Origin of the sequence: Epilithonimonas sp. (assembly GCF_036780765.1) — a bacterium.
In the GTDB taxonomy this organism is placed as follows: domain Bacteria; phylum Bacteroidota; class Bacteroidia; order Flavobacteriales; family Weeksellaceae; genus Epilithonimonas.
Genome location: NZ_DAIQCG010000005.1, coordinates 115,343 through 161,991, shown reverse-complemented (window position 1 = coordinate 161,991; position 46,649 = coordinate 115,343). Strand labels below are relative to the sequence as shown.

Sequence of the window (46,649 nt, the reverse complement as noted above, 5' to 3'; positions counted from 1 at the left end):
GCTTCAAACTTCATGCGGTTTGTGACAAAAACGGAATCTTCCATTCGTTTGATTTACATGATGTAAATTATCTGAAGGATGTGAAAGAAAATTTAAAGAATTGTTTGTTGATAGGCGACAGAGGATACATCAGTGAAAATTTAAGAGTTGATTTATTCAATTATTCCAACATTGAGCTCTCTGTTCCAATGCGTAAAAATCAGTATGATTTTGTAGAATTTTCCAAGACAAAATCAAAAATCAGAAAAAGGATTGAAACCAATATATCGCAACTGTGCGGACAGTTCTCAATCAACATCAACCTTGCTAAAACCTTTCAAGGTTTGATAACAAGAATAACATCAAAAATAACTTCATTTACAATGATTCAATATCTAAATTTTTTCATATTCAAAAGAAGTTTGAACAAATTAAAAATTAATTTATGCTAAATGCACAACAGGTTATTTTATATTTAATCTTATATAATATCTGCATACTCCATATAAATTATAAAAAATGGTTTTATTACCATTATCTCCTTATTGTTTAAGCTAAGTTTTTTTAATATTAGCTGACCAAAACTAATATTTAAAAACTAGAATTCAAAGTATAAAGAATGATATAATAGTGGAGATATTTTAAAACATAGATAGAGGTAAAATTAATAAGCATAGTTGATAAAAATCATTAATCAAGCAAGTATACATTTGTAGGTTAGACAAAAGTTTTCGCAAAGATCATCATACACAAATATCCAAATGTAAGCGTAATTTATCTCCAATCCTAAGGTTTTGGGAAAGAATCTGTTCTTCTATAATTTTTGCGATTTAATTTATAAAGAATTTCTCTTGCCATTTAAAAATTGTATCAAGTAAAAATAGGAAAATAAATCTGTGTCCATACAAACTTACAATCTGTAATATCTTAAAATTTATACTACAAACAGGTTCTAGACTTCTTCATTCTAGTTTTCGAAATATTAAAAAATCATTATGTGTAATGTTTCGAAAAAAATAAAGTCACTGCCTAGAAAGCAAAACAAATTACTTCTAAACTCCCATTATATCTACGTTTTCACAATTTTAATTAAATATTAATTCATCAACAATAGCATATTAAAATTAACTAATATTTAACATATTTGAGTTATTACTAATTTATTGGCAACATATTTGATATTTATTTTTTTGATACTATTTCAATAATAATATTAACGGATTTAGAATTTTGTTAAAACACTATTAAAAATTATTTAATGATTATAGCGAATAGCCTACTTTATCATTTTATCATTTCCTTTTACTGTCCTGCAAAAAGGAAAATACCTCCCAGCAGAATATTCTTCTGATTTAGCTTTTATTAAATCGATTGATTTAAATACTTCGAAATTTTCGGCCTCCTTTTATAAAAACTAAAATCCCTGAATATTCAATATGTACAATACTTCTACAAAAGCAATACGCTTTTCAATCGCAGAAAACGATTTCTATTTTAAGCAGTTTTTGGTTAAAATGCTTTTGGAAAATCCTTTGTTTTCTATTGTTAATGATTGTAATAACGGTAACGAATTAATCAACAGGCTTTACAGAAAGCAGGAAGATGTATTCATCATCAACTTATTTATGCCTATTCTAAGTGGAATTGAAGCGATTAAATACATTCGTCAGCACAATAAGGATGTTCCAATTCTCACCTATTCTACAACATATCAGGATGATATGGCTGCTACACTCAGCGAAATTCCTAACACTTACTACTGTCAAAAAAACAGCATCATCATAAAAGATATTCTTAGAAATTGTATTCTGAGTAAAAATTCTGATTATGAGGAGTATAAAAAAGAATGGGCTTCTCAGGAAGAAGTTGTGAAAAGTTACATGGATCGCCAGAAAAAACAGCAAGACGAACTGAATGTTACAGAGATTCACATCATTAAACTCTGTTATGAAGGATTCAGCAATAAAGAAATCGGAGACAGAATAAGCTTAAGTACAAGAACAATTGACACTTACATCAACAGATTAACTGAAAAATTGGGACTTAAAAGCAAATTGGACCTTGCCAGATTTTGTGTAGAAAACGGATATTATAATTCAAGTATTTAGAAATCATGGCTACACAGGGACAAAAAAGACTGAATTCAGATGATGTAAGAAATGGAATTATCCGATTCATATTTTCATTCATTATTTTAATATCAATCAGCTTAACAACGGTTTTTCTGTTTTTCAAAAGCTCAACAATTCAGAGAGAACAAATCCAAAAAGAACTAAATGACTATAAAAATGTTCTCAGTAGAAATGAACTTTTGAAAATTAAAATGGACACTATTTACTATAAAATGGCTTTGCTGAATACAGACCGAGTACAGAATGATATTTTCCTTAGAAACTCAATTCTGGAGGATCTTCAGGACACGAAAAATATTATGGGAGCGGATAGCAGCAAATCTTTCAAACAATATTCTACGCTGACGAAAAACATTGGAAAAATGACCATTTTCAAAAATGAACTCATCAATGTAACTGCTAAAGAAAGAAATGCCATAAGAAACCTAAATGAATGTATGGGGAAAGTAGAAAAAATCAATACCCAAATCAAAAATAATGAGCCAGGTGGAAAAATAGCAAGACGATTAAAATAAACTAAAAACTATGCAAGCCAAAATTATCCTTTCCAACAAAGAAAAAAGATACTACTTCTTGTACCTCTTGGGGCTACTCTTTTTTGCAGTCTTGTTACTTTCAGTAATTATTTTGTACCGTTATGAGTCGCCTTTCAACAATTCTGATATTCTGGCAATCCAAACATTGGAAGAGAAAGTGAAGTTTGATGATCGTCAAAAAATTGCGCAGCCGGTTATAGACAGTACTTTTAATAAAATCGAAAAAGTGTCTGCTGAGAATCAAAATCCTCTTTTAGAAAACGAAATCCGATACAGCATCAACGATATTGCTAACATCTTCGAAACTGTGAATATCACAGACCCTCGAAAAGAATCTTACAAGCAGATTGCCCAATTCTACAAAATGTATGTGGAAGACAAAAATATCGCCGGTAAAAAAAACGAAAATATCAAGATTTTCACCAAACAATTTGAGGATTGCTCTATTGGTTTCAAGGAACGTAAAAATCAAAAATTGCAAAGAGATAACGCATTACTTATGAAAAATAACTAACAACTTTTAATTATGAATTACATCCAAAAAAACAGGAAGAACATTATTATTGCAGTAATAAGTCTTTTGCTTTTAGCGGCCATTATTATTTTGTGGTTACAGAGAAAAGTCATCCATAGCTCAGACGATATTGTTGCAGCAGTTTATCCAACATCTCTCAATGTGGGCGATACATTGACTTTCGAAGATAACACCACTTTCGGAAAAACAAGAAAATGGGATTTTGGAGATGGATTTAATTCTGACAAAAACAAAGGCGCGCACTTTTTCAAGAAACCTGGTTATTATCAAGTGTCATTAATCATTGATAACAAATACACCAAGTCCTTTCCTATTCTGGTTTCAGGTGGTTTTTCTAAACCTGCAGATACAACAAAAGTCGCCACCAAAATAGATGCGCCAAGTCAAGCGATGCAATTGGAAAATGTTTTTTTCCGTGCAGATTCTCCTGACGCAAAGATTTACACTTGGAAATTTGGTGAAACCGGAAACATTGATGCAAAAGAAAAAATGGCAACTTACGCCTTCAAAAATCCAGGAAATTACATTGTGACTTTATATACCGATATTGATAATGAGCCTATTCAGCATATGATAAAAATTCTTCCCGCTTATGAAGATCTGGATGATGAAGTTGCTACAGCGCCAACAGTAACGGATATCTACAGCAAAATCAATGATGATTTTAAATATCATCTTCAGCAAATCGCCAACGGAAGCAATTTCAATAGTCATTACAATTATCTTCTCAGTACTTATCTGTGTAATAAAGACAATATTGGACTTACCGTGAATGACAAAAACAACTCATTCTACAACTATTGTATGGGTTTGCAATTTGATAAAAATAATTCTATACAGGAAGTGAAAACCACTTTGGACACCAATCAAAATTGTGTTGTTAAAGTAGAAGTAAAGCAAAGCAAGTAAATAAACTAAAAAAATAAATTATGAAAAATAACTTCCTTAGCGCTGCCTACCTTTTTGGTTCTGTATATATATTGATTGGATGTTCAGTAAGGATTCCTTCTCAACAAACACCAGATTCTGATTTTTATGGCTATGTAGATCAAGTAAAAGTGAATGACGGATTTCCTAAAAATTCTGAACCTTGGGTGGTAATTTCTGATCGTGCGAACAATACAGTTTTTATGGATAAAGGTGAAGAAAAATCGCCTAAAGAAATTAAATTCCTAGAACCACTACTAGTAGTAAAAGAAAAATCATCCAAAAATCTTATCAAAGTTGCAGAATATAATCCTGATGCTTTGATGAAAAAAATCCCATCCAAATCAGTTAAAACTTATGGTTGGATTCCGAAAGATCAATTATTACTTTGGACCAATTCTTTGAAAAGAAGCGATAATGGTTTCAATGTAAAAGCGGTTATCTCTCCAAATAATTCTGATGTTTTGAAAAACGGTTCAAAATATATGAAAGGTGATTCAGCTTTGATTTTTTCTTCGCCGGATCTCACAAAACCTATCAGTAAAAAAATTGCTGTTGGTCAATTGGTTTACATCTACAAACAATCCGAAGCTAATAACAGATTCTTAATTGGAAAATCTCCAAATCTAAAAATCGATAGTATTTCCAAAGATGTTTACGGCTGGATTAGTTCTAATATGATTGCCAATTGGGGCGACAGAACAGCTTTGAAAGTTTCATCAGATTTCAATTACTCTAATGAAAATAATTTAGCTATCAACAAACAAAATCCAGACGGATCTTTGACAGAAACCAACTTCTCTCTTTCTGACGGAGTCAACAGAACTGCTATAGAAAATCTGGTTTCTGTTACGCCTTCGATGATTGATAATTCTAACAAAGCGCGATTCTTCACAAACGCTTTAGATTATAGTAAAAACTTTGTTTATAATGTTTTGGGACAGCCTGTTTATTATGACAGATTCAAAGAAATAACAAACAGAAGTAAAAATCTTAACATTGTTTTCACGGTTGATATCAGCCGAGATAATATCCAGAATTCTGCTTTAGCTAAATCTGTTTTTCAGGATATCCAGTTGAAATTAGATCAATTAAAATATTTTAAAAGCATCAAATACGGCGCTGTTCTTTACAAAAACAACAATTGTGGAGAAGATATTTTGCCATCAGCTTTGAGTAATAATTTTGAGGAAATCAATTCTTTTATAGACTTGCAAACATCCAATCAAAATTGTAGCAATAGTGGCGCACAACCTCTTTTAGAAGCACTTTCAACTACTGGAGAATTAATCAAAAACAATTCTGACGAGACTAATATTGTTATCGTTGTAGGATCTACTGCGTCCAGTTACGGAGGACTTAGCGAAGCAATGAGAAACCTGACTAAAGCTCGCGCCAAAATGTTGTTTTTCCAATCTGCATCAGGTTCTTCTGATTATTATAACAACTTCGTTTTATTCTCAGAAAATGTTTTAACGGGAACAGCCAGAAATATTGCAGAATTGGACAAAGCCAGAATCGTTGATCAAAAAATGATTATGGATAAGAACAATTACAACCTTGTAATGGGCGAAGGCGGCGTTTATTCTTTGGATTACCCGAAAGCAAGTATGGCTCAGGGTTTTGTAGTTTATCCGAGAAAGGGCGAAATCAATTCCAGCAATCTGCTTGTTAAATCATTAGATAGTTTAATTACTCAGGTTATTGATTATAATAAAACGGTTAATACATCTTTGACTAACTATTTCAAATCAGCTGTAGGAAGTTCCAAAACGATCGTAAAGCCGGATTTCAGAAATCAGTTTTCCAATGCGCCAACACCTATCCCAACGGAAACTACAACGCAGTTGATTACTTATAACAATCCATTTATAACCAAAGGAACTTTTTCTACTGAGTTAAAGGAAAGTTATCCAGCTGTCGAAAAAGGAATTTTATTATCTGAAACTGAGTATGATAAATTGAGAGCTTTTTATCAAGAAGTTTATCAAGAGACAAAAAGCTTCACTGCTACTTTCAGCCAAGGATCGGCAATTAATTCTTACCTGAATACGCTTAAAAAGCACTATTCTGGCGATACGAAATTTGATAAATCAAAACTGAGAAATCAGTCTATGGCTTATTCTGTCGCTGTCAGTACAGGATTTGATAACTCAGCGGAAGAAACACTTTCTACATATAAGCTGAGTGGATGGAAACAACCGAAAGTAGTTTCCAATGAGATTGTAAGAAACTATTTCAAACAATATAAAACATTGGCAGACAGATTGCTAAACAATAAAAGTAACCCAAAGATCATCATAGATCAAAACGGAGAAAAGTTTTATTGGCTTAATAGATTCTTTATGCCAACCATCGAACCAGTAGAATCTCTGTAATGTTTTCATTCAATAAGATTTTAAAATATTTCAGTAAAAAATCAGAAAATCAATCACAAAAAATAAATAATATGGCAATGTTTAATTATGGTGTTGGGGGAAACGAAGTAAAAGTTGACGCCAACGAAGCAATCCAAGAAATTCAGGAAAACAGATCGCTAATTGTAAGTCAACTTACAGCAGATGAACCATTTGTTCCGGAAATTGTAAAAGGTCTGAAATCGGTAGATGATGTTTTCAAACATTTTCAACCTTCTATTTCTGTTCAGCACGAGACAGAAGACGGAACTTACATAGATGAAGAATTCAGGTTTCAGCAATTGGGAGATTTCACTCCAAAAAATCTGACTCAGAATTCAGAATATCTGAAAACTCTTAGCATAGAACAGGAACAGTACAACAAAATACTGAGACAACTGAAGAATAATAAAATTCTAAAAAATATTCTTGAAAATCCTCAAACCAAAGATGCTTTGATAGAAGTTTTGAAAGAAGTAGCAGGTGAACTTGAAAAATAATAAACACAAAAACTATGGACAACAGACAACAAGCAGCACCGCAAAATCAGCAAGCTGCAGAACAACAGCAAGATCAAAGAAGAGGTTCAGCGATTAACGATCTCAATAAAGTTGGTGGATTCAATTTTATAGAAACCGTTGTAGACGGGATTGCCAATATGAATCCAACGAGAAAAGCACGTAAAGAAATCTTCTTAAATGATACTAATAAACAAACTGAAAGAAAAGATTTAGCTCAAAAACTGAATCTGTGGATTTCACTTTTGGAAAATAATGCCACTGCTGAAGAAATGGCAGAAGCTTGTAAAACAAAAGCGCAGAGTGCGGAAAAAAATCTTAAAACCAATCTTAAAAATAGCCTTGGTGCGATCCGCGAACTTGAAACGTCGTATAGAACGATGGCTCAGTTTTTTAAGAATACAGAGCTTGACAAAGTTGACAATGTAAGCATCGTGAATGCATCTTTGGAGCAGATGAAAGATTTAGACAATCCGATTTTCATTGATGCAATTGCAGATGAATTTAAACAAAATTACGACCGTCTTGATTTGAGAGACAACTACTCTATTCTAGCGATTCCAGGATATTTGGGATCTAATAAAGTCGTTGAAAAATGGGCAAAAATCTGTAACGAAAACAAAGTAATGCTGGTAACGGATTTTGCTAATCTTGACAAACCGGATGATGTTGTGGATCTTTTCCATTCTGCTAATCTTACAGGTGGCGAACTTCATAGAAGTAATGTGATTATGACTACAAACTGGCTTGTAGGAAGAGGCAGAGCTGAGGAAGTAGGCGAAGAGGAAAATGTTGATCTTCCACCTTCAACTTCTATGGCTGGGAAAATTTATAAAACGTTGATGTCACAAGTTGCCGCAGGTAAAAAACACGGAAATATCAATGAAGTGGATGCTGTGAAATTTGACCTTAAGAAGAGCGAAATCTCTCAGCTTGAAAAAATGGGATTGGTTCCAATGGTGAATGAGTATGGAAAAATTATGGCATTCTCCGCAAAAACATTATTCACCGGAGATAACATTGGGTTACAAACTTATTCTGTTGTAAGAGTTTTCGATTATGTAACTAAGGTTCTGCTCGATTTCCTTAACAGAAGAGCATTTGAAAACTGGAATCCACGAAACGAAGATGATTTGAGAAGACAAATCGTAACTTTTCTTGACGGAATCAAAGGTCCAGACAAATTGATCGAGAAATTTAAAATTGTAAGATTTGAACAGGATAGAGTGAATAAAGACCGTGTTTGGCTGGATATCAGAATGACACCTTACTTCCCAACCAAAAGTTTCGTCATCAAATTGGATGGACACAAAGGAGACGACGGTAACGAATGGGATGCTGAATATCAACAGGAATAAGCCCAATAAAAAATTAATAACAAAGGGAATTTGCAACAATAAGTTATGAGTTCCCTTTTTCATTTAAATCTACCGAGATGAGAACGACACACTTTTACTTTATATATACGATCGTTTTATTATCATTCACTATTTCCTGCAAGAAAAAATATGAAAGGCCGGATCATTATTCGATAGATCTTTTTGAAAATCAAAGAAATGAACAGCCTAAAAAAACATTAACACCACAAGAAGCTTCAGACAAAAGCTTAATTGTTATAAAAACGAATGCTTTTGAGTTGATTAATAAACTTAAAATCGAAGATAAAAATGTTAATATCTATAAAATCAATTCTGGCACGATCGTAAAATCCGCAAAAGACAGTATTCGATTTCCAATCTATATTATTTCGAATTATGATTTAAAGACTAATGATTCTGATAAAGACTCAACGGCTGTTTACCTTATCAATCCGCAATCCTATAAGTTATTAGTCAAAGATATGGGAGTTGATTATCAAACTTTACCCGCCCAGATTTCTCAATAAAATTGATACTGAATTGTTTTTCATTTCCAATATTCTCTAAAAGTGTAGTAATTCTACTACTGATTTTTTTGTGATGTGGTTCTATCTTTGGTATGTTAAAAGAAAGGAACACACTAATACACAATACAATATATTAACAATTTAAATTTTAGAAATCATGGCAAACAATTCAAGAGCCGTATTAAAATTCAACGGCGGATCAGAGCAAAAAATTCTTAAACTGAATTATGGTGTATCAAGAAACACGGATGTTTCCGGTAGAGTTGCATCAGACCCTTCCAATGCATTGATCAAAATCACTGTGGAAGCGACTGAAGATTCAGGAATTTTGGAAAGTTTATTGAATGGTAAGTACAAGCCAACCAGTGGTGAAGTCACTTTCAACAAATCCCACGAAGAAGGAACTTTGACGACTCTGAAGTGGGAAAATGGGTACGTTATCCAGCACGAAGTAGATTACGATGCTTTGAACGAGGATAATATGTTCATCAGTTTTGTAGTAAGTGCAGAGAAAATCGATTACGGTAACTCAGCTTACGACGGCGTTTGGCCAGGTGCTAAATAATCATCTGATTATTTATCTTTAAAGTAAAAAATAATCCTGATGAAAAACCTCTTTGGAGACATTCATCAGGATTTTTGATTAATTAACAATCTTTTGAGCGACAATTGCATTATTATTGCTATGATTTCAGGAAGATTGTTGCGAATTAATTATCAATAAATAATTGCTAATGATAATTTTTTATCGATTCGATATTATTGATTTTAAATTCAATATTCAAAAAAAAGCCTTCACAGAAGCGATAGACCAAGTTTAGTTTAAACAAAGTATAAAATATTTAATACTAAAAAATCACAAAATATGGCTACTTCCAATACTACTACAAAAAGTTTCAAACCGGACAACAGTGCCAACTCCATCTCATCGAGTCAGATTTTTGGAATCAACCGCCTTGTCAAACTTAATATTGTGATTGAAGGGAGAGTAATCTCGCATTACAAACATTTCACATTATCTCAAAACAGCTCTAAACATCACGAGTTTGAACTGATTCTGGCACATGATACTTTAGGAAACAAGGAAAACCATAATCTGGAATCCAGCCAAGAGTTTTTAGGAAAAAGAATTACAATCGTTCAAAAATACAAAGACATTCAGGAAAGTCCGGAAAGGACTTTTGTAGGTGTTATTACCAGAGTTGGATTCAGTCAGGAAAAGGGCGGATTACCGAATATTGTTCTTGGCGGTTTCAGTCCAACAATTTTACTGGATGCAGCACCAACCATCCAGAGTTTTGGGGGAGAATCGCCAGTAAATATGAGCATCATTGCCTCACAACTTATCAAAGAAGGTTTGGGAAGCAGCAAGTATGATGTTCGTGTGGATGCGAATGATTTTTCTGAAATTCCATTCAGTGTTCAGTATAATGAAACGCATTACAATTACCTCGCAAGAATGGCGGAAGCTTACGGAGAACAGTTTTATTATGATGGCGAAGTTTTACATTTTGGTAAACTCCCACCACAAAATCCTCCACTCAAATTAATCTATGGAAGTAATGTCAGCGATATCCGCGTAGAGTTAAAAGCGATTCACACTAAACCCGAATTCTATGGTTACAACAGCAGTCAGAATAGCAAACTGACTTCGGGAGAAACGCCGATTAAACATAAAAGTGATCTGGCAAAAAGTGCTTACGGTCAAACCCAAAACGGAATTTTCACCACAAGATCTTTACAGGTTTCACCAATAAAAGCGGTTACGGATAAAGATGTAGTTAATTCCCAAGAAAGCGCCGCAGGAAGCAAAGCTGTAGAAGTTTTCACTGTTACAGGAAATATCTCGATTCCTTTCTTATATCCGGGATGTGTTGCAGATTTGGAAATGAGAAAACCAGACAGCAATCAAACGAGTTATTTTACCAGAATAATGGTTATTGAGACTTCGCACGATGTCGATACATTAGGAAATTACAAAGGAACTTTCAAAGCCATTGCCAGCGATACAGGATTTCTTCCAAAACCAGAGTTTACAGTTCCGGCAGCGCAACCACAGATTGCTACTGTTATCAGCAATACAGACCCACAAGGACAAGGCAGAATCACAGTTAAATTTGACTGGCAACTGCACGACACTACCAACTTTATCAGAATGATGAGTCCCGATGCTGGCGGAACAGATCAGATTACACAAAACAGAGGTTACGTTGCGATTCCTGAAGTTGGCGATCAGGTTATGGTTGGCTTTGTTCACAATCACCCAGACAGGCCATTTGTAATGGGAGGAATGTTCCACGGTGGAACAGCTTTAGGTGGTTTTGCAGATAATCGTGTCAAATCTATTATGACAAGAAGCGGACACAAAGTTGTTTTCACAGAAGATGAAAGTATTATTATTACTGATAAAAGTGGTAATGAGATTCATTTGGACACCACCGGAAGCAACATTAACATCACAGCTCCGGAAACAATGACATTGAATTGTAAGAATATGAACATCAATGTCACCGAAAATATGACAACGAGTGTTGGTCAGAATGCTTCTGAGACGATTGGAATGAATAATACCCAAAGCATCGGAATGAACTCAACCCAAAGTATTGGTGCTATGAAATTGACATCCGTTGCAGGCGACGCCAGTATGTTCATCACAGGAAAATTAACCGAAATGATTGATGGCGATGTTCACAGCGAAACCAAAATGGAAAGAACGGAAGTGAGTGAGAAATCTATGAATATCCAATCCAACGAATCCATTCATAAGCACGCACAAAAAGAAGTTCAGAATAATAGCGGAGAGAAATCTAAAGCCAATTAAAAATGAGCAGAACCAGAATCGTAAAAGGAAAATACACCAAATTATCTCTGAAAGGACACAGTATGTATTCTAATGAGAATATAGTGACTACTGCGAGTGATTTTGTTACTGAGAAAGGTGAAGAAAAAGGTGTGAGCTATGGCGATCCTTCAAAATCATCTGCTGGAAAGATTAATGCAAAATGCATCGTGCATTTTCGTCCCCATGATAAGTGGAATGGAGAATTTGGTTTCGATTGGATTAGAATGGGAGATAATGATACTGGTAGAAAAGGCGACAAATATTGGTACCGTGATATTATTGGCAAATATCGTGATTCTAAGAAAAAATTACTTCAAGAATTTAATGGTGGAACGTTCAAAAAAAGTAATGATGAATATGATAATCTTTTAAAACAATTCAATCTCTTCAATGTAGTTTGGAAAAATGATTTGTACGTTGTTCCAATTCTTTCTCTGATGCCGAATTCGAAGGCAAAATTTACTTTAAAAGTAGAAATTAAAGAACAGCCGAAAGAGTTGCGATATAAAATTAATTCTAAATATTATAAACTTAATAAAGATAAAATTGCCTACAATACTGTCGGAAAAAAGACTTTGTATAATGATTTGGAAATCACAAATATTGCAGCCCATAATGCTTATGAATATCTGGATGTAATTGCAGTTTCCGAAAGTGGTTTTGAGGAAACAGTTGGCAGAATGAGAATCAATCCGAACAATGTGGCTCATCAAAAAAAAATGACTGTTGCTTTGATTAACGTTCACAACGGGAAAGGTAATTTTTCTACTCTTAATCTAGAATCAAGAAAAAAGGAAATCACAAAATACCTTAACCAAGCTCTGATAATTCCAAGTTTTGTCACCGCCAATCTACATATCAACAGACTATCAGCTTCACAAAAGAAAAAATTCGAGGACAGTTATAGAATATACGGCCCTACTTCATCTGACGTTTTTGATGTTCTTTATGAAACGATGATAAAATTTGATCCGAAATACACTGACTACATGAAAATCTTTTTTATTGATGATGTTGCTGGTGGATTGTTTGGACAGACAATGGACATTGGGATTCCTGAGAAATCGGTTGTTGTTCTTAACATCGGATTTAATGATAGCACATTGGTACACGAAGCTTTACACGCTATGAATCTTTATCACACATTTGACAATGATAGCAAATTCACTTTTTTGAATTTTGAAACAGATAATGTGATGGATTATTCGGATTTCGAAAACAGAAAATTCCCCGTAATATCAACATTTGCGTGGCAATGGAATATTTTGCACAAATTCTTAAAATAGATTTGAAATGAAAAGATTAATAATCGTTTTTTTGAGTATTGGTATTTTATCCTGTAACGGTCAAAACAATAAAAACAAAAATATGCTAGATCTGGAATATCTAAAAAAGAATGCAACAATCTCTGACATTTCATATAATGGCGCAGTAAGCTCAACAGATAATCCCAATGGTAAAAACATCAAACATTATAAATTAGTCGAAACTAAAGAAAATAATAAAATTACCATTGAAGGAGATAGCGAAACAGGCTATAAAAAAACGTTTGAGAATAATGATTTCATAGAAAATACAGAATACGGCAGTAATGGAAATGCGGTAAGAAGTGATAAAAAATCTATTTATGGTTTTGATGTAACTGCAGTGGATTACGGAAAAGATGGAAAAATTATCAATGAAATAAATTACGATGCTCTCTTCAAATTTAACAATCAGGATGTATTTAACTATTTGAAAAGAAAAAACTTTAATCTGGACAAAGCGTATTTTAAAACAGTTCCAAATTCTGAAATTCCTAAACCAATGATCTTACGAGGATCCGCAAATGATTTTAAATTTTTGTTGCCAGAACTTAGTTTGAAAAATGAATTAGTCTGGCTGATTGTTAATGTTGAAGGAAACGTTGAAAACAAAAAAGGAATTTACTTTATTTGTTTAGATGGAGTTACAGGAAAAGAGCTTCTGATAAAAGAATACATTGGAAAAAAATCAGGTAAAAACGGCATTGGGACTTATCCTAATTACAACATTATTTTCCCAAAATAATTTGTTTTCACTATTAAAGAAAATGAAATATGAGCAGAACCAGATTTGTCAAAGGAACATATACCAAAGTATCCGATAAAAGTCATACGATGTACTCTAATGAAAGTATCATCTCCAATGCCGTGAAATGGATCTCAGAAGTTGGAGAAAAACTTGGCATATATTATGGAACTCCTTCAAATCCTCCTCCAACAGAAATCAAAGCAAAATGCGTGGTTCATTTTCGCAGTAAGGATGGATGGAAAGGTGAAGATTATGGTTTTGACTGGATGAGACTTGGAGAGACTTCGGTTTTTGGCGATACCAATTACGAGAATATTGTCGCTAAACAATATACAGATTCTACACATACTACTCTTGTAGCTGATATTAATGATTACAACGGAAGCTTTCAGAAATCTCCTACTTTATATTCTAACTTAGGAAGAGTTTATGGTGTTTACAATATTCCTTGGAAAAAGAAAGCAGACGGAACAGCGGAAAAATATTACTGTTCTTGGGTTTCTTTGTATCCTACCAAAATAAAAAACACGAGGACACAAAAATTAGAACCTTCGAACTATAAAAATACTAAAGCCTTATTGACTCTCAATATTGAAGTCGATGAAGAACCAGATACACTTAAATTTAAAGAAAATAAGCTTTTCAACATTTCGCCAATGGAAATTGCTACCAAGACAAAGGGAAAACATACTCTCAAAGACTTTGTAACGATAGAATGTCTGGAAGAATTTGCAACAGATCAAATTATAGAAGTGATAGCAACTAAAAAAAATTCAGCAGGCGTAGAAGTTTCTGAAGTAGCAGGAAGATTAAAAGTATGGGCAAACCACAAACCAAGAAGAAAGAAAGCAAAAGTCTTATTAATAGAAGTAAAAACTCCAATCATTGGATCGAGTTCGAAAACAGGTAACTCAGCAGGACAAAAAGCTCTCTTTGAGAATTATCTTTGTCAAGCGCTGATTGAGACAGATGTGGAAACCAAAACCATCGATCTTTCTTCAGATCCCAATTTCCAAATAGGTGGGAAATATGTAATAGGTAATCAGATTGCAGCTTATTATAGCTTTACATCAAACACTCCCAAAGGCTTTATTTCACTGGAAAACTACATCAATTCTAAACTGAAAGAAGAACTCAAAAATAACAAGGAAGCTGAAAACAAATATGATAACCACTACAAAGCCATATATCTTGGAGAAAACGGAGGTTCTGTAGATGCTTCCGGTGCAATAAACGGTTTAAATGGCTATAGCAGTGGGAAATTTGTAGTTCTATTTCCCACTAAGAATGATCAAACAGCTGCTCACGAGTTTTTACATAGTTTTGCATTACCTCACAGTTTTACTAACTCTGAGGCAGATTCCAATGCAGAATTTACTTATGAATATGCGAAGACAGAAAATATAATGGATTATTCTCACCGTGTTTCACAAACTCGCTACAATCTTTGGAAATGGCAGTGGGTAAAAGCCAATACAAACACAAAATAAAACTGTTATGATAAAGATATTTTTTTTAATCAGCCTATTTTTTATTTCTTCTTGTAAATCCCAAAATATAAAAAACATGACACCATATGTCGATAATAAATATGAAAAATTTAATCAAATTGAATTTAATTCATCTAAAAAAGAAAACTCACTCACATTCAGAGAATTTTTAGCCGACGGATCATATATTGAACTAGATCAAGGTTCTTATGGAAAAGGATATAATAAAACACCTAAAAATTCCAATTATACCATTGTGAAAATATATTTTCAAAATGGTAATATTAAGAGTAAAGGATTGACACTAAATTTACCTTGGACAACATTTAGAAAGGGAATTTGGTATGAATTCGATGAAAGTGGAAAACTTATAAAAGAGACAGATTACGATAAACCCTTCAAATTCACTTTTGAAGATATTTTAGCATTTTGTGAAAAAGAAAAAATACAAGTCGATAAAGGTCCAATTCTACAAAGCACAGGCTACCACACTACAATCCAGAGAGGTTTAGAAAACAATCATCCTTGGTGGACAATAGAATGGTTAAAGCAACCTGATATTTTAGAAACTATAAAGCTCGATGGAATTTCAGGAAAAGTGATTTCAAGAAAAGATAGAAACTACATTAATAACTAAATGCTCAATATAAATTAGTTAAACTTCATTTAAAAAATGGGAAGACCTATTCAGCAGAGGAAGAAAATTTAGCAGATGCTTTATGTAATTATTAATACGCAAAACGTTTACAGTTCGGGAAAATTTGTAGTTTTATTTCCAACTAAAAATGATCAAACTGCAGTGCAAAACAGACTCCGGTTACATCCAAATTATGCGAAATCAAACTAATATCTCTTATCGGTTCACTCCAAATGATTCTTTATATAAAATTGTGAAAGTTTATCATCTCAATCATATGATTTATAATAAAGGCATTACACTCAATTTGCATTCGACTACATTTCAATTAGGAATTTGGTATGAATTTGATAAAGACGGGAAACTTGTAAAAGAAAGCTGATGTTTTGGAAACAATTATTTTGGATGGCGTTTCCGATAAAGTTTTATCGAAAAGAGAATCACAATATGTTAACAGATTAAGTTTTAAGATGAATTCTTTAACAGAAATATGATATAATAAAAACCAAGTAGCAATGAGCAGAACAAGAATTGTAAAAGGCACCTACACCAAAGTATCTGAAAAAGGTCACAGTATGTATTCTAACGAAAACATTGTTACTAATGCTACAAGAACTGTTACGGAAGAAGGTACAGAAAATGGGCTATATTGGGGTTCTCCTAAAGACCCACCTCAAACAGCACGCAGAATTATCGACGTCGTAATGTTTGTCGCAGGAACTACAGATCCCATTAATACTACTGGAGAAAGACATCAAGCCAATACAAAATACTGGCAAGCAATAGATGCGGAACTTAAACAGAAGACCAAAGAAAGCTACAACAATTTTTGGCATAAAATACAGGAAATAAAACTGCACTATCTTGATCTTCATATAGAAGGTGAATTTTTCAGCTGGTCGGGCGATAATGATACCAAAGAAAGAAATCTTGCTTCCGAGAGATTGCTAGATGTGATGCTGAGAACTTACCGTTTCTGGAGAAATCAAGAAGTTCATCTCCACCTGATTGGTCACTCGCACGGTGGAAATGTCATCAATCAATTTTCCGAACTCATTACGAGCAGAGAGATGATAGGGAAATCTGCAATTCTGAAAAGAAACAACTTTACCGAATTTCCCACCCCTTGGAAAATCAAAAGTATTACTTACCTCTCTACTCCATTCTTCCAGAGAAAACATCAGTTAAACCACGGGAAACTCCATCAAGATTGTAAAATCATCAATGTTCACAATGAATATGATCTGACACAGCAGTTGATTGCAAATTTCAGTTTACTTAATATGGAAGGATTACTGAAGTCTTTTCAAATGGAAAAATTTGAAAATGGAATCACTATCCTGAAAAATGTAAAGATGGATCTCATCATGCAATATCTGAAAGGCTGGTATAACGAGAATAAAGCTATTGCTGCGTGGCGAGAAATGTCTAATGCATTTCTTGGCATCAATTTGATTGTTCAGGAATTCATCAAATACATTGATTCTATAACAATAGAAAACTCAACTTTAGCAAATGAGAAACAGTCATTCATAAGCTTATTGAGAAACGTTCTCCAATGGACTTATGATGTTCATAAGAATTTTTCCGGAGGCGGAAGACACGATAAAATTACCTTTGCAAGACATCTTAAACTTACCCAAGGTATCAACACGCTTAACATCTTGTTTGATATAAAAACAGGTGTAAGAGACAGTTATATCTTAAGTTTGCTAGCCAATGTTTTTGGCGAAAGTAGAGGAATTACCGACAGTATAGACGCCACTTCCTGGACACCTCAAAGACAAACCAGAGGATTAACCATTTTAGACGTTAATATTACCCAGCACGATTCTTATAATTCCAGAAGAAAGAAAAGTGCATTTGACACATTTTTAAGAGGTACGCAATCTGCGGTACAAAGTAACAATCTAGAAGATCTACTGATGAGACTCTTCAGTCAATTTATAAAACCTGCTCAACTGCAAAAAATTACGGAAGGAATTAATGCTGCAGAATATATTTTCACTGGTAATCTAGATGCTCAGCTGAAAATTCTGAGAGGAAATCTAGAAAGATATCACACACTTGTAAATCAGTATCACGCTTTTCTGGTCACGGCAAACGATGAAGCAACTATCAAAGAATTGGATAAAAGACCAGGATCATTACCATATCTCGCCATGACCTCTCACAGTTTAAGTCATACACAATTTTGGCAACAAGTGGAAGATGGATTGCGAGGTTCTTTCAGTTCTGGTAGAAACCCGAGATATCAATAGTAATGGGAAAATCTAGAAACTTGTACATCGGTTTGGCCATTTACATTATCTGCGTCATTGGGTTTACAGTTTGGTATAAATCTTTACATTATCTTACCGAACTTACTGCAACCAATATCATTAAGATGATTACTCAAGCGGGTTTGGTAGCTGCTGTTGTACCTTCAGCATTGATTTTTTTAATGTATTATTTATTTAAAAAACCGATGGATAAAACATCCCGGTTTTTCTTAATTTTAATAGTATTTCTTTTTTTCATATTTTCAGTTTACAGTATTACTTTAGTAATGGTTTTTTATGATATATCAGATTCCAAATCTTTTCTAAAATCACTATCAGAGATATTGTAAAGCTTATCATTAATTGTCATTTTTATGAAGAAACTATCATCATTTTATTTCATTTTATTTTGTCTTTCGTTATCAATTAATTTGTCTGCACAAAAAACTGGAAATCAAGATAATTTCAGTGAAATAGTTGGGCAAGAAGAAGGTGATCTGAATAAAGATAAAATCAATGACAAAATAATTATTTCGGCTGATAATACTATAGAGATTCGACCTTTTAAGTTGCAGATTTTTTTGTCACAATCTAATAGCAAAAAACTGAAATTAGCAGTTTCTACCGACAAAATTCTTGAACCTCAATATGATGCTGAGAAATATGGAATGAAGAAAAACTTCCGTATTCCTGATGTTTTTATCGAAAATGGAAAACTGACAATTCTGACCAATATCAACGAGCTGAAAAGCCGCTATATTTTTAGATTTAGTAATGGGAATTTTGAATTAACTAACATTGCGAGAATCATTTCTGACGGAAGAGAAATAACTACGGAAACCGAAATTGACTTATTAAAAGGAACAAAGGTTGTTTTTGATCAGGATTTTGGACCAAAAAAAAAATATAAAATTCGAGAGAAATTTAAACCAAAACCATTACCAAAAATCCAGAATTTGACTGCTTCTGATTTGGCAAAGTATTGATTTAACAATAATAATTTCACTCTTTTTATTATTTTAAATTTAGGTTATGAAAAATCTATTGCTTTACACAATCCAAATCATATCATTGATTACCGGAAATTTGAATGCTCAAAAAACTTCAAATCAGGATAATTTCAGTTACGTTGCGAAGGAAGAAGATGGTGATTTGAATAATGATAAAAAGCTGGACAAAGTTGTTGTAGAAATGGATTTGAAAGATGAGACACGGCCTTTGAGACTTCAAATATTTTTATTTCAGCCAAATAACAAAACTAAAAAACTGGTTGTTTCCTCTACAAAAATTATTGAAAGTCAATATCCTAAAAATAAAAATGGCGAACACAATGGCAATACAATTCCTGATTTTTTTATTGAAGATGGAAATTTGCAAATGTTAACCGATATTAATGATCTCAAAAGTCGATACACCTTCAAATTCCAGAATGGAAATTTCGAATTGATTAATATCTCTAGAGTTATTTGGGATGGGAAAAACAAAACGTCTGAAACAGAAATCAATCTAATCAAAGGAACTAAAATCGAATTTGACCAAGAATTAGATTCGGATAAAATCTTGAATAAAAGAGAAAAAGACACTATTGAAATAAGATTTTTTCTGCTTGTATAAGTTCAGTAACTCTTCTTGCTGTGCTTTTTTATTATTACTGTTATTATTGTAAATCTATTCGCGTATGAAAATTTCTTGGCGTTCAAAATAATATAAATGAAAAAAAATACAACAAAACATTGGATCTCATAACTATAGATTTTTTTAGCCTTTATCAAAAATTTAAGCACAATCTCAATCATTTAAAAATGAGTCTCAACACCCAAGATAAAGTTTCTTTTGGCTGCAGGATTATAATACCGATTTCCAAAAGCATTGATATCAAAACCTAAAACATAATCTGTATTATATAAATTCTGAATCATAAGACTGAGATTAAACTTGGTTTTATCGGCTTGTAAAGGAAATCTGAATTGAATATTTCCAACTAAACTAGGCTCAGACCAAACAGAATTAGCATCATTAAGCGGTAATTTTGAATTGTAGAAATGGGTATAATCAACAGACAATTTTTTGAAAAAAGTAAAATTGACAAGTGAATTAATAGTTGTTTTCGGGACGCCCGTTAAATCATTACCAGAAAAATCCTGCTCATTTTGTTTATAATTATGAAATTTGAAATTGTAAAAACTTCCTGAAAAACGAAATCCAAAACGGCTGAAAAAATCATTTTTCAAATCAAAACTTTTGGATTCCAACAAAACTTCAAAACCTTTTTGAGCAGTTTCTCCTGCATTCACAAAATATTCTTGTCCAGCTTCATTTTGCCTTCTCACAATAGCATCTTTCATTCGAAAATCAAAATAACTGCCTTCCAAAAATAGAAAATTTCCAAACTGTTTTCTAATTCCAATTTCTTTATTCCAACCATACTCCGGATTAAGATTGGCATTGAATTTCTGTGTTGATGAGCGGATTTCTTCATTAGTCGGTGCAGAATTCCCTTTTCCAATTTTTCCTCGCACAGAAAAACCTTGATCCAAAATATAGGTAACTCCAAAATTAGGTAATAACTGATTTTTGAATTTTACATTTCCATATTCTGTTTCCGGATAAAGCCTTTGCCAATCGTAAGAATTGGAATTTAAACTTATAGAAACATCCGTAAATAACTTTTCATCAATATTCAATTTTTGAGAAAGAAAATAGAATCCCGACGTATTTTTGATTTTGTCAAAATCCTGAGGACTGTCCTCTACTCCTCTATTATTATCAAAATTCTTAACAAAAATATCATTAATTCCACCTTCGAATCCCAGTCTGTAAGCTAACGAAATTAGACTCCAATTTTTCTCATAATTGAAATGTGTTCTTAGCGCAAAATTCTTTTCAAATCGGTTTTCGAAGTTGGTAATGAAGGGATTTTCAAAATCCACATAAGAACCTTGAACCAAAATAAAATGGGAAAAATTGGGACTAAATTGATAATAATTGGACAATCCTGCCAAAATCATTTTATTTTGGATTCCTGCTCTTTGTTCCTTCGAACCTGGGACTGTGGCTGTGGAAGGCCTCGCTTGCTTTCTGTTATTTTGCATCTGCTCCAAAGTCAATCCGCCAGGCGTTTGATAATCCAAATCCGAATACAACAACATCATTTTCAAAATCCCTTGCTTGGAGTATTGGTAATTATCCTTAACAAAAAACTCTTTTCGCTGGACTTTGGATTGTTCTCTGTAAGAATCGGTTTGATAATAATTTTGGAAAACCTCAAAAAAATGCTTCCTCAATTGTTTAGAAAAGTCAATATTTTGGTTGAATGTGCCATAGCTTCCAATGGATAGGTTAGCTGATAAGTTATCCAGATTATTGGTTTTGAGAAGCAAAGTTCCGCCTGTCATCGCACCATAATCGCCACCTTCTGGACCTTTAAAAACTTCCATCCGGCGGATTAAAGCTGGAGAAATAACGTTGAAATAAGTATTTCCAGAAGCATCAGACAAAATAAAATCGTCAAGATAAACCTTCACATTGCGAACACCAAAAGGTGATCTTAAAGGACTTCCACGAAGTGAAATCCGATAACTTCCCGGCGAGCGTTCTTCCATCCTTGCACCCGGAATTTGGTTGATAGATTCCAACATCCGTTCTGGTGGATTTTGGTTGAGAAGATTTTCGGAAATTACAGCAACAGATTTTGTAGAAGAGACGTAAGTCGTTGGTTTTTTATAAGCGTCAATTTTAACTTCAGAAATCAGATTTGTTGAATCTCTTACTTGAGAATATAAAATTGAAGTTGTAAGTAAAGGAAAAAGTAAGTAAATTTTTTTCATTGCAAAGGACTAAGCAAAAACTATACTTTTTCTTAATTTATAAAAGATAACTCAAAATAAATTTGAATTAAGTGAAAAAAAATCCCTGTCATAAACAGGGATATTTTTTGGTAAAGATTATTTCTTTGATTCTTCAACAGAAACTTTACGGAAATCTTTGAAAAGTTTGCTCAACTCCAAAGCTGATTTTCTTGCTCTTGTTCCAGCTGCTTTGTTTCCTTTTTCAGCTTGTTGTTCTGCCTCTTTGCTGAAAGCTTCAAATTCAGCATTAATCTTTTCGATTAGTTCTTTCATAGTAGTAAGTATATGTATTAAATAAGGTGCAAATATAATAGTTTGGCGCATTCGACAACTATGATTAGTGATTTTTTCATTGATTTTAGGCTTAATTTTATTGATTCTAATGATATTTTTTCACTGGGCCTAATACTTCATTTAAAAATCGGGCAAAATCGGATTTGTATAATTTTTGTTAATCGATTTTAAATTATTATGTGTTATGTATAAAAAAGGAGACAACGTAAAATGGAATTTTCAGTATGGAGAAACCTACGGTATCATTACGAATATTCATACCAAGGATTTTATGTTTATGAACACACAAAGAATAGCTTCTGAAGAGAATCCTCCATACGAAGTGATGAGTGAAAAAACCGGAAAAACAGCCATTCACAAAACTTCTGCTTTGAAAAAGTTATAGAACAGTCAAATTCACTTGTTACAAAAACAAAAAAATCAGCCAAAAGACTGATTTTTGTTTAATATTTTTTTTACTTAATTAAGGTTTATAACCATCTTTCAGCGTAACCGTTCTGTTGAAAACCAAAGTCTTATCAGAAGAATCTCTGTCCTTCATATAATAACCAATCCTTTGGAACTGGAAATGGTCGTCCAATGTCGCATCTTTCAAACTTGGTTCTGCAAAACCGTGAGAGACGTTCAATGACTGAGGATTGATGAATTCCATAAAATCGACTTCTTTCACAGCGTCTGGTTGTTCCGTTGTAAACAATCTTTCATAAGTTCTGATTTCGATTGGCAAAGCGTGTTTCGCAGAAACCCAATGAAGCGTTCCTTTTACTTTTCTAAGACTTGCCTCGGTTCCGCTTCCGGATTTAGAATCTTCTTCATAAGTCGCATAGATTGTAGTGATTTCGCCATCAGCATCTTTCTCTACTCTCTCCGCTTTGATAATGTATCCCGCTTTCAAACGAACTTCTCCGCCTAATTTTAAACGGAAAAATTTCTTATCCGCTTCTTCTTTGAAATCTTCTCTTTCGATATAAACTTCTCTTGAGAAAGGCACTTGTCGTGTTCCAGCATTTTCATCCTCAGGATTATTCTCAGTATCCAACCATTCTTCTTTATCTTCTGGATAATTTTCGATGATTAATTTCACAGGATTTACAACCGCCATTACGCGAGTCGCAACTTTGTTAAGATCTTCTCTCACAGAAAACTCCAACAACTGGATATCAATCAAATTTTCTCTCTTTGCAACACCAACTCTTTCGATGAAGTTTTTGATAGCTGTTGGCGTGTAACCTTTTCTTCTCAATCCAGAGATAGTCGGCATTCTTGGATCGTCCCAACCAGTTGTTACACCTTCCTGAACTAATCTTTGAAGCTTCCTTTTAGAGGTTACCATATAAGAAACGTTCATCCTTGCAAATTCTCTCTGCTTGGGCATTATGCTTTCATTATCATAAACTTGGTCAAGATACCATTCGTAAAGTGGACGATGGTTTTCAAATTCTAATGAACATAATGAATGTGAAATTTGCTCAATATAATCAGACTCTCCGTGTGCCCAATCGTACATTGGATAAATCTTCCATTTTTCACCCGTTCTGTGGTGCGGTTTTTTCAAAATCCTATACATCACAGGGTCACGCATATTCATATTCGGAGAAGCCATATCTATTTTTGCACGCAAACTCATCGCTCCTTCTTCGAATTCGCCATTTTTCATTTTCTCAAAAAGCTCAAGACTTTCTTCAATGGGACGATCTCTGAAAGGCGAATTGATTCCTTCCTCAAAAGGATTTTTTCTTTGTGCCGTGATATCTTCGGAAGATTGTTCATCTACATAAGCTTTTCCTTGCTTAATTAATTCAACAGCCCAAACATATAATTGTTCAAAATAATCTGAAGTATATAATTCCTGATCGTATTTGAAACCTAACCAATCGATATCTGCTTTGATAGAATCAACGAATTCCTGCTCTTCTTTTGCGGGATTGGTATCATCAAAACGAAGGTTTACAGGCGCATTGTACTTTTGCCCCAAACCGAAGTTGATACAGATTGCTTTTGTATGACCAATGTGAAGATAACCGTTTGGTTCCGGCGGAAATCTGAAACGCAATTTGGACGTATCCAAGCCATTTTTCAAATCATCTTCTATAATTTGCTCAATAAAATTGAGTGTTTTTTTTTCTTCTTCTTCCATAATTCTGAAACGTGAGGTGCAAATTTAACTTAATTTCCTCAAAAATGAAACCTATAAATTCTAATTAAAGCATAGAATTATTCTTATCAAAAATGATTTCAAAACATCAATTATTTATTTTATAAATGTTAAATTTGTGTGAACTTTAAACATTTAGTGATATAGAGTTCATTTTTTTTTAATTTTGGGATACTTAATAAATCGAAATGAATCGTAAAAAAATCCTTTTAATTGATGATGAGCAGGACATCTTGGAAATCATCTCTTATAATTTGGAAAAAGAAGGTTATCAGGTTTTTACCGCTAGTAATGGGAACGAAGGAATAGAAAAAGCTAAAGAAATATTGCCAGATCTTATACTTTTAGATGTTATGATGCCAGAAAAAGACGGAATAGAAACTTGTCAGGATCTTCGTAAAATCAAGGAATTACAGAGAACTCTTATTGTATTTTTATCTGCAAGAAGTGAAGAATTTTCACAATTGGCAGGTTACCAAGCTGGCGCAAACGATTATATTGTAAAATTAATCAAACCAAAAATCTTAGTATCTAAAGTTGCTGCATTATTGCAAATGGGAGCTAATTCTCAGGAAAACTCCAATTATATAGAACTAGGCGATTTAATCATCGATAAAGATAACTTCAAAGTTACTAAAGGAAAAGAGGAGTTTTTACTTCCGAAAAAGGAGTTCGATTTGCTTTATCTTTTGGCTTCTAACACAGACAAAGTCTTCAAAAGAGAAGAGATTCTGGAAAAAGTTTGGGGCAACGATGTGATTGTAGGTGAAAGAACTATAGACGTTCACATCAGGCGATTACGAGAAAAACTGGGAATCAATACCATCCAGACACTCAAAGGAATAGGTTATAAATTAGTAGTTTAACAATAATTTAAGATTTTCTAAAAAGAAAATCTTTTTTTTGAAATGAGAATAAGAAATTCGGTAAAAATCAATTGGTTATCTGTTGCAGCATCTTTCCTTTTAGTAGCTGTGGTGGGAAGTGTTGTCTTACTTTTTGAGATTTATACAGATGATATTTATTTCAAGACCAAAGATTTCAACTATTTTTTGATTTTCACATTATGGTTCGTTTTCGTGCTGAACTATTTTGTTCTGGAATTTCTTTTCAGCTTTTACAGTAAAAACCAGATTAGGAGAATCACCAACATTCTCCCGGAAGATATCATTCACGATTTTGATACAGATATCGGATTCAAGGAATTGGGCGAAAAAGTCCACGAGATGAATCAGAAAAATGCAGAAATCGATATGATGAAGGAAATGGAAAATTACCGAAGAGAATATATCGGTAACGTTTCTCACGAACTGAAAACGCCATTATTCTCTATGCAAGGTTACATCGAAACTCTTCGTGATGGTGGTGTTGAAGACCTCAATATCCGAGACAAATATTTGGAAAGAATTGATAAATCTGTAGAAAGGCTTTTGAATATTGTAAAAGACCTCGATATGATTAACCGTTTCGAGTCGGGTCAAATCGCTTTGAAGTACAGCAATTTTGATATCAATCATTTGATTCAGGAAGTTTTTGATTTGTTGGAAATGGAAGCCGAAAGACATTCTATGACAATGCAATTGCAAACGACGCAATCTCAACTTTTAGTTTACGCAGACAAGCAGAGAATTTCGCAGGTTTTGATTAATCTTATTTCGAATGCTGTAAAATATGCTAACCGAGAAGAGGCTCAAATCATCGTTTCTACCAGAGAAGGAACCAAGAGCATCCACATCTCTATCGAGGATAACGGGATGGGAATAAAGCCTGAAAATCTGCCAAGAATTTTCGAAAGATTCTATCGCATAGAGTCTAGTAGAAACAGAAAAGAAGGCGGTTCCGGACTAGGTCTAGCCATCGTAAAACACATTCTGGAAGCCCATAAACAAACGATTAGCGTAGAAAGCGCTTATCTTTCCGGAACTAAGTTCAAATTCAAACTAGCAAAGCCTTCTTTAGAAAAAATCAAAAAAGCAAAAGCTGCGATTGTTGATTAATAAATGAATCTGAAAGCTGGGAATTTATAAAAATCTTTTTTGAAAAAAAATTTCTCAGAAACTTTTCTCAAATCTCATTTGTTTTATATTTGCATCATTAATCAAGACAAAAATAAAGTTTAAAGTAAAACGAAATGGTTTATAAAATTAGAGTAATTCTAGACGCCAAAGAGACAATCTTCCGAGACATAGAAGTCAAAGAAAAACAAACACTTTGGAATCTGCATCTAGGTATAAAAAGTGCTTTCAATTTGCCTGGGGAAGAGTTGTCTTCTTTTTATTTTTCTGATGACGAATGGAATGAAGGAAATGCAGTTCCTCTGGAAGATATGAGCGATGATGGCGATGGTGAAATCATGTCTGACATCTATTTGCCGGAAGGATTCCCTGCTGTTGGACAGAAAATGAGATTCCAATACGGGTTCATAGAACTTTGGGAGTTTTTCTGTGAATTGTTGGAGATTGTAGATGAAAAACCAGCAGTTAACTATCCTATTACGGTTTACAGATTTGGTAATGTTCCTTTGAAAGCGCCTAGCAAAACAGGTTCTTCCAACGGAAAAAGCAAAAACTCTGCCCTGCCATTTATGGATGAAGATTTTGGAGACTTCGAATCAGAGTTCAATGAAACAAGTTTCGAAGATGAGGAGGACGATTTTAACGATGATGAAGAAAATGGATACAATGATGTTTTCGAAGAAGACGACGAAGATTAAAAAACTTTTATAAAATATTAACAAGTCCGAATTTTTCGGACTTTTTTATTTTCAGTACTTTTACAGAACAGACTTTAAAAATTTAGCAATGAAAAAACTGCTTCTTCTTTCGGCACTTGCCGCATTATTATTATCCTGTAAAACCCAAAATCAAACTATGGAAAACCCACAAGAATGGAAACGCACGACCAATATCTACGAAGTTAATGTTAGACAATACACCCAAGAAGGTACTTTTGCAGCATTTGAAAAAGAACTTCCGAGACTGAAAAAAATGGGCGTTAAAACATTGTGGTTTATGCCAATTACGCCAATTGCTCAGCAGAACAAAAAAGGAAGTTTGGGAAGTCCATACGCTGCCTACGATTATACAAGCATCAATCCTGAATTTGGGACTTTGGATAACTTCAAACATTTGGTAGATGAAGCTCATAAAATAGGATTCAAAGTGATTATCGACTGGGTAGCGAATCATACTGGTTGGGATCACGTTTGGACAAAATCTCATCCTGAATGGTTTCTAAAAGACGCTGACGGAAGTTTCCACAAAGCGAGCGGAATGGACGACATTATCGAATTGGATTATACCAACAAAGAAATGCGTCTGGCAATGATTGATGCGATGAAGTATTGGGTAAAGGAAACTAATATCGATGGTTTCCGTTGCGATTTGGCAAGCTGGGTAGAAGTTGATTTTTGGCAACAGGCAAGACCAGAAGTGGAAAAACTGAAACCTCTTTTCTTCTTAGGCGAATTTGATGAGTTGGAAAGTCCAGATTATGGGAAAGTTTTCGATGCGAGTTATAGCTGGAAATGGATGCACCTTTCCGAAGATTTTTACAAGAAAAACCTACCGCTTTCTGATTTGAAAAATCTTTTAGAGCAATACTCTAAAATTGGAGATAACTCAATGAGAGCCTGGTTTACTACAAACCACGACGAAAACTCTTGGAACGGAACTGAATATGAAAAATATGGAGATTTTGCGCCAGCTTTAGCTGTCTTTTCCGCGACTTGGAATGGCGTTCCTCTACTCTATTCGGGACAGGAATTACCAATGAAAGCGAAACGTTTGGAATTCTTCGAAAAAGACCCAATCCCTTGGAATGGAAAATATGAATTGGAAGATTTCTATAAAACTTTATTGAATCTTAAATCTGAAAATCCAGCACTTAGAGGTGGCGACCCAGCAGTAACAACTTATTGGATCAACACAACTTCTAACGACAAAGTTCTTGCTTATCTAAGAAAAAACGGAGAACGTGAAGTTTTGGTTTTGATTAACACATCAAAAGATGCTGTTAATTTTAAACTTGAAGATGATAATTCGGTGGGAAGTTATAAGAATGTTTTCACAAATAGTAAAGCTGAATTAATCAAAGGTTCTGATGTGAGTATTCCTGCGTATGGTTATTTGGTCTACGAGAAATAGTTTTTTAGACTTTAGAAAATAAACGGTTAGATGATACATATTTCATTTTGACAAATAATAAATCCCTTCAGAGCATATAACTTTGAAGGGATTTTTATTAAGAATTACTAATATTAATAAGCCGCAGTGAAACGTTGTTTAACGAATTTGTTTTGTTCCAACTCGTCAACCAAAGCCACAGCAACATCTTCGACAGAAAGAATACTTCTTCCCTCTTCGTTAAAAACCGGATTTTCCAAAGCAGTTCTGTAAGTTCCAACTCTCACACCAGCCGTTCCGGGATGCATTTCGATTGCTGGAGAAAAGAATGTCCAGTCTAATGTTTCGTTCTTTTTGATTTCGTTTAGGTAATCTCTTGCTGCAGTTGCGCCTGGTTTGATATCAGCTGGGAAATCTGGACCGTCTACCAATTGATTCCCATCGATGAACAAACTTCCTGCACCACCAACGGTAATAAATCTCTTAACACCTGATTTTTCAACTGCTTTTTCGATGTTTCTTGAACCATTTAAGAAATCATCATAAAGATTCGGGTTGGTCCAACCTGCGTTGAAAGTATTGATTACAGCATCACTTCCTTCCAAAACTTTTGCTAATTCTTCTACATTGTTCACATCTGCGCTTGTTGCAGTTACATTATCTTTCAATTCAACCTTTGAACTGTCTCTTGCGATGGCGTTTACAGCATAACCTCTATTTGATAATTCGTTTACGACTTGTTTTCCTACGAAGCCTGTTGCTCCGATTACTGTTACTGTTTTGCTCATAATTTTAAATTTTAATAATTGTAATATATTTTGTTACATTTTAAGTCAAAAAATTTTAACTGAATTGATTGGTAAAATCTGACAATTTCTTGCCCTTCAAAAACTGTGAAACCAAATCCTCTGTTTCGCCAAATAAAATACCAAGATTTTTGTTGATATCTTTTCCAACATTACAAATCGGATTCGGATTTTGATTTCTTTTACCAAGAACTTCTGTATTTTTTACCGATTCATAGATCTCTGAAATGTTGATTTGTTCAGGATTTTTCGCAATTCTCACACCTCCTACTTTTCCTTGTCGGCTTTCTATTAAGCCAGATTTTTTGAGGTTAATTAATTCTTTACGGACAATCACAGGATTTACATTCACGCTTCCGGCAATCCAATCAGATGTCAGCCATTCTTGCGAATCTTTCGCAAGAAGTGTCAAAATATGTATCGCGGTTGCAAATCTTGTGTTGTTCATAACAGTGCAAAGTTAGAAATAAAATTTAATTGTAACAAAATTAATTACAATTTAATTTTATTAACTGTAATTAATTTGTTTTGATTTTATTTCGTTTGAATTTCAATGATTTTATCGCCTTTATCCCCTAGATATTTTTTGATAAGGTGACGATAAACTAAAAATAATTGGAGCAAGAACAGCTAAAATGATTTGAAGCGAAATGATTTGTTTGAAATCAGCATAATCAATAAAGGCGGTAGAAAATTGGCAACCGGAAACCAACACAAGGGAAGCGAAGAAAGATTGATAATTTTGATAAAAGTCCAATTTTCTATGGGCTCATTTTCTATTTTTAAAACAGATTCTTCAAAAATTGGATTTTTTACACCAGATTCTTCTATCGGAATAATTGGAGTCAATAAATCATTTTGAGAAATATCGAGACTTGAAGCCAAAGTTTTCAAAGTATAACCTTTTGGTCTATTCCTGCTTCGATACGTTGAATGGTTCTGACAGAAAGTCCCGACTTTTCAGCCAATTCTTCCTGAGTTAGATTTTGTTTTTCCCTTATTTTCTTTAATTCCGACATTTAATTTAATAATCGAAGGCAAATTTACATATTCAAATGAATTGAATCATATTTTAATAAAAAACCTTCCAAAATTGGAAGGTTTGAAATTTTATTTAATAAAAAATAATTTATTATTTCTTAGATATCGCTCTGGAAATCACGATCTTTTGAATCTCTGAAGTTCCTTCATAGATTTGAGTAATTTTTGCATCACGCATCATTCTTTCAACGTGATATTCTTTCACATAACCATAACCTCCGTGGATTTGGACCGCTTCTACAGTTGTATCCATCGCTACCTGAGAAGCGTATAATTTCGCCATTGCACCACTTTCTGAGATATCTTTACCTTCATCTTTTTCAGCAGCAGCCTTGTAAATCAACATTCTCGCCGCCATAATGTTCACGTGCATATCCGCCAATTTGAATGCAATTGCCTGGTGATTGATGATTTCTGTTCCGAAAGATTTTCTTTCTTTAGCATATTTCAAAGACAATTCATAAGCTCCAGAAGCAATTCCTAAAGCCTGAGAAGCAATCCCAATTCTACCACCGTTCAAAACAGCCATCGCAAAAGCAAAACCGAAACCATCTTCTCCAATTCTATTTTCTTTAGGAACTTTCACATCAGTGAACATCAAAGAATGTGTATCACTTCCACGAATTCCTAGTTTATCTTCTTTCTTTCCAACAACAAAACCTTCCCACCCTTTCTCAACAATAAAAGCATTAATTCCTTTATGTTTTTTCTCTGGATGAGTTTGTGCAATTACGATATAATAAGTCGCATTCCCTCCATTAGTAATCCAGTTTTTTGTTCCATTCAACAAATAATAATCTCCTTTATCTTCAGCCGTTGTGGATTGGGAAGTTGCATCAGAACCAGCTTCCGGCTCAGATAATGCGAACGCTCCAATCACTTCACCGCTTGCCAATGGCTTTAGATATTTCATTTTTTGCTCCTCATTACAGAATTTTTCCAAACCTGCACAAACCAAAGAGTTATTAACGGACATTACAACGGCAGCAGATGCATCAATTTTTGCAATTTCTTCCATCGCTAAAACATAAGAAGTGCTATCCAAGCCAGCACCGCCATATTTTGGGTCAATCATCATTCCCAAAAAACCCATTTCACCCATCTTTTTGACAGCATCGTAAGGAAATTTTTGTTCATTATCTCTTTCTATAACACCTTCCAAAAGTTCTGCATTGGCAAAATCTCTTGCGGCCTGTTGTATCATCTGTTGTTCTTCTGTAAGATTGAAATCCATAAAGTTTTTTATTATATTTTTCGTTCGTAAATATAAACTTTTTAGCAAAAATTCAAAGACAAATGCAAGATTTTGTTATCTTAGAAAAAAAAATTATATTTACGCTAATGTAAACTTAATTTTAATAATATATTAATAAAGATATTTTATGAATATTAAAAGAATATTTGACTTTTCAACACAGGCTTTGGAAAAATTTCCTAATGAAGATTGTCTTGTCACGAAGAAAAATGGCAAATGGACAAAAACATCCACTGCAGAATTTGTCAATCAGGGTAATAAAATATCTCGCGGACTTTTAAAATTGGGTATAAAACCCGGAGACAAAATTGGACTCATAACGTCCAATAACAGAACAGAGTGGGCAGTTATGGATTTGGGAATTTCGCAAATAGGCGTAGTTACAGTTCCAGTTTATCCAACGATTTCTGAGGAAGATTATGTTTATATTTTCAATAATTCTGAAATTAAATATTGCTTTGTTTCTGATTCTGATCTATATAAAAAGTTAGCCAATATAAAACCCGAAATCCCTTCATTGGTTGGCGTTTTTACATTTGACGAAATCGATGGTGCTCCAAACTGGAACGAAATTCTTGACCTTGGCGAGAATGAATCAACTCAAATTGAAGTTGATGACCTTTCCAAAGCAATCAATCCGGAGGATTTGGCGACGATTATTTACACCTCTGGAACAACTGGAAAACCAAAAGGTGTTCAGTTAACCCACAATAATTTGGTTGCGAATGTCACCGCAAGCACACCAAGAATCCCAAAAGATAAAAGCATAGATTACAAAGAACTGAAAGCGCTCAGTTTCCTACCAATTTGCCACGTTTTCGAAAGGATGATTTTCTATCTCTATCTAAGCAATGGGATTTCTATTTATTTCGCCGAAAGTATCGAGAAAATTGGAGACAATGTTAAAGAAGTTCGTCCGCAATATATGACGGTTGTTCCAAGATTGGTGGAAAAAGTTTACGATTCTATCTACAACAAAGGAACTGCTGCTGGCGGACTGAAGTCCAAAATTTTCCTTTGGTCATTAGGCATTGCTGAGAAATATGAAATTGGACAACCAAAATCTTTTATGCACACGATTGCGGACAAATTGGTCTTCAAAAAATGGAGAGAAGGTTTAGGTGGCAATTTGATTACTTTGGTTTCTGGTTCTGCGGCTTTATCTAAGCGTTTGAACAATATGTTCCACGCTGCCGGCATTCCTATTTTGGAAGGTTATGGTTTGACGGAAACTTCACCAGTAATTTCGGTAAACAGTTTTGGAAAAGTGAAAGCCGGTTCTGTCGGTATTCCGTTGGAAAATGTAACAGTCCGAATAGAATCTGATGGGGAAATTGTTGTAAAAGGCCCTTCGGTTTTCAAATCTTATTATAAAGATGAGGAAAAAACCAAGGAAGCTTTTACAGATGATGGTTATTTCAAAACTGGTGATATCGGAATGATTGATGAGGATAATTTTCTTTTCATTACCGATAGAAAGAAAGAGATGTTCAAAACTTCCGGTGGGAAATTTGTTGCTCCACAAGTTATTGAAAATCTGGCAAAAGCTTCAAAATTCATTGAACAAATAATGGTAGTTGGCGATGGTGAAAAAATGCCTTGTGCTTTTGTACAACCAGATTTTGTCTTTGCTAAACATTGGGCAGAACTTCATAATGTAAAAATCTCAGATTCCCATAAAGAAATTGCAGCCAATCCTGCTGTGAAATCAAGAATTGAACAAGAGATCGAGAAAATCAATGCTCATCTTGGAAAATGGGAACAAATCAAAAAGATTGAATTGACTCCGAAAGTATGGACAATAGATGATGGACTCTTGACGCCGACGCTTAAACTGAAAAGAAAAGCTATTAAAGCAGAATTCCAAGATTTATACGACAGAATGTACAAAGAATAAACTAAAGCTATCCTATGGATAGCTTTTTTTCTGTGGGTTTTCCATATTTATTTATATTTGCGTTAAACGATAGTTTAAAAAATCGTATCAGAAAATGGAAGTAAAAAGAATCTTTGATATTCCTTATTATTCGAAAGCTAATTTCGAAAAAAATGATTTTATCTGCGACAAAAGAAACGGGAAATGGGAGAAAATCTCAACGGATGACTATATCAAAATTACCAATCAATTATCAAGAGCTTTACTAAAATACGGCCTCAAGAGAGGAGATAAAATTGCCATAACTTCTTCCAACAACAGAGTTGAATGGTGTTTTTTTGACCAAGCTGCTTTGCAAATTGGTGTTGTAACCGTTCCGATTTATCCTTCTATTTCTGGCGAAGATTGTGTTTATAATCTTGAAAATTCGGATTCGAAGATCTGTATTGTTTCTGATGCAAAATTGTTTGAGAAAATCAATTCGGTTAAAAATCAATTACCCGATTTGCAGGAGATTTTTACATTTGATAAAGTTGATAATGCTAAAAATTGGAAGGAACTTTTCGATTTAGGCAAAGAAAATGATAATCAGCAAGAGGTTGATTCTATTAAAGATTCAATTTCTGAGGATGATTTAGCTTCTATTATTTATACTTCTGGAACGACAGGAAAACCGAAAGGCGTAATGTTGACACATAAAAACATCGTTTCTGATGTGATTGGCTGTGAAGATAGAATTCCGCACAAGGATTCCAAAAACAGAGCTTTGAGCTTTCTTCCGCTTTGTCACGTTTACGAAAGGATGATTCTTTACCTTTTCACAACCAATGGGATTTCTATGTATTTTGCTGAAAGTAATGAGAAACTAAGCGAAAACCTAAAGGAGGTAAAACCGCAATATATGACCGTTGTTCCGAGAATGGTGGAAAAAGTCTATGATGCGATTTATAAAAGAGGGACAGAATCCGGCGGAATAAAAACTAAAATTTTCCTTTGGTCCTTGAAAGTTGCTGAAAACTATAAATTGGGAAGTTCAAAATCTTTGGCTCATATTATTGCAGATAAAATCGTTTTCAGCAAATGGAGAGAAGGTTTGGGAGGAAATCTCATAACGTTGGTTTCAGGTTCAGCTGCATTATCAAAACGATTGAACACGATGTTTCATGCTGCAGGAATTCCGATTTTGGAAGGTTATGGATTGACCGAAACTTCTCCGGTAATTGCAGTCAACAGTTTTGAATTTACAAAAATCGGTTCTGTTGGAAGACCGATCAAAAATATTGATGTTAAAATCCAGGAAGATGGCGAAATTACAGTAAAAGGTCCGACTGTAACACAAGGTTATTACAAAGACGAAGAAAAAACTAAAGAAATCTTTACAGAAGATGGTTATTTCAAAACCGGAGATATTGGGATTTTGGATGAGGATAATTTTCTTTTCATTACAGACAGAAAAAAAGAAATGTTCAAAACTTCCGGTGGAAAATATGTTGCACCTCAAGTGATTGAAAATCTTGCAAAAGCTTCACAATTCATTGAGCAAATTATGGTTGTTGGCGATGGTGAAAAAATGCCAACAGCTTTGGTTCAACCTGATTTTGAATTTGCCAAAACTTGGGCTTCAAAAAATAACATCAATGTCGGAACTTCTCTTGAAGATATTGCCAATTCCAAAGATTTAAAATCCGAAATCGAGAAGGAAATTGAGAAAATCAATCAACATCTCGGAAAATGGGAACAAGTCAAAAAAATCGAATTAACTCCCGAAATCTGGACAGAAGATAACGGACTGCTCACTCCTACTCTAAAATTGAAAAGAAAAGCTGTGAAAGAGCATTTTATTAAGTTGTATGAGACGCTTTATGATAGATGATGTAGGAACATTGAATTGCTCGCAGCCCGACTTGAGCGGAAATCCTTTTTACACAACGGAGTAAAGTGAAAAGATTGACTAAGTCGAACCTCTTCGTTAGGTTTGGGAGCGGAAGGCGGAAATAGCTGCCCTAAAAATAATTTTCAAAATCTAAAAGTCTATCTTTGTAGTCATTATTTGAAAACAAAACATGATTATAACCCGATTAGAATTGATAAAAATCTGTGAAAGATTTCTCTCTGATGAAGTTAGCAAAGAAGAATTGATTCATTTTGCAACTGCTGTGATGTTTGATGAAGATGATAAATATGAATGTGAAGATGAAGTTTTGGAAGAGATTTTGTCGCAATGGGATAATTCGCAAACTCAATCAAAAATCAATAAGACAAGTATTCAGTTTTTGAAAAATGCGCTTCAAGATTTGAATTAATAGAAACAAAAAAACGCTTCAGAAATCTGAAGCGTTTTTTGTTATTTTCTCTCTGCCAACTTACTCCAGTTGTGCAGAATGTAAACTACGATAATACCTAAAATTCCTGAGGAAATTGAGAAGATGAATTTTGTATTTTCATCATCAAAAAAACCAGCTCTCCAATCGATGGCATAAAAATTAATCCCAACAAAAAGGATAAAAAGAACTAAAAATACTTTATAAAATGTCTTCATTTTTCAATATTATTAAAAGTGAATGTAATTCTGAAACAGTTGCGCAAAGTTAGCGGTAAATAATTTAATAGAGATAGCCAAAAGGACAATTCCGAAAACTTTTTGCAAAACTTGCAGAGAACCTTCTCCCATTTTTCGTTCTATCCAGGGTGCCATCTTCAAAACTAAATAAACGAATAATGTATTTAGGACAATTCCGCAGATGATGTTAATATCGTGATACTCTGCTCTTAAAGATAAAGTTGTAGTCAAAGTTCCTGCTCCAGCGATTAATGGAAAAGCAATTGGAACAATGGACGCTGCTTGAGGTTGATTTGTTTTATGAATTTCTATTCCCAAAATCATCTCAATTGCTATAATAAAGATTACAAAAGCTCCCGCAATTGCAAAAGAATTGACATCTACTCCAATGAATTTCAAAATATTATTTCCGATAAAAAGAAAAGAGATCATCAGTAAACCAGCAACAATCGCAGCCTTCTCTGATTCGATTTTCCCGAATTTTTGTCTTAATGAAACAATAATTGGAACCGAACCCAGAATGTCAATAACTGCAAACAAAACCATAAAAGCTGTCATTGTTTCTTTGAAAGAAAATTCATTTAAAAATTCCATAACTTCAATTTTAAATATTTCGCAAAAATATAAAATATTTTTGAAAATTTCTTAAAGTAATTTATAAACCTCTATAACTTCGTTCAAGATTTCGGTTTGTTTTTCTTTGGAAGAGAAAGGAGAATATTTTTCGATGTTGACTTTTGTGATTAATTGATTGTATTTTTCATAATCACTCAGACCAAAATTAGACTTCAAATGCTCAGAAAACGTATGTGAATAATGGTTTTTACAATATTTGTCTGCATCAGATTTAAGGTCCTCAAAAGCATCAAAAAATTGAGATGGATTTTCATCACTTATTTTTTTAGTCAAATAATTAATTGAAGAATCTAAATCAAATTTATCTTTATTTCGCAAAAGAGCTTCTGTTTCTTCAATATTAACAATCGGTAACGAAACAGCATTTTTCTTTTCAAGTTCCAATTTCTTTTTCTCTTTGCGACGTTTGTTGAAATAAACAAATACGATTGAACCAAAACCAATAATCAGAAGATTACCCAGAATACCTAACCAGTTCAGTTTGTTATGTTCCTTCACTTGTAATTTTTTCGTATCCATTACCGGCGAGTCTACTTTCTCAAGAACATCATTGGTATATTCATTCACTTTTTGCAAAGTCGTTTTTGCATTGGCAATATCTTGTGCAGTAAGAGCATTTAGTACTAAAACTTTAGAACCGACTTCTACATACTTTTCTTCTTTTGGATCAAAATACGAAAAGTCCTCTGTCAAGATTTTCAAATCACCCCGTTTTTTAGGAATAATAACGTATTGAGCTTCTACTTCACCTTCGATACCTTTGGTTGTTGGAGTAGAATTATTGATAATCTTTGGCTCAAAAACTTCGTAATCCGGAGAAGGTAAAATTTTTGGAACTATAGATGGAGAGAGATTTCCACAACCACTTACCTTTACTGCAATGTTAAAGGCTTTATTAATTTCAAAATTTTCTTTGCCTTTATCCACCATTTCGATTTTCACATCATATTTTCCGACTGCATTATGGAAATTTTCTGGCGCGCCTTCCGGTAATTTTTTTACATTAAGTTTGACTTTGTTAGAAACGAGCGTATTTTTATGATTTGCAAAAGGAATCTCAACTGGAGGAACATCCATAACACCAGCCACTTTAGGTACAATCACAAACATCCCGACAACCTGAGAAGAGTAATCATTTTCCGTGTCCTCTATTGACTCATCAAAATTAGCAATAGAACGAATCATAAGATTTCTAGCCACTTCAAACTTAGCTGGTTCCAAGTGTCTGAAATTTGAAATATTCCTTGAAAAAGCTTTTAAAACAGCTACAACAGGTTCATCTTTATAAACTTCTCTTTCCTCTAACTGCATCTGCAAATACATACTTTTTGCAGGATTATTGGCCGCCAAAGGTTTTTTTTCTGCTTCTTTCACAAAAATATCAATCGGTTCTGTTTTATACATTTTCCCATTGATTTTGACAAGAGCCGAACCAATTTTTACATTTCCTGTTTGTTTTGGGCTAAGAGAAAACTGATAAACCATTTGATTGATTCTTATCTTTTTTACAGGATCAATCAAAGTATTTTGTTCGGAAGAAATGGCATAATCAAATTTCGTAAGGTCTGGAAGTTTGACAGGCGTTTCCTGAATCAGGTCTTCTCCAAAAATTTCTAAAACAATTGTAAATGCAATAGGCGAATTAACACGCGTGTCCTGTGTATTAACCTCAGAATAAAGATTAACCTGAGCAAGGGAGTAAGCCGATGCTAAAAGAAATAATATGTATAAATTTTTTCTTATCATTTACCAATCCTTTTCGTTGCTTTGTGGCATCGAATTGGCTTTTTTGTTTAATATTCTTCGGGCAGTTTCTCTTTCACGATTTTCTATATCTCGCAAAATCATTTTTTCTGCTTCTTCAGGTATTTTATTTTCTTGCTTTTTAGGATCATTAGGCTTTCCTTGACTATCACCTTTCTGCTTATCGCCTTGTCCGTTTTGTTGATTTTTATTCTGATCTCCTTTTCCTGACTGATCCTGATTTTTCTGATCTTTCCCCTCGCCTTTTCCTTTCTTAGGATCTTGTTTTTGTTTATTCTTTTTTTCTTTATCCTTCAACATTGCGATTTCGTAATTTTTTCGAATGGCTTCGTTGTAAGGATCTTGTTTTAAGGCTTGCTTATAAAGTTCAGCTGCTTTTTCCGGATTGTTGGATTGCATCTGAACATTCCCTTGGTTATAAATGGCAGCAGCTTTCTCAAATTTGCTTTTTGTCAGCTTAGCTGCTTTTTGATATTCAGCTGTAGCTTCTTCGTATTTTTTACTTTTGAAAAGCGAATTTCCGAGATTATAATGCGCAGTGTAATTCCCACTTTTCACAGAGATTGCTTCTAAGTATTTGCTGGAAGATGCATTATATTCTTTCGCATCAAACCTCTTATTACCTTCGTAAACCAAAGCATTATAACTCTTCTGAGCAATTAAAAATTGAGAAGAAAGAAACAGGCTTAATACAACGATGGCAAATCTAAAATCCATTGATGCAAAATTATCCGTTTTATTGTTAAAATCAATACATTAAAAGTTAAAGTTGGGTTAAAAAAACAATCGTAAAATGCTTTATTTAAGGGCTTTTGTAGATAAAAATCTACAAATAAAATCAAAAAAGCTATCATTCGTCTGAATAATAGCTTTATTTTTATATTAAATTAACTTTAAATAAAATCCATAAAAAATTATATATTAAATATTTAAAATAATTAACTAAAGTCATTTCTACCAATCTTTTTTCTTGAGAATCCAATAACTTCCTGCAATGAAAATTGCAGACCAAATAATACAAGCAACAAGGCTTCCAATTGGATATTCAAACTTAAACTGCATCCCAAACATCTCAGCCATTTTGGTTCTAATCAAAGGATTTGGAATTAACTTAGACATACTTTCTAATGGTAAAAAATCAGTAATATAAGTTTTGTTGATAGTAATAGTTGCTTTATCTTTTGGGTCAAAATTCTTCATTACTGCAAATTTTTCAATTCCTGAAAAAATGCCTTCTCCTATCCAAATCATAAAAAACCCAAGAAAAACAAATATTGATTTTCTAAATAATATGGATAAAAACATCAAGAAGGAAAAAAATGTAAACAACTTCAAAAAGTAGTTAAAAATGAAATAAATCTCTTTAAAAATCAAATCATTTTCTTGTGTTGAAGAATAACTTTCACCCAAAATAAAAGCAATGATAAAAACCAATAAAGTTGAAAATCCTGTAAAAACTAAAATCGTCAATAATTTAGATCCTATAAACTCTTCTCTACTCAATCCATCAATAATATTCTGTTTAAACATTCTATTACTGAACTCCTGACAAATGGAAAAAACAATAATACAGCCTAAAAATATTTTCAATAATCCGACAATATAAGTTGTGAAATTCCAAATTCCAGGAAAATCATACATCCCTTGTTCTTTCAAATTAACCTTCAATCCTGCCAAGTCAAAATCTACCAGTCCGATGAACAAAAGCAAAATCAAAACGATGAAATATAATCCAGCAAAAATCCTGAATGGATTGTAATTCAGATTCTTGAGATATTCTAATTTTAATAATCTTATCATGAGTTGGTTTGTTTTACAAGTTCTAGGAATTGAGTTTCAAGGCTTTCTTTTTTCTTCTGAAGATGAGATAACGAAATCCCTTTTTCGAATAATTTTCTGTTAAGTTCTGATGCCGAAATATCTTCCGAGATCTGAGCAATTATCAATTTTTCTCTTTCTTTTACACTCGAGAAAATGTTCAATTGATTTAAAGCTGATATTAGTAATTCTGTATTTTCAGCCTTTAACTCAAAGAAACCTTTCGTATTACTCATCGCATCTACAGAACCTGAATAGATTGCAGTTCCTTGCTTTAGAACAATCACGTGTGAACAAATTTTCTCGATTTCGTCCAAAAGATGACTTGCCACAATAATTGTAGTTCCAGATTTTGCAATAGAATTGATGATATCACGGATTTGGATAATTCCTTCCGGATCCAGTCCATTTGTAGGTTCATCAAGAATCAAAACATGCGGATTAGCCAACAAAGCCGATGCAATCGACAAACGCTGTTTCATCCCCAAGGAGTAAGTTTTGAAAGCATCTTTTTTTCTCGCCAAAAGATTAACCGTTTCCAGAACTTCATCAATTCTTTTATTTGGAACGCCTTTTATCGCTGCAACAATCTCCAAATTTTTTTCAGCTGAGAGATAAGGATAAAAATTCGGTTGCTCTATAATTGCACCTATTTTTTTGAGCGTATCTGTATCTGTTCCTTCTTTTCCAAACCATTTCCAAGAACCGGAAGTTGGATTGATTGTAGAAAGCAACATCCCAAAAGTGGTAGATTTCCCACTTCCATTCGGTCCCAAAAGACCATAAACATTCCCTTTTTCTACATCAAAGGAAATATTATTCACAGCAATATGCTTGAATTTTTTGGTTAAGTTTTTTACTTCCAGAATTTTTTCCATCTGTTTATTTTTATGAATAGTCTTATTATTAGACTAATTGTTACTCAGTTTTGTATGGTTTTTGTTAAATTTCAGAAAACATTAATAATGATTTACAACATTGCAGAGTTTTCTAAAAAACTAGATATATCCGAAGAAAGCATCAAACAGTTTATTCAGGATTTTAATCTTGAAATTTCAGATTGCCTTTCTCCGAATCTCAATATTACCCAAAATTTTGAAACATTCGCTACAGAAAATCAAGAATTTCTAAAAAAATATGATGATGATTTAGGTAAAGAAAAAACAGCAGACGAGATTGCTGAAAAGATACATCAACCTGCAGAAAAAGTGGAACAAATCATACAATATCAATCACCCAATATTTTTGATAACGGAATTTACAAATCGTCTATTTCAAGTTTTGGGATAGATAATCAACTCGGTGGCGATTATCAGTTTGTTTATAATTATTTTGGAAACAAAACAGAACTTAAACAAAGGGATTTCATTGGTTATAGAGATTTGTTCTTTTACATTTCTGATATGCTGGAACCATTCATCAATCCTGAACAATCTAAAAATTGGGGAATACAAAAAGCTGCAGGAATCGTTGTTTATGGTCCTCCGGGAAGTGGTAAAATTTTCTGGGCAAAAAAGATTGCAGAGATGATTAATTTTGATTTTTTTGAAGTCCGACAATCACAGTTAAAATCGAGTTTGAATAATTATAAAGCCAATTTTGATGATTATCTTACTCAAATGCTTAAGAAAGAAAACGTTGTTTTATTTCTTGAAAATTTTGATCAAATAATGACACAGCAATCAGAAAATCAAATTATTAGTTCTGAATATAGTGATGTGAAAGAAAGCATTTTCCATTACATCGAAAAATTTGAGAAAGAAAACCTTTTGATGATTGGTTCTGCAAAAGAATTAGAAGGGATAGAATCTGAGATTCTAGCGCCTGGAAGATTTGATGTTTTGATTCCGATTTTCCCTCCAAACAAACAAGAGCGGGCGGAAATACTGTTATTCAATATGACTAAAAACTTGAGTAAAGACGCAATCTTGTTAAAAATCTTAGAAAACAATCAAGCGGATCAAATTCCATTCTGGCAAGAAACTGCTGAAAAAATGAGAGTTTTTTCTAATACAATGTTGGTCGATTTCACTCAAAGTTTAAAGAAAAGAATCAGAAGTTTATATTTGAAAAACAAAACTGAAAACATACAAATTAATCAAGGGATTTTAGAATCATCTTTAAAAGAATCTGCTTCCAAGTTAACTGGTGATTATTTGAACAATGTACAACAATTTTTATCCGAAGCAGAAGATAACGCTTACGATCGTTTTGCTGGCAGAATAGAAGATTTGAAACAGGAACTCGATGTTTACAAAACAAAAGAAGAACCTGTGAGAACAATAGGTTTTCATCCCAATGAAGAATAAAAAAGCCTGAATAATTCAGGCTTTCATTTTATAATAAGTTTGGATTTTGTCGATTGGGTTTCGGACTATCACCATTATCAATTTGTTTAGAAACTGCCATTGCCGCAACCAAATCATTAAGCATTGAGCTTGCTGCTGTTGGTGTATTTGGCAACAAGACAAGATTTGATCTATTGTTAGCTCCGATTGACTGTAATGTATCATAATGTTGCGTTACAACAATCAAAGCAGAAGCTTCGTGAGGTTCGATTTGTACACTATTCAACATTTTCACAGACTCTTCAAGACCTTTTGCAATTTCACGTCTTTGATCCGCAATACCTTGTCCTTGTAACTTTTTAGACTCTGCTTCCGCTTTTGCAACTGCTACGATTCTGATTCTTTGCGCTTCGGATTCATATTCTGCCGCTGTTTTTTCACGCTCAGCCGCGTTTATTCGGTTCATTGCGTGTTTTACTTGTTCATCTGGATCGATATCAGTAACCAAAGCTTTGATAATATCATAACCATAACTGTTCATAGCTTCTTGTAGTTCTCCTTTTACCGCAACTGCGATATCATCTTTTCTTACAAAAACATCGTCCAGTTTCATTTTTGGAACTTCTGCTCTTACTACATCAAAAACAAAAGAAGTGATCTGTGATTCTGGATTTTCCAGTCTGTAATAAGCGTCTCCAACCTGAGTTCTAATCACTTGATACTGAACAGAAACTTTCATTTTAATGAAAACATTATCCAAAGTTTTGGTATCAATCATCACATCCAATTGCTGAATTCTGAGATTTATTCTTTTAGAAATTTGATCGATAAACGGAATTTTAAGTTGAAGACCGGAATGTCTTACCGAATGAAATTTCCCCAAACGCTCAACAATGGCAGCCGTTTCTTGTCTGACAGTAAAAAAAGATGCGAATAATGTTATTAATCCCAAAAAGACAATAAAACCAATGTATATCATAATTTGTAAATTTTCTTAAATATAGACTTTTCTAATGATAACCACAAATGAAATACAAGCATAATCCCACAAAACAAAAATTATTAAAATCACAATATAATTATAATTATTTAAAATTAAATTCATAAAACAACAGTTACAAAAGTCTTTATTCATAAAGATTTTCTAAATTTGTTAGAATAATAATCTAATATGAAGAAAAAACTACTATTTGCTATTGCAGGGCTTGCGATAGCACCATTTTTTAAAGCTCAAAATGTTTCTGTTTTCAATGATGTTCCTTTTTACAGTATGTATCATTATTTGGGAGAAGGACAAACTATGCCACCGGAAGCGTTTTCGCAAATCCCTGCAGGCGCTATTCGTTTGCACGCTTATGAACAGGACATAATTTCCAGAAAATTAACCGAAACTGAAATCGCTTCTATTGGAAGCAGTGTTAAAATGAATATTGTTTTAACTGCGGCTTGTGATAATTATGATAGATTGGCAGGTGTTAATTTAGTTTTAGTTCCAAAAGGAAGTACAACTTACACTTTTAATCAAACTGATATCAAACGTATCGAGATTGGACGTTTCATCACGCCTTTTATGAATAAAAATGCAAGCATAAAACAAGTTCCATACAGTTATCAGCTAGATAATATTTCTAATATTTTACACGATTCTAATTTATCAGCTGTTTATGATTTTTGGATTGAGTTCCGTGCAGATGGTTATTCTGCTGCAGCTAATACAGAAGTCGCTGGTTGCGCAGATAGAACAGACGTTTTCCGCGGTAATTTGGAATTCGTAACGACAGGAACTGCTTCTCCAGTTCAGAATTTCTTATTACCATTATCCTATCGTCAAAATCTGAATAATTATAATGCCACAGATGTTCCTGGACAAACTACAAGATTGGTAACCTTCACACTAGATCAAGCAGTTCCTAATGCATCTTTACACTTAATCACATCCAACCATGGCTCCAATAACAATGGAGAAGAATATGTAAAAAGAGTTCATTATGTCTATCTTGATGATCAATTGGTAAATCAATATATGCCGGGTGGAAAAAACTGTGAAGACTACAGACAATACAATACGCAAGGTAACGGCATTTATGGAGCTTCTGCGAAAACTCTAAGAGGATGGATCTCGTGGAACAATTGGTGTCCTGGAGATGTAATTCCTAATCGTGAAATAAGTCTGGGGAATCTTTCTGCCGGAACTCATACAATTAAAATTGATGTTCCCACGGCTGGTTTCTCAGGTAAACAGGGCTACTTTCCTATTTCTATGTACATTCAGAATCAAAAGAATGGTGATGTTATCTGTGCTGCGCCTTATGATTTGAAAATTACCAATCAAGTAAATACAACCGTAGATATCGCTTGGAAAGAAAATGGAACATCTAACCAATGGCAAACACTTTGGGGAAGAAGAGGAGTTTTCACAACAGCAGGCCAGGAAACCTATCGTGATATTGAGAATGAACCAAAAGATTCCCGAAGTGATTTGAACGTAAGCTGGCTGTATGAAACTTATGTAAAATCAAAGTGTGTAGATGACAAAAGCAGCGTTTGGTATGGTCCTGTATACTCAACTCAAATCAAATTGGGAACTGATGAAATTAATGCAAAAAAATCTTCGGTTTATCCAAATCCCGTGAAAGATTTCATTAATATCAATACGACAGCAAAAATTAGCAAAGTCTCTATCTATAACGCAGATGGTAAAATATTATTAGAAGATAATTCTACAAAAATTAATCTTTCCAAATTACAATCTGGTATTTACCTAATGAAAATTGATTTGGCTGATGGTAAATCTGAAACTCAAAAAGTCATCAAACAATAAATTAAATATTCAAAATAATCAATTCCTGTTTAGAAATAAGCAGGAATTTTTATTGAAAGAAAATAAGCTGTATGAAAAATCGTTTCGGAATTATGAGATATTTCTATTATTTACTTTTATTATTTATTATTTCCTGCAAGACTTACACTTCTTCTAAGACAGAGTTTTCAAATTATTCTAATCAAAATCATATAGAAATAAAGAAAGTGAATAATCTGAGATATATGGGAGGAATTAAAAATTCTGAAGGAAAAACTCTTAAAGACAGCTTAATCTACCGAAGTGGAAACCTTCATCATCTTAGAAAATCTTCTTTTGATAAATTGAGTAAAATGAAAATCAATAAAGTTATTGATCTGAGAACTCAACAGGAAATCACTAAAGAACCAGATCAACTTCCTAAGGACATTAATTATAAAATATACTCTGCTTTCGAAGATAAGGAGAATGAAATGAGCCATGCTAAACAATTAGCTTTGAAAGGAAAAATCAGGGAGAATGATGCGGATAAAAGAATGATAAAATTCTATACAGATTATGTTTCTGAAAATCCTGAAATGATTAAACAAATCATTACAGAAATCTTAGACTCAGAGCAACCTGTACTCTACCATTGTACAGCAGGAAAAGACAGAACCGGAATGATTACTGCTATGATTTTAAAAGTTCTAAAATTTGATGATTCCGTTGTTTTCGAAGAATATCTACAGTCCAATAATCTTAGAAAAGATTTAATTCAAAAAAGACTGAATCTCGCCAATACATTTCATTTCGTTTATCCTAAGCTGGACATTGGCGTAGTTGAAAAAACGAGTTGGATAGAGCGGACTTATTTACAATCTGCTTTCGATGAAATCAATAAAAAATATGGTTCTATGGATAATTACATTCATCAAGTTTTAGGAATTTCTGAAAACCAAAGAGAGGTTTACATTCAGAAATTTTTACAATAAAAAAGCAGTCAAAAAATTGACTGCTTATTTTTTATCTGTTGATTTGTTATCCGTTTTATTTTTTTTTCTTCCTGAATTAATTAGACTTTGATTGATGATATATTCCAATTGTCCATTCACACTTCGGAATTCATCAGTAGCCCATTTCTCCAGCAGTTTGTACATCTCATCATCCAATCTTAAAACAAAACTCTTCTTCATCAATATTTGATTTTGAATT

General features: G+C 33.3%; 47 protein-coding genes (1 of these 47 cut by a window edge). 30 read left to right on the top strand and 17 right to left on the bottom strand.

Features of this window, described 5'->3' with window-relative positions; genetic code table 11:
- The 19 genes from V7P73_RS10405 to V7P73_RS10315 form a co-directional block, all read left to right on the top strand.
- A partial coding sequence (locus V7P73_RS10405) for a transposase (RefSeq protein WP_333853343.1) occupies positions 1 to 431 on the top strand: 431 nt, incomplete at its 5' end.
- A 984-nt stretch (positions 432 to 1,415) separates the two neighbouring features.
- On the top strand, positions 1,416 to 2,087 hold the full coding sequence (locus V7P73_RS10400; protein WP_333853341.1) for a response regulator transcription factor: 672 nt from the start codon (positions 1,416 to 1,418) through the stop codon (positions 2,085 to 2,087).
- 5 nt (positions 2,088 to 2,092) lie between these two features.
- Positions 2,093 to 2,626 carry a type VI secretion system TssO gene (gene tssO / locus V7P73_RS10395; RefSeq protein ID WP_333853339.1) on the top strand — a complete coding sequence of 178 codons (534 nt, stop codon included), beginning with the start codon at positions 2,093 to 2,095 and terminating at the stop codon, positions 2,624 to 2,626.
- 10 nt (positions 2,627 to 2,636) lie between these two features.
- Complete coding sequence (tssO, locus tag V7P73_RS10390; RefSeq protein WP_333853337.1) at positions 2,637 to 3,161, top strand: type VI secretion system TssO; 525 nt, start codon at positions 2,637 to 2,639, stop codon at positions 3,159 to 3,161.
- A 12-nt stretch (positions 3,162 to 3,173) separates the two neighbouring features.
- Positions 3,174 to 4,091, top strand: a complete 918-nt coding sequence (locus V7P73_RS10385; RefSeq protein ID WP_333853335.1) for a PKD domain-containing protein — start codon at positions 3,174 to 3,176, stop codon at positions 4,089 to 4,091.
- A 20-nt stretch (positions 4,092 to 4,111) separates the two neighbouring features.
- On the top strand, positions 4,112 to 6,487 hold the full coding sequence (tssR, locus tag V7P73_RS10380; protein ID WP_333853333.1) for a type VI secretion system protein TssR domain-containing protein: 2,376 nt from the start codon (positions 4,112 to 4,114) through the stop codon (positions 6,485 to 6,487).
- A 71-nt stretch (positions 6,488 to 6,558) separates the two neighbouring features.
- Positions 6,559 to 7,005 carry a type VI secretion system contractile sheath small subunit gene (locus V7P73_RS10375; protein ID WP_333853331.1) on the top strand — a complete coding sequence of 149 codons (447 nt, stop codon included), beginning with the start codon at positions 6,559 to 6,561 and terminating at the stop codon, positions 7,003 to 7,005.
- A 14-nt stretch (positions 7,006 to 7,019) separates the two neighbouring features.
- The gene (locus tag V7P73_RS10370) at positions 7,020 to 8,381 is read left to right on the top strand and encodes a DUF5458 family protein (protein WP_333853329.1); all 1,362 of its coding nucleotides are present in this window, start codon (positions 7,020 to 7,022) and stop codon (positions 8,379 to 8,381) included.
- Between the two features lie 77 nt (positions 8,382 to 8,458).
- A complete protein-coding gene (locus V7P73_RS10365; protein ID WP_333853327.1) occupies positions 8,459 to 8,908 on the top strand; it encodes a hypothetical protein in 450 nt (149 codons plus the stop codon).
- A 157-nt stretch (positions 8,909 to 9,065) separates the two neighbouring features.
- Positions 9,066 to 9,473 (top strand): type VI secretion system tube protein TssD, encoded by a 408-nt coding sequence (gene tssD, locus V7P73_RS10360; protein WP_333852747.1) that lies wholly within the window; start codon positions 9,066 to 9,068, stop codon positions 9,471 to 9,473.
- A 300-nt stretch (positions 9,474 to 9,773) separates the two neighbouring features.
- The gene (locus V7P73_RS10355; protein WP_333853325.1) at positions 9,774 to 11,729 is read left to right on the top strand and encodes a type VI secretion system Vgr family protein; all 1,956 of its coding nucleotides are present in this window, start codon (positions 9,774 to 9,776) and stop codon (positions 11,727 to 11,729) included.
- Positions 11,730 to 11,731: 2 nt separating this feature from the next.
- Positions 11,732 to 13,036: a hypothetical protein gene (locus V7P73_RS10350; RefSeq protein WP_333853324.1), complete on the top strand. Its 1,305-nt coding sequence runs from the start codon at positions 11,732 to 11,734 to the stop codon at positions 13,034 to 13,036.
- 7 nt (positions 13,037 to 13,043) lie between these two features.
- The gene (locus V7P73_RS10345; protein WP_333853322.1) at positions 13,044 to 13,799 is read left to right on the top strand and encodes a hypothetical protein; all 756 of its coding nucleotides are present in this window, start codon (positions 13,044 to 13,046) and stop codon (positions 13,797 to 13,799) included.
- A 29-nt stretch (positions 13,800 to 13,828) separates the two neighbouring features.
- Positions 13,829 to 15,292 carry a reprolysin-like metallopeptidase gene (locus tag V7P73_RS10340; protein ID WP_333853320.1) on the top strand — a complete coding sequence of 488 codons (1,464 nt, stop codon included), beginning with the start codon at positions 13,829 to 13,831 and terminating at the stop codon, positions 15,290 to 15,292.
- Between the two features lie 7 nt (positions 15,293 to 15,299).
- Entirely contained in the window at positions 15,300 to 15,929 is a 630-nt protein-coding gene (locus tag V7P73_RS10335; RefSeq protein WP_333853318.1) for a hypothetical protein, read from the top strand.
- Positions 15,930 to 16,077: 148 nt separating this feature from the next.
- Positions 16,078 to 16,311 carry a hypothetical protein gene (locus tag V7P73_RS10330; RefSeq protein ID WP_333853316.1) on the top strand — a complete coding sequence of 78 codons (234 nt, stop codon included), beginning with the start codon at positions 16,078 to 16,080 and terminating at the stop codon, positions 16,309 to 16,311.
- Between the two features lie 133 nt (positions 16,312 to 16,444).
- On the top strand, positions 16,445 to 18,190 hold the full coding sequence (locus V7P73_RS10325) for a hypothetical protein (protein WP_333853314.1): 1,746 nt from the start codon (positions 16,445 to 16,447) through the stop codon (positions 18,188 to 18,190).
- A 374-nt stretch (positions 18,191 to 18,564) separates the two neighbouring features.
- On the top strand, positions 18,565 to 19,176 hold the full coding sequence (locus V7P73_RS10320) for a hypothetical protein (protein WP_333853312.1): 612 nt from the start codon (positions 18,565 to 18,567) through the stop codon (positions 19,174 to 19,176).
- 46 nt (positions 19,177 to 19,222) lie between these two features.
- Positions 19,223 to 19,804, top strand: a complete 582-nt coding sequence (locus V7P73_RS10315) for a hypothetical protein (protein ID WP_333853310.1) — start codon at positions 19,223 to 19,225, stop codon at positions 19,802 to 19,804.
- 182 nt (positions 19,805 to 19,986) lie between these two features.
- Here the strand turns inward: V7P73_RS10315 and V7P73_RS10310 are convergent, their stop codons facing one another.
- Positions 19,987 to 22,017 (bottom strand): TonB-dependent receptor, encoded by a 2,031-nt coding sequence (locus V7P73_RS10310; RefSeq protein ID WP_333853308.1) that lies wholly within the window; start codon positions 22,015 to 22,017, stop codon positions 19,987 to 19,989.
- A gap of 117 nt (positions 22,018 to 22,134) precedes the next feature.
- Positions 22,135 to 22,311, bottom strand: a complete 177-nt coding sequence (locus V7P73_RS10305) for a histone H1 (RefSeq protein WP_074233830.1) — start codon at positions 22,309 to 22,311, stop codon at positions 22,135 to 22,137.
- 205 nt (positions 22,312 to 22,516) lie between these two features.
- Here V7P73_RS10305 and V7P73_RS10300 point away from each other — a divergent pair, with 205 nt between their 5' ends.
- Entirely contained in the window at positions 22,517 to 22,717 is a 201-nt protein-coding gene (locus tag V7P73_RS10300) for a DUF2945 domain-containing protein (protein ID WP_333853306.1), read from the top strand.
- 78 nt (positions 22,718 to 22,795) lie between these two features.
- Here V7P73_RS10300 and V7P73_RS10295 read toward each other — a convergent pair whose 3' ends face one another.
- The gene (locus V7P73_RS10295) at positions 22,796 to 24,469 is read right to left on the bottom strand and encodes a glutamine--tRNA ligase/YqeY domain fusion protein (protein ID WP_333853304.1); all 1,674 of its coding nucleotides are present in this window, start codon (positions 24,467 to 24,469) and stop codon (positions 22,796 to 22,798) included.
- Positions 24,470 to 24,675: 206 nt separating this feature from the next.
- Between V7P73_RS10295 and V7P73_RS10290 the strand changes: the two genes are divergently transcribed.
- The 4 genes from V7P73_RS10290 (at position 24,676) to V7P73_RS10275 (ending at position 28,632) form a co-directional block, all read left to right on the top strand.
- On the top strand, positions 24,676 to 25,353 hold the full coding sequence (locus V7P73_RS10290) for a response regulator transcription factor (RefSeq protein ID WP_333853302.1): 678 nt from the start codon (positions 24,676 to 24,678) through the stop codon (positions 25,351 to 25,353).
- A 42-nt stretch (positions 25,354 to 25,395) separates the two neighbouring features.
- Positions 25,396 to 26,484: a sensor histidine kinase gene (locus V7P73_RS10285; RefSeq protein WP_333853300.1), complete on the top strand. Its 1,089-nt coding sequence runs from the start codon at positions 25,396 to 25,398 to the stop codon at positions 26,482 to 26,484.
- A 134-nt stretch (positions 26,485 to 26,618) separates the two neighbouring features.
- Positions 26,619 to 27,200, top strand: coding sequence for an IS1096 element passenger TnpR family protein (locus tag V7P73_RS10280; protein ID WP_333853298.1), 582 nt, complete (start codon positions 26,619 to 26,621; stop codon positions 27,198 to 27,200).
- A gap of 88 nt (positions 27,201 to 27,288) precedes the next feature.
- Positions 27,289 to 28,632, top strand: coding sequence for an alpha-amylase family glycosyl hydrolase (locus tag V7P73_RS10275; protein WP_333853297.1), 1,344 nt, complete (start codon positions 27,289 to 27,291; stop codon positions 28,630 to 28,632).
- A 113-nt stretch (positions 28,633 to 28,745) separates the two neighbouring features.
- Here V7P73_RS10275 and V7P73_RS10270 read toward each other — a convergent pair whose 3' ends face one another.
- The 5 genes from V7P73_RS10270 to V7P73_RS10250 form a co-directional block, all read right to left on the bottom strand.
- Positions 28,746 to 29,399 carry an NAD(P)-dependent oxidoreductase gene (locus tag V7P73_RS10270; RefSeq protein ID WP_333853295.1) on the bottom strand — a complete coding sequence of 218 codons (654 nt, stop codon included), beginning with the start codon at positions 29,397 to 29,399 and terminating at the stop codon, positions 28,746 to 28,748.
- 55 nt (positions 29,400 to 29,454) lie between these two features.
- Positions 29,455 to 29,865, bottom strand: coding sequence for an Rrf2 family transcriptional regulator (locus tag V7P73_RS10265; RefSeq protein ID WP_333853293.1), 411 nt, complete (start codon positions 29,863 to 29,865; stop codon positions 29,455 to 29,457).
- A gap of 182 nt (positions 29,866 to 30,047) precedes the next feature.
- Entirely contained in the window at positions 30,048 to 30,302 is a 255-nt protein-coding gene (locus V7P73_RS10260; RefSeq protein WP_333853291.1) for a hypothetical protein, read from the bottom strand.
- Positions 30,303 to 30,307: 5 nt separating this feature from the next.
- On the bottom strand, positions 30,308 to 30,436 hold the full coding sequence (locus tag V7P73_RS10255; RefSeq protein ID WP_333853289.1) for a helix-turn-helix domain-containing protein: 129 nt from the start codon (positions 30,434 to 30,436) through the stop codon (positions 30,308 to 30,310).
- 113 nt (positions 30,437 to 30,549) lie between these two features.
- Positions 30,550 to 31,692, bottom strand: a complete 1,143-nt coding sequence (locus V7P73_RS10250; RefSeq protein ID WP_333853287.1) for an acyl-CoA dehydrogenase family protein — start codon at positions 31,690 to 31,692, stop codon at positions 30,550 to 30,552.
- Positions 31,693 to 31,840: 148 nt separating this feature from the next.
- On the opposite strand from V7P73_RS10250, the gene V7P73_RS10245 reads away from it, so the two are divergent.
- The 3 genes from V7P73_RS10245 to V7P73_RS10235 all read left to right on the top strand — a co-directional run bounded on the left by V7P73_RS10245 (position 31,841) and on the right by V7P73_RS10235 (position 35,892).
- Complete coding sequence (locus V7P73_RS10245) at positions 31,841 to 33,610, top strand: AMP-dependent synthetase/ligase (RefSeq protein WP_333853285.1); 1,770 nt, start codon at positions 31,841 to 31,843, stop codon at positions 33,608 to 33,610.
- Between the two features lie 94 nt (positions 33,611 to 33,704).
- The gene (locus tag V7P73_RS10240; protein WP_333853283.1) at positions 33,705 to 35,462 is read left to right on the top strand and encodes an AMP-dependent synthetase/ligase; all 1,758 of its coding nucleotides are present in this window, start codon (positions 33,705 to 33,707) and stop codon (positions 35,460 to 35,462) included.
- A 190-nt stretch (positions 35,463 to 35,652) separates the two neighbouring features.
- Positions 35,653 to 35,892 carry a hypothetical protein gene (locus V7P73_RS10235; protein ID WP_333853281.1) on the top strand — a complete coding sequence of 80 codons (240 nt, stop codon included), beginning with the start codon at positions 35,653 to 35,655 and terminating at the stop codon, positions 35,890 to 35,892.
- A gap of 41 nt (positions 35,893 to 35,933) precedes the next feature.
- Here V7P73_RS10235 and V7P73_RS10230 read toward each other — a convergent pair whose 3' ends face one another.
- From V7P73_RS10230 to V7P73_RS10205, 6 genes are all read right to left on the bottom strand, one after another.
- On the bottom strand, positions 35,934 to 36,128 hold the full coding sequence (locus V7P73_RS10230; RefSeq protein WP_074233802.1) for a hypothetical protein: 195 nt from the start codon (positions 36,126 to 36,128) through the stop codon (positions 35,934 to 35,936).
- Positions 36,129 to 36,140: 12 nt separating this feature from the next.
- On the bottom strand, positions 36,141 to 36,743 hold the full coding sequence (locus tag V7P73_RS10225) for a MarC family protein (RefSeq protein ID WP_333853278.1): 603 nt from the start codon (positions 36,741 to 36,743) through the stop codon (positions 36,141 to 36,143).
- A gap of 51 nt (positions 36,744 to 36,794) precedes the next feature.
- Positions 36,795 to 38,531, bottom strand: coding sequence for a BatD family protein (locus V7P73_RS10220; protein WP_333853276.1), 1,737 nt, complete (start codon positions 38,529 to 38,531; stop codon positions 36,795 to 36,797).
- Positions 38,532 to 39,266 (bottom strand): tetratricopeptide repeat protein, encoded by a 735-nt coding sequence (locus tag V7P73_RS10215; protein ID WP_333853274.1) that lies wholly within the window; start codon positions 39,264 to 39,266, stop codon positions 38,532 to 38,534. It abuts the gene before it with no gap.
- A 237-nt stretch (positions 39,267 to 39,503) separates the two neighbouring features.
- On the bottom strand, positions 39,504 to 40,349 hold the full coding sequence (locus V7P73_RS10210) for an ABC transporter permease (RefSeq protein WP_333853272.1): 846 nt from the start codon (positions 40,347 to 40,349) through the stop codon (positions 39,504 to 39,506).
- Complete coding sequence (locus V7P73_RS10205; RefSeq protein ID WP_333853270.1) at positions 40,346 to 41,245, bottom strand: ABC transporter ATP-binding protein; 900 nt, start codon at positions 41,243 to 41,245, stop codon at positions 40,346 to 40,348. Before V7P73_RS10205 ends, V7P73_RS10210 begins: the two co-directional genes overlap by 4 nt.
- Before the next feature lie 87 nt (positions 41,246 to 41,332).
- Here V7P73_RS10205 and V7P73_RS10200 point away from each other — a divergent pair, with 87 nt between their 5' ends.
- On the top strand, positions 41,333 to 42,676 hold the full coding sequence (locus V7P73_RS10200; protein ID WP_333853268.1) for an AAA family ATPase: 1,344 nt from the start codon (positions 41,333 to 41,335) through the stop codon (positions 42,674 to 42,676).
- Positions 42,677 to 42,704: 28 nt separating this feature from the next.
- Here V7P73_RS10200 and V7P73_RS10195 read toward each other — a convergent pair whose 3' ends face one another.
- Complete coding sequence (locus V7P73_RS10195; protein ID WP_333853267.1) at positions 42,705 to 43,634, bottom strand: SPFH domain-containing protein; 930 nt, start codon at positions 43,632 to 43,634, stop codon at positions 42,705 to 42,707.
- 192 nt (positions 43,635 to 43,826) lie between these two features.
- On the opposite strand from V7P73_RS10195, the gene V7P73_RS10190 reads away from it, so the two are divergent.
- Both V7P73_RS10190 and V7P73_RS10185 read left to right on the top strand, forming a co-directional pair.
- Positions 43,827 to 45,476: a peptide-N-glycosidase F-related protein gene (locus tag V7P73_RS10190; RefSeq protein WP_333853265.1), complete on the top strand. Its 1,650-nt coding sequence runs from the start codon at positions 43,827 to 43,829 to the stop codon at positions 45,474 to 45,476.
- 71 nt (positions 45,477 to 45,547) lie between these two features.
- A complete protein-coding gene (locus tag V7P73_RS10185; RefSeq protein ID WP_333853263.1) occupies positions 45,548 to 46,429 on the top strand; it encodes a tyrosine-protein phosphatase in 882 nt (293 codons plus the stop codon).
- A 24-nt stretch (positions 46,430 to 46,453) separates the two neighbouring features.
- Here the strand turns inward: V7P73_RS10185 and V7P73_RS10180 are convergent, their stop codons facing one another.
- Together V7P73_RS10180 and V7P73_RS10175 are read right to left on the bottom strand one after the other, a co-directional pair.
- Positions 46,454 to 46,630, bottom strand: a complete 177-nt coding sequence (locus V7P73_RS10180) for an Arc family DNA-binding protein (RefSeq protein WP_333853262.1) — start codon at positions 46,628 to 46,630, stop codon at positions 46,454 to 46,456.
- A gap of 17 nt (positions 46,631 to 46,647) precedes the next feature.
- Positions 46,648 to 46,649 carry a 2-nt sliver of an SPFH domain-containing protein gene (locus tag V7P73_RS10175; RefSeq protein ID WP_333853260.1) on the bottom strand. Its footprint extends 868 nt past the window's final position, so only 2 of the gene's 870 nt are visible here; the start codon falls outside the window, past its right edge — the gene reads right to left on this strand; its stop codon straddles the right edge of the window (only 2 of its three bases are visible, at positions 46,648 to 46,649).

Bases quoted from the DNA above. Each gene is read 5' to 3' on its own strand.
- V7P73_RS10300 (WP_333853306.1), top strand. From the start codon at position 22,517: ATGTATAAAAAAGGAGACAACGTAAAATGGAATTTTCAGTATGGAGAA.
- V7P73_RS10355 (WP_333853325.1), top strand. From the start codon at position 9,774: ATGGCTACTTCCAATACTACTACAAAAAGTTTCAAACCGGACAACAGT.
- V7P73_RS10215 (WP_333853274.1), bottom strand. From the start codon at position 39,266: ATGGATTTTAGATTTGCCATCGTTGTATTAAGCCTGTTTCTTTCTTCT.
- V7P73_RS10315 (WP_333853310.1), top strand. From the start codon at position 19,223: ATGAAAAATCTATTGCTTTACACAATCCAAATCATATCATTGATTACC.
- V7P73_RS10220 (WP_333853276.1), bottom strand. From the start codon at position 38,531: ATGATAAGAAAAAATTTATACATATTATTTCTTTTAGCATCGGCTTAC.
- V7P73_RS10240 (WP_333853283.1), top strand. From the start codon at position 33,705: ATGGAAGTAAAAAGAATCTTTGATATTCCTTATTATTCGAAAGCTAAT.
- V7P73_RS10375 (WP_333853331.1), top strand. From the start codon at position 6,559: ATGGCAATGTTTAATTATGGTGTTGGGGGAAACGAAGTAAAAGTTGAC.
- V7P73_RS10350 (WP_333853324.1), top strand. From the start codon at position 11,732: ATGAGCAGAACCAGAATCGTAAAAGGAAAATACACCAAATTATCTCTG.
- V7P73_RS10270 (WP_333853295.1), bottom strand. From the start codon at position 29,399: ATGAGCAAAACAGTAACAGTAATCGGAGCAACAGGCTTCGTAGGAAAA.
- V7P73_RS10185 (WP_333853263.1), top strand. From the start codon at position 45,548: ATGAAAAATCGTTTCGGAATTATGAGATATTTCTATTATTTACTTTTA.
- V7P73_RS10330 (WP_333853316.1), top strand. From the start codon at position 16,078: ATGATCAAACTGCAGTGCAAAACAGACTCCGGTTACATCCAAATTATG.
- V7P73_RS10210 (WP_333853272.1), bottom strand. From the start codon at position 40,349: ATGATAAGATTATTAAAATTAGAATATCTCAAGAATCTGAATTACAAT.
- V7P73_RS10345 (WP_333853322.1), top strand. From the start codon at position 13,044: ATGAAAAGATTAATAATCGTTTTTTTGAGTATTGGTATTTTATCCTGT.
- V7P73_RS10205 (WP_333853270.1), bottom strand. From the start codon at position 41,245: ATGGAAAAAATTCTGGAAGTAAAAAACTTAACCAAAAAATTCAAGCAT.
- V7P73_RS10230 (WP_074233802.1), bottom strand. From the start codon at position 36,128: ATGAAGACATTTTATAAAGTATTTTTAGTTCTTTTTATCCTTTTTGTT.
- V7P73_RS10400 (WP_333853341.1), top strand. From the start codon at position 1,416: ATGTACAATACTTCTACAAAAGCAATACGCTTTTCAATCGCAGAAAAC.
- V7P73_RS10225 (WP_333853278.1), bottom strand. From the start codon at position 36,743: ATGGAATTTTTAAATGAATTTTCTTTCAAAGAAACAATGACAGCTTTT.
- V7P73_RS10320 (WP_333853312.1), top strand. From the start codon at position 18,565: ATGAAGAAACTATCATCATTTTATTTCATTTTATTTTGTCTTTCGTTA.
- V7P73_RS10290 (WP_333853302.1), top strand. From the start codon at position 24,676: ATGAATCGTAAAAAAATCCTTTTAATTGATGATGAGCAGGACATCTTG.
- V7P73_RS10235 (WP_333853281.1), top strand. From the start codon at position 35,653: ATGATTATAACCCGATTAGAATTGATAAAAATCTGTGAAAGATTTCTC.
- V7P73_RS10280 (WP_333853298.1), top strand. From the start codon at position 26,619: ATGGTTTATAAAATTAGAGTAATTCTAGACGCCAAAGAGACAATCTTC.
- V7P73_RS10190 (WP_333853265.1), top strand. From the start codon at position 43,827: ATGAAGAAAAAACTACTATTTGCTATTGCAGGGCTTGCGATAGCACCA.
- V7P73_RS10310 (WP_333853308.1), bottom strand. From the start codon at position 22,017: ATGAAAAAAATTTACTTACTTTTTCCTTTACTTACAACTTCAATTTTA.
- tssO (WP_333853339.1), top strand. From the start codon at position 2,093: ATGGCTACACAGGGACAAAAAAGACTGAATTCAGATGATGTAAGAAAT.
- tssO (WP_333853337.1), top strand. From the start codon at position 2,637: ATGCAAGCCAAAATTATCCTTTCCAACAAAGAAAAAAGATACTACTTC.
- V7P73_RS10385 (WP_333853335.1), top strand. From the start codon at position 3,174: ATGAATTACATCCAAAAAAACAGGAAGAACATTATTATTGCAGTAATA.
- V7P73_RS10325 (WP_333853314.1), top strand. From the start codon at position 16,445: ATGAGCAGAACAAGAATTGTAAAAGGCACCTACACCAAAGTATCTGAA.
- V7P73_RS10265 (WP_333853293.1), bottom strand. From the start codon at position 29,865: ATGAACAACACAAGATTTGCAACCGCGATACATATTTTGACACTTCTT.
- V7P73_RS10245 (WP_333853285.1), top strand. From the start codon at position 31,841: ATGAATATTAAAAGAATATTTGACTTTTCAACACAGGCTTTGGAAAAA.
- V7P73_RS10255 (WP_333853289.1), bottom strand. From the start codon at position 30,436: ATGTCGGAATTAAAGAAAATAAGGGAAAAACAAAATCTAACTCAGGAA.
- V7P73_RS10340 (WP_333853320.1), top strand. From the start codon at position 13,829: ATGAGCAGAACCAGATTTGTCAAAGGAACATATACCAAAGTATCCGAT.
- V7P73_RS10180 (WP_333853262.1), bottom strand. From the start codon at position 46,630: ATGAAGAAGAGTTTTGTTTTAAGATTGGATGATGAGATGTACAAACTG.
- V7P73_RS10195 (WP_333853267.1), bottom strand. From the start codon at position 43,634: ATGATATACATTGGTTTTATTGTCTTTTTGGGATTAATAACATTATTC.
- V7P73_RS10275 (WP_333853297.1), top strand. From the start codon at position 27,289: ATGAAAAAACTGCTTCTTCTTTCGGCACTTGCCGCATTATTATTATCC.
- V7P73_RS10305 (WP_074233830.1), bottom strand. From the start codon at position 22,311: ATGAAAGAACTAATCGAAAAGATTAATGCTGAATTTGAAGCTTTCAGC.
- V7P73_RS10295 (WP_333853304.1), bottom strand. From the start codon at position 24,469: ATGGAAGAAGAAGAAAAAAAAACACTCAATTTTATTGAGCAAATTATA.
- tssR (WP_333853333.1), top strand. From the start codon at position 4,112: ATGAAAAATAACTTCCTTAGCGCTGCCTACCTTTTTGGTTCTGTATAT.
- V7P73_RS10250 (WP_333853287.1), bottom strand. From the start codon at position 31,692: ATGGATTTCAATCTTACAGAAGAACAACAGATGATACAACAGGCCGCA.
- V7P73_RS10285 (WP_333853300.1), top strand. From the start codon at position 25,396: ATGAGAATAAGAAATTCGGTAAAAATCAATTGGTTATCTGTTGCAGCA.
- V7P73_RS10335 (WP_333853318.1), top strand. From the start codon at position 15,300: ATGATAAAGATATTTTTTTTAATCAGCCTATTTTTTATTTCTTCTTGT.
- V7P73_RS10365 (WP_333853327.1), top strand. From the start codon at position 8,459: ATGAGAACGACACACTTTTACTTTATATATACGATCGTTTTATTATCA.
- V7P73_RS10370 (WP_333853329.1), top strand. From the start codon at position 7,020: ATGGACAACAGACAACAAGCAGCACCGCAAAATCAGCAAGCTGCAGAA.
- tssD (WP_333852747.1), top strand. From the start codon at position 9,066: ATGGCAAACAATTCAAGAGCCGTATTAAAATTCAACGGCGGATCAGAG.
- V7P73_RS10200 (WP_333853268.1), top strand. From the start codon at position 41,333: ATGATTTACAACATTGCAGAGTTTTCTAAAAAACTAGATATATCCGAA.